Source organism: Pseudoalteromonas sp. c7(2019) (assembly GCF_011378625.1).
Lineage (GTDB): Bacteria > Pseudomonadota > Gammaproteobacteria > Enterobacterales > Alteromonadaceae > Pseudoalteromonas > Pseudoalteromonas arctica.
Genome location: NZ_WTKS01000015.1, coordinates 1 through 57,671, shown reverse-complemented (window position 1 = coordinate 57,671; position 57,671 = coordinate 1). Strand labels below are relative to the sequence as shown.

The 57,671-nt window shown below is 38.9% G+C and carries 51 protein-coding genes and 1 pseudogene (1 of these 52 running past the window's edge); 22 read left to right on the top strand and 30 right to left on the bottom strand.

Annotation, left to right across the window (positions count from 1 at the left end; translation table 11 throughout):
- Positions 1-937: the 3' portion of a hypothetical protein gene (locus GQR38_RS15860; RefSeq protein ID WP_165722600.1), read on the top strand. Its footprint begins 89 nt before the window's first position; only the last 937 of its 1,026 coding nucleotides appear in the window; its start codon lies beyond the left edge, outside the window; its stop codon occupies positions 935-937.
- On the top strand, positions 934-2,046 hold the full coding sequence (locus GQR38_RS15855; protein WP_165722602.1) for a HupE/UreJ family protein: 1,113 nt from the start codon (positions 934-936) through the stop codon (positions 2,044-2,046). The genes GQR38_RS15860 and GQR38_RS15855 overlap by 4 nt, the downstream gene beginning before the upstream one ends.
- Before the next feature lie 65 nt (positions 2,047-2,111).
- Here the strand turns inward: GQR38_RS15855 and GQR38_RS15850 are convergent, their stop codons facing one another.
- The 7 genes from GQR38_RS15850 to GQR38_RS15820 form a co-directional block, all read right to left on the bottom strand.
- Positions 2,112-2,738 carry a TetR/AcrR family transcriptional regulator gene (locus GQR38_RS15850; protein ID WP_165722604.1) on the bottom strand — a complete coding sequence of 209 codons (627 nt, stop codon included), beginning with the start codon at positions 2,736-2,738 and terminating at the stop codon, positions 2,112-2,114.
- A gap of 96 nt (positions 2,739-2,834) precedes the next feature.
- The gene (locus GQR38_RS15845) at positions 2,835-4,253 is read right to left on the bottom strand and encodes an efflux transporter outer membrane subunit (RefSeq protein ID WP_165722606.1); all 1,419 of its coding nucleotides are present in this window, start codon (positions 4,251-4,253) and stop codon (positions 2,835-2,837) included.
- Positions 4,250-7,384: an efflux RND transporter permease subunit gene (locus GQR38_RS15840; RefSeq protein WP_165722608.1), complete on the bottom strand. Its 3,135-nt coding sequence runs from the start codon at positions 7,382-7,384 to the stop codon at positions 4,250-4,252. Before GQR38_RS15840 ends, GQR38_RS15845 begins: the two co-directional genes overlap by 4 nt.
- 12 nt (positions 7,385-7,396) lie before the next feature.
- Positions 7,397-8,566, bottom strand: a complete 1,170-nt coding sequence (locus GQR38_RS15835) for an efflux RND transporter periplasmic adaptor subunit (protein ID WP_010553970.1) — start codon at positions 8,564-8,566, stop codon at positions 7,397-7,399.
- Positions 8,567-8,855: 289 nt separating this feature from the next.
- Positions 8,856-10,157, bottom strand: coding sequence for a hemolysin family protein (locus GQR38_RS15830; RefSeq protein ID WP_007582388.1), 1,302 nt, complete (start codon positions 10,155-10,157; stop codon positions 8,856-8,858).
- A gap of 147 nt (positions 10,158-10,304) precedes the next feature.
- The gene (locus GQR38_RS15825; RefSeq protein WP_024607790.1) at positions 10,305-10,994 is read right to left on the bottom strand and encodes a transporter substrate-binding domain-containing protein; all 690 of its coding nucleotides are present in this window, start codon (positions 10,992-10,994) and stop codon (positions 10,305-10,307) included.
- Positions 10,995-11,123: 129 nt separating this feature from the next.
- Positions 11,124-12,233, bottom strand: coding sequence for an arginase family protein (locus GQR38_RS15820; protein ID WP_024607791.1), 1,110 nt, complete (start codon positions 12,231-12,233; stop codon positions 11,124-11,126).
- A gap of 453 nt (positions 12,234-12,686) precedes the next feature.
- Here GQR38_RS15820 and udp point away from each other — a divergent pair, with 453 nt between their 5' ends.
- Positions 12,687-13,442: a uridine phosphorylase gene (gene udp / locus GQR38_RS15815; RefSeq protein ID WP_007582384.1), complete on the top strand. Its 756-nt coding sequence runs from the start codon at positions 12,687-12,689 to the stop codon at positions 13,440-13,442.
- A gap of 186 nt (positions 13,443-13,628) precedes the next feature.
- Here the strand turns inward: udp and cdd are convergent, their stop codons facing one another.
- Together cdd and ppc are read right to left on the bottom strand one after the other, a co-directional pair.
- The gene (gene cdd, locus GQR38_RS15810) at positions 13,629-14,555 is read right to left on the bottom strand and encodes a cytidine deaminase (protein ID WP_165722610.1); all 927 of its coding nucleotides are present in this window, start codon (positions 14,553-14,555) and stop codon (positions 13,629-13,631) included.
- Positions 14,556-14,980: 425 nt separating this feature from the next.
- The gene (gene ppc / locus GQR38_RS15805) at positions 14,981-17,626 is read right to left on the bottom strand and encodes a phosphoenolpyruvate carboxylase (RefSeq protein WP_007582382.1); all 2,646 of its coding nucleotides are present in this window, start codon (positions 17,624-17,626) and stop codon (positions 14,981-14,983) included.
- 120 nt (positions 17,627-17,746) lie between these two features.
- On the opposite strand from ppc, the gene GQR38_RS15800 reads away from it, so the two are divergent.
- From GQR38_RS15800 to GQR38_RS15775, 6 genes are all read left to right on the top strand, one after another.
- Positions 17,747-18,145: a DUF393 domain-containing protein gene (locus tag GQR38_RS15800; RefSeq protein ID WP_101217054.1), complete on the top strand. Its 399-nt coding sequence runs from the start codon at positions 17,747-17,749 to the stop codon at positions 18,143-18,145.
- Entirely contained in the window at positions 18,142-18,864 is a 723-nt protein-coding gene (locus GQR38_RS15795; protein WP_165722612.1) for an SDR family NAD(P)-dependent oxidoreductase, read from the top strand. Before GQR38_RS15800 ends, GQR38_RS15795 begins: the two co-directional genes overlap by 4 nt.
- 9 nt (positions 18,865-18,873) lie before the next feature.
- Positions 18,874-19,482, top strand: a complete 609-nt coding sequence (locus GQR38_RS15790) for a flavin reductase (protein WP_121953601.1) — start codon at positions 18,874-18,876, stop codon at positions 19,480-19,482.
- A gap of 101 nt (positions 19,483-19,583) precedes the next feature.
- Entirely contained in the window at positions 19,584-20,804 is a 1,221-nt protein-coding gene (locus GQR38_RS15785; RefSeq protein ID WP_165722614.1) for a Xaa-Pro peptidase family protein, read from the top strand.
- A gap of 123 nt (positions 20,805-20,927) precedes the next feature.
- Positions 20,928-21,587 carry a DsbA family oxidoreductase gene (locus tag GQR38_RS15780; protein ID WP_101163586.1) on the top strand — a complete coding sequence of 220 codons (660 nt, stop codon included), beginning with the start codon at positions 20,928-20,930 and terminating at the stop codon, positions 21,585-21,587.
- 167 nt (positions 21,588-21,754) lie between these two features.
- Positions 21,755-22,102 carry an energy transducer TonB gene (locus tag GQR38_RS15775; protein WP_165722616.1) on the top strand — a complete coding sequence of 116 codons (348 nt, stop codon included), beginning with the start codon at positions 21,755-21,757 and terminating at the stop codon, positions 22,100-22,102.
- A 73-nt stretch (positions 22,103-22,175) separates the two neighbouring features.
- On the opposite strand, the gene GQR38_RS15770 is transcribed toward GQR38_RS15775, so the two are convergent.
- The 7 genes from GQR38_RS15770 to GQR38_RS15740 form a co-directional block, all read right to left on the bottom strand.
- Positions 22,176-22,454 (bottom strand): peptidylprolyl isomerase, encoded by a 279-nt coding sequence (locus tag GQR38_RS15770; protein WP_008171402.1) that lies wholly within the window; start codon positions 22,452-22,454, stop codon positions 22,176-22,178.
- Between the two features lie 120 nt (positions 22,455-22,574).
- Positions 22,575-22,997, bottom strand: a complete 423-nt coding sequence (locus GQR38_RS15765; protein ID WP_165722618.1) for a hypothetical protein — start codon at positions 22,995-22,997, stop codon at positions 22,575-22,577.
- Between the two features lie 918 nt (positions 22,998-23,915).
- Entirely contained in the window at positions 23,916-24,341 is a 426-nt protein-coding gene (locus tag GQR38_RS15760) for a DCC1-like thiol-disulfide oxidoreductase family protein (RefSeq protein ID WP_165722619.1), read from the bottom strand.
- 27 nt (positions 24,342-24,368) lie between these two features.
- A complete protein-coding gene (locus GQR38_RS15755; RefSeq protein ID WP_165722621.1) occupies positions 24,369-24,896 on the bottom strand; it encodes a response regulator in 528 nt (175 codons plus the stop codon).
- Positions 24,893-26,134 (bottom strand): ATP-binding protein, encoded by a 1,242-nt coding sequence (locus GQR38_RS15750; RefSeq protein WP_206006263.1) that lies wholly within the window; start codon positions 26,132-26,134, stop codon positions 24,893-24,895. Before GQR38_RS15750 ends, GQR38_RS15755 begins: the two co-directional genes overlap by 4 nt.
- A 61-nt stretch (positions 26,135-26,195) precedes the next feature.
- On the bottom strand, positions 26,196-26,600 hold the full coding sequence (locus GQR38_RS15745) for a DUF4440 domain-containing protein (RefSeq protein ID WP_024593117.1): 405 nt from the start codon (positions 26,598-26,600) through the stop codon (positions 26,196-26,198).
- 8 nt (positions 26,601-26,608) lie between these two features.
- Positions 26,609-27,916: an amidohydrolase family protein gene (locus GQR38_RS15740; RefSeq protein ID WP_165722625.1), complete on the bottom strand. Its 1,308-nt coding sequence runs from the start codon at positions 27,914-27,916 to the stop codon at positions 26,609-26,611.
- A gap of 153 nt (positions 27,917-28,069) precedes the next feature.
- On the opposite strand from GQR38_RS15740, the gene GQR38_RS15735 reads away from it, so the two are divergent.
- Positions 28,070-29,149 (top strand): ketoacyl-ACP synthase III, encoded by a 1,080-nt coding sequence (locus GQR38_RS15735; RefSeq protein ID WP_165722626.1) that lies wholly within the window; start codon positions 28,070-28,072, stop codon positions 29,147-29,149.
- A 70-nt stretch (positions 29,150-29,219) separates the two neighbouring features.
- The gene (locus GQR38_RS15730) at positions 29,220-29,606 is read left to right on the top strand and encodes a VOC family protein (RefSeq protein ID WP_165722628.1); all 387 of its coding nucleotides are present in this window, start codon (positions 29,220-29,222) and stop codon (positions 29,604-29,606) included.
- Positions 29,607-29,644: 38 nt separating this feature from the next.
- Here GQR38_RS15730 and GQR38_RS15725 read toward each other — a convergent pair whose 3' ends face one another.
- Both GQR38_RS15725 and GQR38_RS15720 read right to left on the bottom strand, forming a co-directional pair.
- On the bottom strand, positions 29,645-31,009 hold the full coding sequence (locus GQR38_RS15725; RefSeq protein WP_024605692.1) for a leucyl aminopeptidase family protein: 1,365 nt from the start codon (positions 31,007-31,009) through the stop codon (positions 29,645-29,647).
- 87 nt (positions 31,010-31,096) lie between these two features.
- The gene (locus GQR38_RS15720) at positions 31,097-31,519 is read right to left on the bottom strand and encodes a hypothetical protein (RefSeq protein ID WP_007582356.1); all 423 of its coding nucleotides are present in this window, start codon (positions 31,517-31,519) and stop codon (positions 31,097-31,099) included.
- A gap of 112 nt (positions 31,520-31,631) precedes the next feature.
- On the opposite strand from GQR38_RS15720, the gene GQR38_RS15715 reads away from it, so the two are divergent.
- From GQR38_RS15715 to GQR38_RS15705, 3 genes are all read left to right on the top strand, one after another.
- Positions 31,632-31,802 carry an oxidoreductase-like domain-containing protein gene (locus GQR38_RS15715; protein WP_165722630.1) on the top strand — a complete coding sequence of 57 codons (171 nt, stop codon included), beginning with the start codon at positions 31,632-31,634 and terminating at the stop codon, positions 31,800-31,802.
- A gap of 309 nt (positions 31,803-32,111) precedes the next feature.
- Positions 32,112-34,694, top strand: a complete 2,583-nt coding sequence (locus tag GQR38_RS15710; RefSeq protein ID WP_165722631.1) for a TonB-dependent receptor — start codon at positions 32,112-32,114, stop codon at positions 34,692-34,694.
- A gap of 250 nt (positions 34,695-34,944) precedes the next feature.
- On the top strand, positions 34,945-36,378 hold the full coding sequence (locus GQR38_RS15705) for a sulfotransferase (RefSeq protein ID WP_165722633.1): 1,434 nt from the start codon (positions 34,945-34,947) through the stop codon (positions 36,376-36,378).
- A 165-nt stretch (positions 36,379-36,543) separates the two neighbouring features.
- Here the strand turns inward: GQR38_RS15705 and GQR38_RS15700 are convergent, their stop codons facing one another.
- The gene (locus GQR38_RS15700; protein WP_101216122.1) at positions 36,544-37,446 is read right to left on the bottom strand and encodes an alpha/beta fold hydrolase; all 903 of its coding nucleotides are present in this window, start codon (positions 37,444-37,446) and stop codon (positions 36,544-36,546) included.
- A gap of 128 nt (positions 37,447-37,574) precedes the next feature.
- On the opposite strand from GQR38_RS15700, the gene rlmF reads away from it, so the two are divergent.
- Together rlmF and ltaE are read left to right on the top strand one after the other, a co-directional pair.
- Positions 37,575-38,507 (top strand): 23S rRNA (adenine(1618)-N(6))-methyltransferase RlmF, encoded by a 933-nt coding sequence (gene rlmF, locus GQR38_RS15695; RefSeq protein WP_165722635.1) that lies wholly within the window; start codon positions 37,575-37,577, stop codon positions 38,505-38,507.
- 40 nt (positions 38,508-38,547) lie between these two features.
- Positions 38,548-39,552 carry a low-specificity L-threonine aldolase gene (gene ltaE / locus GQR38_RS15690; protein WP_165722637.1) on the top strand — a complete coding sequence of 335 codons (1,005 nt, stop codon included), beginning with the start codon at positions 38,548-38,550 and terminating at the stop codon, positions 39,550-39,552.
- On the opposite strand, the gene GQR38_RS15685 is transcribed toward ltaE, so the two are convergent.
- The 8 genes from GQR38_RS15685 to GQR38_RS15650 form a co-directional block, all read right to left on the bottom strand.
- The gene (locus GQR38_RS15685; protein ID WP_010553997.1) at positions 39,526-40,119 is read right to left on the bottom strand and encodes a thymidine kinase; all 594 of its coding nucleotides are present in this window, start codon (positions 40,117-40,119) and stop codon (positions 39,526-39,528) included. The two genes, ltaE and GQR38_RS15685, sit on opposite strands and share 27 nt — an antisense overlap.
- Before the next feature lie 296 nt (positions 40,120-40,415).
- Positions 40,416-41,258: an amino acid ABC transporter substrate-binding protein gene (locus GQR38_RS15680; RefSeq protein ID WP_165722639.1), complete on the bottom strand. Its 843-nt coding sequence runs from the start codon at positions 41,256-41,258 to the stop codon at positions 40,416-40,418.
- 75 nt (positions 41,259-41,333) lie between these two features.
- A complete protein-coding gene (locus GQR38_RS15675; RefSeq protein WP_165722641.1) occupies positions 41,334-41,804 on the bottom strand; it encodes a methylated-DNA--[protein]-cysteine S-methyltransferase in 471 nt (156 codons plus the stop codon).
- A complete protein-coding gene (locus GQR38_RS15670) occupies positions 41,804-43,156 on the bottom strand; it encodes an AlkA N-terminal domain-containing protein (protein WP_165722643.1) in 1,353 nt (450 codons plus the stop codon). The genes GQR38_RS15675 and GQR38_RS15670 overlap by 1 nt, the downstream gene beginning before the upstream one ends.
- Before the next feature lie 75 nt (positions 43,157-43,231).
- Positions 43,232-43,843 (bottom strand): superoxide dismutase, encoded by a 612-nt coding sequence (locus tag GQR38_RS15665; RefSeq protein ID WP_165722645.1) that lies wholly within the window; start codon positions 43,841-43,843, stop codon positions 43,232-43,234.
- Between the two features lie 16 nt (positions 43,844-43,859).
- Positions 43,860-44,366: a hypothetical protein gene (locus tag GQR38_RS15660; protein WP_007582333.1), complete on the bottom strand. Its 507-nt coding sequence runs from the start codon at positions 44,364-44,366 to the stop codon at positions 43,860-43,862.
- Between the two features lie 79 nt (positions 44,367-44,445).
- Positions 44,446-44,928, bottom strand: a complete 483-nt coding sequence (locus GQR38_RS15655) for a GNAT family N-acetyltransferase (RefSeq protein WP_024608844.1) — start codon at positions 44,926-44,928, stop codon at positions 44,446-44,448.
- 12 nt (positions 44,929-44,940) lie between these two features.
- Positions 44,941-49,704 (bottom strand): PAS domain-containing protein, encoded by a 4,764-nt coding sequence (locus GQR38_RS15650; RefSeq protein ID WP_165722647.1) that lies wholly within the window; start codon positions 49,702-49,704, stop codon positions 44,941-44,943.
- Between the two features lie 257 nt (positions 49,705-49,961).
- On the opposite strand from GQR38_RS15650, the gene GQR38_RS15645 reads away from it, so the two are divergent.
- From GQR38_RS15645 to bfr (GQR38_RS15625), 5 genes are all read left to right on the top strand, one after another.
- On the top strand, positions 49,962-50,828 hold the full coding sequence (locus tag GQR38_RS15645; RefSeq protein WP_165722649.1) for a cation diffusion facilitator family transporter: 867 nt from the start codon (positions 49,962-49,964) through the stop codon (positions 50,826-50,828).
- Between the two features lie 114 nt (positions 50,829-50,942).
- Positions 50,943-52,013 (top strand): PepSY-associated TM helix domain-containing protein, encoded by a 1,071-nt coding sequence (locus GQR38_RS15640; RefSeq protein WP_165722651.1) that lies wholly within the window; start codon positions 50,943-50,945, stop codon positions 52,011-52,013.
- A gap of 72 nt (positions 52,014-52,085) precedes the next feature.
- A complete protein-coding gene (locus GQR38_RS15635; RefSeq protein WP_165722653.1) occupies positions 52,086-54,221 on the top strand; it encodes a TonB-dependent receptor in 2,136 nt (711 codons plus the stop codon).
- Positions 54,222-54,752: 531 nt separating this feature from the next.
- A complete protein-coding gene (gene bfr / locus GQR38_RS15630) occupies positions 54,753-55,223 on the top strand; it encodes a bacterioferritin (protein WP_002958985.1) in 471 nt (156 codons plus the stop codon).
- A 12-nt stretch (positions 55,224-55,235) separates the two neighbouring features.
- Positions 55,236-55,700: a bacterioferritin gene (bfr, locus tag GQR38_RS15625; RefSeq protein ID WP_024593101.1), complete on the top strand. Its 465-nt coding sequence runs from the start codon at positions 55,236-55,238 to the stop codon at positions 55,698-55,700.
- 65 nt (positions 55,701-55,765) lie between these two features.
- Here the strand turns inward: bfr (GQR38_RS15625) and GQR38_RS15620 are convergent, their stop codons facing one another.
- The 3 genes from GQR38_RS15620 to GQR38_RS20565 form a co-directional block, all read right to left on the bottom strand.
- Positions 55,766-55,960 carry a (2Fe-2S)-binding protein gene (locus tag GQR38_RS15620; protein WP_002960627.1) on the bottom strand — a complete coding sequence of 65 codons (195 nt, stop codon included), beginning with the start codon at positions 55,958-55,960 and terminating at the stop codon, positions 55,766-55,768.
- A 423-nt stretch (positions 55,961-56,383) separates the two neighbouring features.
- Positions 56,384-56,857: a DUF2846 domain-containing protein gene (locus GQR38_RS15615; protein ID WP_101216113.1), complete on the bottom strand. Its 474-nt coding sequence runs from the start codon at positions 56,855-56,857 to the stop codon at positions 56,384-56,386.
- A gap of 227 nt (positions 56,858-57,084) precedes the next feature.
- Positions 57,085-57,186, bottom strand: coding sequence for a transposase (locus tag GQR38_RS20565; RefSeq protein ID WP_231609197.1), 102 nt, complete (start codon positions 57,184-57,186; stop codon positions 57,085-57,087).
- A gap of 292 nt (positions 57,187-57,478) precedes the next feature.
- Here GQR38_RS20565 and GQR38_RS20395 point away from each other — a divergent pair.
- Positions 57,479-57,671, top strand: a pseudogene (locus GQR38_RS20395) (IS110 family transposase); the annotation flags it as partial.

The following is a 57,671-nucleotide window of genomic DNA, read 5'->3' as shown; positions in this document are numbered from 1 at the left end:
TGATGCAGTTATTGCTAAAAGTAATTCAACGCTTAGTGCTTCCCTCTCTGTTGACGAAATAAATACATTAGTCACTAACAGCCAATATGCCGGCCAAACAGAGCGCTTACAGGGGCTACTTAAAACCCGTTTAGCCCAGCTATATAAACACACACCCTCATCTCAAATTGGTTACTTATATGCTCGCGTTTTACAAAAAGAGCACCTTTTTGACGAAGCTATTGATATTGCTAACAACGTTTTGATTAAAGAGCCACAGCATAGTAATAGCCATTTATTGCTAGCCAATATATTTATGACTCAAGGTAAGTTCGCACAAGCAAAAAAACACTGCGTAGCCTTAATTGGGCAAGTAAGCACTATTACTGCTAGCACCTGTGTACTCGATGTACAAAGCCAACATGAAAGCGTTTTAGACAACTACCAAGCATTAGTAAAAATTATAAATAATAATCAAACTAGCCTAGCTACAAACCATGTTTTAAGTGAAATGAGCTACCGTTTAAATAACTACAAACAAGCATTGTTTCACTTACAAAGTGTAGATTTAGTTCAAGCCCCTGTGAGCCTTATTGTTTTATGGGCCGATATTCAAATTGCTCTAAATCAACCACAACAAGTATTAAATACATTAAGCGTACTGCTTCCTGATAAAAGTAATTTAGAGGATGCTATTTTGCTAAGACTTTCAATCGCAGAAAAAAAACTAAATAAACGCGATAAAAAATGGCAAAATACAATGACGCAAAGAGTTACACTACGAGAGCTTCGCAAAGATTCTTTTCATGCAAGTGACTTAGCTAAATATTACCTTGATGTACAACCAAATCGCGAAAAAGCACTTTACTGGGCTCATATTAATTGGCAACAGGCTAAAATGAGCACCGATGAGCAATTACTTACTCAAGCAAAAGCGATGCAACGAGACACACTATGAAAACGCCTTATCTATTTATACTCACTTTAATGCTGTGCATTTTTTCAACTTACAGCTTTGCCCATCAACTAAGTACAAGTTATATAACCTTAAATAGCGAGAACAATAACGACACCAACAAAAACCAATACACGGGTACCTGGCAAATTAATATAGCCGACTTAGAGCACGCAGTGCCTCTGGATTTAGATAAAAACGGGCAAATTTCGTGGGCAGAAATAAAAGCAAAACGCAGCTCAATTAATAACTTCATTGAAGAAAATTTAAATATCACGCAAAACGCGCAATCATGCCCTTTAAAAAGTGAAGGAATCTATCAGCTAGATAACCATTTTAACCAGCCTTATTTGGTTATTCCGCTGCTGGTTAGCTGTGATGACAATGAAGCAATCTCCCTTTCCTATTCCGCTTTTTTTAAAACCGATGCCAATCATAAATCCATCGTAAATATAAACGGTGTATCTCGTGTATTTAATATCAACGAGGCACAACAAACGTTCAGCTTTGAGCAAACAAGTTATTTAAGTACGTTTAATCAATACGTGTATCAAGGTGTTTTACATATTTGGATTGGTATTGATCATATTTTATTTTTAATCGCCCTGTTACTTACCTGTGTTTTAAAGCGCAGCGATAAAGCATGGCAAGGTATTAGCTCTAAAAAACAAATTATTAAACACACAGCATGGATAGTAACCGCGTTTACACTTGCGCACTCTATTACGCTTACCGCAACAGCTATGAGCTTAGTCTCACCAAATAGCCGCTGGGTAGAGCTTGGAATTGCTATATCTGTTTTATTTGCAGCATTAAATAATGTGTGGCCGTTGGTACTTCGTTTAGGTTGGCTTACTTTTGCTTTTGGTTTACTGCATGGGATGGGATTTGCGAGCGTACTTGGCGAGCTTGGCTTGTCGAGCGACTATCAGCTGCTTAGCATTTTAGCGTTTAATTTAGGCGTCGAAATCGGTCAACTTAGTATCTTACTAGTAGCCTTACCAATACTCATTTATGTACGACACTACACTTGGTATAAAAAGTGGTTAATGCCAATGGGCTCCGTTGCTATCGCAATTGTTGCACTTCAGTGGTCAATCGAGCGCTTTTAAATAGACTAAAATAAAAAAGCTAGCCAAATATTGGCTAGCTTACTTTTAGTTATTTATTTTGAGCGTTACTGCGCTTTATCAAATGGCATCAGTAATGTTTTCATCGCAGGGCGAAGCGCTATTAACACTGTTTCTTCGGTTAACTCTGGGTAGAGTAACTTTCTGAGTAATAACCCCGCCATCATCGAAAAAATAACGTTAATTCGGCTTTCAAGTTCAAGCTCATCAATGTCTTTGAGCGCACTTCGCTCGCTTGTTAAAAGCTGTCTCATGCGCCCTCTTGCTTGAATATCGGTTTCACGCAAGAGAGTTGCTACTTTAACATTTCGACCTGCTTCTGCCATCATGTCTAAATCAATAACACACGAGCCTGTATCCATATGCCTTTGCACACCAATATTTAATCCATCTAAAAGAGCCGCTAAAACATCACCAGGATGATCTTCAAACTTTTGAAAGATGGAGAACATTTCTTCCATGTCTTTTTCAATAATGCTTTCTATAATGGCTTCTTTACTTTCAAAGTAATTATAAATATGGCCTGCACTCATCCCTGCCGTTTTAGATATTTCAGCCATACCTGCACCGTGATAACCTTTTCGGCGAAAACACTCTGCAGCAGCTGTTAATATTTGCTCACGCCTAGCAAGTGCTATTGCGGGATCTGTTTGCCTTTTTGCTTTAGGCTTCATGTTCAACTCCACTACCAAGTCATAAACCCAGTAAAGCAAGAGCTATAAATAGTCTCGCCATGTAAATATGTAATGCGGCTTTAAAAGCCGCAAATATTATTTCTCTACCTGAGCTGTTTCACTGGTTACGTTCCATCCGCCACCAAGCGCTTTGTACAAGTTAATTTGGCTTGCAAGATACGCTTGCTGACCCGAAATTAACTGTTGTTGTGCGCCGTACCATGTACGCTGAGCATCAAGTACTTGCAAGTAGCTATCTGCGCCTTTTTCGTAACGCATTTTTGATAAATCAAACGTGATTTGTCGGCTACTTATAAGCATATCAAGTGCACTTAATTGCTCTTGGTAACCTTCTCTATCAGCAAGTGCATCGGCAACTTCGCGAAACGCATTTTGAATTTTTTGCTGGTACGTAGCCACTGCAATTGCTTGATCGGCTTTTGCTACATCAAGATTTGCTTGGTTACGTCCCATATTAAAAATAGGTAAGCTAATTGACGGCACAAAACTCCATGTACCCGAGCCTGAATCAAACAAGCCACTTAAATCACTTGAAGCAGACCCGGCATTGGCTGTTAAGCTAATACTTGGATAAAACGCCGCACGTGCAATACCAATATTGGCATTTGCAGCAAGCATTAAGTGCTCAGCGGCTTTAATATCAGGGCGCTGCGATAACAGGTCAGACGGTAAACCAACCGGCACTTCTGGCATACTGATCAAGTTAGTCAGGTCTTTATTAGGCAGCAAATCAGCTGAAACAGATTTACCCACTAATAAATCTAGGGCACTTTTATCACGTTTTAACAAACGCTTGTACGTAGCTATGTCTACTTTTGCCGTAGCAACTGTACTTCTAAGCTGCTCAAGGGTAATTGAAGAAGTTGCACCTAAATCAAAACTTTTTTGCGTAAGCGATAATGACTCTTGCTGAGAGGTGAGCGTTTCTTTTGCAAGCTCTAGCAGTTGTAAGTCCGTCGCGTAACTAAGCCACGCATTTGCCAACTCTGAAATTAAAGACACCTGCGTACTGTATTGGCTAAGCTCTGTAGAGTATAAATTTTGGAGTGCTTGCGCTGATTGGTTGCGTACTTTGCCCCAAATATCTAACTCATAAGATGTAATACCCACTGTTGCACTGTATTGCGAGCTAATAGCTGCATCGCCAGTACCGGATAAATCAGCCGGTAAACGCTGGCGCGTACCAGAAGCATTTAAATCAAGTGACGGGTACAAAGCAGAGTCTTCGATTTGATACAAACCACGCACACGCTGCACGTTAAGCACAGCAATTTGCATGTCTTTATTATGCTCAAGGCTTTGCGTAATTAAGGTTTGTAGTTTTTCATCATTAAAAAACTGCTGCCAATTTAATTGCTGTGCAGCGCTTTGCTCAGTACCTGATGCATAAGCATCAGATACTGGTAGAGCAAGGTCTTTTTGCTCTGGCGCTAATTGACAACCACTTAGCACCAATAGAGCAATTGCACTTAGGCTGAATGTTTTAATGCTCATTCTGCCCTCTCCTTTGTTGTCTCGTTAGTTTTTCCAGGAAATACACGGCGAACTAACACAAAGAACAACGGTACAAATACAACAACTAATATTGATGATGCGAGTGTGCCGCCAATAATCGAAATACCTAACGCATTTTGTGCGCCCGAGCCCGCACTTGAGGCTATTGCAAGTGGTAAAACACCACAAATAAAGGCCATCGAAGTCATGAGTATTGGACGTAATCGTAAGCGTACAGCTGCAATAGCTGCATCTACTAATCCCAACCCTTCATCCATTTTATGAATCGCAAACTCTACAATCAGTATCGCATTTTTAGATGCCAAACCAATGGTGGTCAACAAGCCTACCTGCAAGTAAATATCGTTTGATAAGCCACCGCCTAGCGCTGCCATAATCGCACCAAAGATACCCAGAGGCACAATCATCATTACCGCAAACGGTACCGACCAACTTTCATAAAGCGCGGCTAAACATAAAAATACAAACAACAGCGATAAGCCATATAGTAAAGGTGCTTGACCGCTACTTGAGCGCTCTTGGAATGAAATACCGGTCCACTCAGACGAAATACCATTAGGTAATTGTTTAACTAAACGCTCCATTTCATCCATTGCTTGGCCTGTACTGTAACCCGGCGCTGCACTACCTTGAATTTCCATTGCTGAAAAACCATTGTAACGCTCTAAACGTGGCGAACCATACGTCCAGTAGGCACTAGCAAACGCTGAAAACGGCACCATATCGCCATTGTCATTGCGCACATACCACTTATTTAGATCCTCAGGCACCATGCGCGATTGTGCATCACCTTGCATATACACTTTTTTAACTCGACCACGGTCAATAAAGTCATTCACATAACTACTACCCCATGCTGTCGAAAGTGTACTGTTAATATCGTTTTGCGACACACCAAGCGCTTCGGCTTTTGCCAAATCTGTATCAAGTTGTAGTTCTGGCATATCTTCTTGTCCATTTGGACGTACGCCCGCTAAAATTGGACTTTGGCTTGCTAAACCTAATAACTGATTTCGTGCCGCCAAAAGTGCGTCATGGCCAAGGCCTACACGGTCTTGTAAGAAAATATTGAAGCCATTAGCAGTACCCAGTTCAACAATTGCAGGTGGCGGGAATGCAAACACAAACGCTTCTTTTATCGTTGAAAAGTAGTCCATCGCTTTACCTGCAACACCTTGAACAGATAACTCGTCACGCTGACGCTCATCCCAATGTTTAAGGTTAACAAAGGCAATTGCTGAGTTTTGGCCAGAGCCTGCAAAACTAAAACCAGTAACGGTAAAAATACCATTCACAGCTTCAGATTGATCGTTTAAAAAGTGATTTTCTACCTTTTTAACAACCTCAAGCGTTTGTTGTGTTGTAGAGCCTGCTGGCAGTGAAACTTGGTTAAACAAAATACCTTGGTCTTCGTCAGGTAAAAATGCCGTTGGCAAGCTTGAGAATACATAAACCATACCGCCCACAATCACGCCATAAATAAGTAAGTAGCGTTTAGAGTGCGTAAGCATACGGCCTACAAAGCTTTGTGCACCTGAATTTGTTTTATCAAAACCACGGTTAAAGCCTGTAAAAAATCGGCCAAATAACGTCTCATTGTTATGTACATGGCTTGGTTTTAAAAGCGTTGCACACAATGCAGGCGTTAAAATAAGAGCAACTAAAACAGATAACCCCATCGCCGATACCAGTGTTATAGAAAACTGACGATAAATAATACCGGTAGAGCCACTAAAGAATGCCATTGGGATAAATACCGCAGAAAGCACCATGGCAATACCTACCAGCGCGCCTTTAATTTCATCCATAGATTTACGCGTAGCTTCAAGTGCCGAGAGTTTTTCCTCGGTCATTAAGCGCTCAACGTTTTCTACCACAACGATTGCGTCATCTACCAATAAGCCTATGGCAAGTACCATCGCAAACATCGTTAGCGTATTTATTGAATAACCAAAGGTGTACAAAATACCAAACGTACCTAGTAAAACCACTGGCACTGCTATTGTTGGTATAAGTGTTGCCCTAAAGTTTTGTAGGAACAAATACATAACTACAAAAACAAGTACAACAGCTTCAATTAAGGTGTGAATAACTTTTTCGATAGATAACGATACAAACGGCGTTGTGTCGTAAGGTATAACAGCATCTAACCCTTCAGGGAAAAACGGTTTTAGCTCTTCAATTGCTTTTTTAACTCCAGCGGCAGTATCAAGTGCGTTAGCACCACTGGCTAATTTAATACCTAACCCTGATGCAGGTTGCCCATCGTAACGAGCAACAACGCGGTAGCTTTCACCGCCAAGCTCTACTCTAGCAACGTCCTCTAGACGTACAAAAGAGCCATCTGGATTAGTTTTAACCAATATTTGTTCAAATTGCTCTGGCGTTTGTAATCGACTTTGCGCTGTTACTGTTGCATTAAGTTGCTGACCATCAACGGCAGGCATACCGCCAAGTTGACCGGCAGATACTTGTGCATTTTGCGCACTAATTGATGCACTAATATCAGCAGGTGTCAGCTTATAATTTTGTAACTTTGAAGGGTCTAACCAAATACGCATCGCGTACTGAGAACCAAACAGCTGCACTTCACCTACGCCTTCAACACGCGAGACAATATCTTGCACGTTTGATGAAACATAATCGCCAATATCAATATTGGTCATGCTGCCATCTTTAGACACAAAAGCATAAACCATTAAAAAGTTACGCGCTGACTTTGCAACTACAACACCTTGCCTTTGTACGGCTTCTGGTAATAGTGGAGTCGCTGTCGCTAGCTTATTTTGCACTTGGACTTGTGCAATATCAGGGTCTGTTTCAGCGCTAAACGAAAGTGTAAGCGTAGCAGAACCACTCGACTCAGACGTAGATGACATATAAAGCAGGCCATCAAGTCCTTTCATTTTTTGCTCAATAACTTGCGTTACCGTATCTTCAAGTGTACGTGCAGATGCACCAGGGTACGTTGCAGTAATACTCACTGCAGGTGGTGCAATTGAAGGATACTGCGAAATAGGTAAACTCCTAATCGCCAAAATACCTGCAAGCATCACTACAATAGCGAGTACCCAAGCAAATATCGGTCTATCGATAAAAAATCGTGACATTAAAACTCTCCGTTATTGCGCTTGATCGGCTTTAGTAGACGATTGAATTTCAGATGGATTCACTGGTGCACCAGGGCGGATTTTTTGTAAACCTTCAACTATTAATTTATCGCCATCCATTAAGCCATCAGTAACAAGCCAATCAGAACCAATCGTTCTATCTACTTTTAATACGCGGCTTTCTACTGTGTTATCTTTGCTGACAACCATTGCTGTTGGTTCGCCTTTTGAATTACGGCTAACACCACGTTGCGGAGCTAAAATAGCACCCGCCTTAACACCTTCCACAATAGAAGCTCGGGCATACATGCCTGGCAGTAATAATTTTTCTGGGTTTGAAAATTTAGCACGTAGTATTACTGAGCCAGTACTTGGATCAACTGTCACTTCAGAAAACTGCAATGTGCCTTTATGAGGATAAACAGAGCCATCTTCCATAATAAGTTCAACGTCAGTTTGGCTAGTCGAATCAACACTTAGAGCACCTGATGATATTGCTTTTTTAAGTTTGGTAAGCTCATTACTTGATTGTGTTAAATCGATATAAATTGGATCTAACTGAGTCACTGTAGCAAGTGCAGTACTTTGGTTAGCACTAACTAGTGCACCTACAGTTACGCTTGATTTACTAATTTGACCACTAATTGGTGACGACACATGGCTGTAATCAAGGTTAATTTGCGCCGATTTTAACTGCGCTTTAGCCGTTAATAATTCTGCTTTTGCTTGTTTGTATGCGGCATCTGCTTCATCAAAGTCTTGCTGACTTACCGCTTTTATTTTTAAAAGCTCGCTAAAACGAGATGCTTTAGCTTTACTACTTGAAATACTCGCCTGAGCACGTGCAACACTTGCTTCACTTGCTGCTAAGTCTGCTTCAAATGTCGCAGGGTCTATTTGATACAGAGCCTGGCCTTGTTTAACCTCTTTACCTTCAACAAATAAACGAGATTGCACAATACCACTTACTTGTGGGCGAATTTCAGCAATTTGAAATGCACTGATACGACCAGGAAGTTCTTTTTTGAGAGTAAGCGCTTGGCTTTTTAATGTAAGTACACCCACTGGTACAGCTTTAGGAGCTGAAGCTTGTGACTGCTCAGCAGCCTGATCGCAACCAGTTAAAGCAACAGAACCGACGAGGGCTGACAATACAAATAAAGCGATGCGGGAACGCTGCATGTTAAATACCTTTTAGTTTAGAGTGAACGATCATTCTAAATTAAAACGCGCTGATAATGAATCTTAATTAGAAGAAATTTACACAAACTTACACTCCTCAGTACAATATACGTCTTAGGTTGCATTTAATGTTAATTAGATGAAAATAGAATCAAGACTGTATGAAAATAAAACAACTTAACATATTGAAATAATATCTCATTTTAGAAACGAAGTTTTTAACAGACACAAAAAAGCCAAGCAAATACAGCTTGGCTAATTATATAGAAACTAAAGCGCACACCTTATTTTAAAGGATATTAGCACTCTGCGGGTTAATAACCCTTGAAACTAACAACTGCTCTACCCTAATTCCTTCTACATCAACAACTTCAAACTTAAAGCCTGAAAAAGTTAAATGCTCCGCGCGTTTAGGTATTCGCTTCATATTGTAAATTAAAAAACCAGCGACCGTTTCATAGTGCATCTGATCAGGAAATTCTTCTATATCAAGTACTTTTGCTAAATCGGTAATTGGGGTTAAGCCATCTACAAGCCATGAGTTTTTATCGCGTTCTATGATTAATTCGTCGCCTTGATGAGTGATTAAATCACCCATAAACCCTTTCATTAAATCTTTTACCGTTACAATACCCACCGAAAGTGCATATTCGTTTACGACAACAGCAAATGGTTTTGCTGCACTTTTAAACGCATTTAAAGCTTCTGATAAGCTTAATGTTTCAGGTAAGTAAAAAACATCTTTATCAATGAGATCATCGTTTATATTGGCAGCTTCGCCCTTTAGTACTTGTCGTAAAATATCTTTAGATTCAACAGAGCCATGCAACTTATCTAAATTTCCTGACACCACTAAAAAGTGGTTATGAGGATGGTCAATAATTTTAGTCGCAATATCATGGCTAGATTCGTTTAAATCAAAATATACAATTTGGTCGCGTGGCGTCATTACGCTTGATAAAAATCGCGCTTCTAAGTCAAACACATTCCCGATGAGTTCATATTCTTGCTTTTGCAAACTACCGTATGCAGCACCTGCTTCCATCATGGCAACAATGTCCTCTGTTGTCACATTGTCTTCTCGCTCAGCGGGCACTTTAAATAAGCGCAACACAAAGTTAGTGACACCATTAAAAAACATCACCAGCGGGGTTAATGCAAAGGTAACCCAGCGCATTATTGTAACCACTCTAACAGCGACCGCTTCTGGCATGATCATCGCTAAACGCTTTGGCATTAAATCGGCAAACAATATAAACAAGGATGTAATAGTAAAAAACGAGAATAAAAAGCTAATTTTTTCTAAATGCGCACCTTGATAAAACAATACCAACACACTTTCAACATAAGGCGATAAGGCCTGCTCGCCCACAATACCACCCAATATCGCTATCGCGTTGAGTGCTATTTGGATCATGGCAAAAAAAGCCCCTGGATTTTCTTGTAGCTTTAGTACCGCTGCTGCCTTTATATTCCCTTCATCTGCCATTACTCGCAGTTTTATTTTACGCGACGCTGCAATTGCTATTTCTGACATAGCAAACAACGCACTGATCAAGATCAATAAGCTAATCCCGATTAAATCACCCATTTAACGCTCCAAAAAGTTAGTGCTTTTTTAAACAAAAAGCAGCTGGATTATAATCGGTTTTTTAAACGCAGCAATTTATATTTACGAAATATATTTAAGCTATTAATTTTCAATTGGTTGAGAGGTAAAAAAGCAAATTTAAAGTGCTTAAATTTTATTAAAGGCGACTTTTAATTGAGAAACTAAAGCCGGATCCATATTTATATTACAGGCAAAAAATAACGGAGACTGAGTTGTATTTAAATTAAGTAATGGTTCGAGTAACTCAAGCTTAGGCTCTGTTTTAACTCGGTAGTTAAATTGCTTTTTGTTGAGGATAACAAAATCAAGTATATGGTGACGAGTGCTTATGAGTTTATCTATTTTATCTAGGCTATCGATGAGTAATAAATGCTTGTTCTCACTAAAGCCCCTCTCAAGCAAATAGTGATGACTAAAGTTATCACGCAGTACTGCTATTTTATATTTTTTAGCATCATTGAGAGTATTTAACTTTATACCTCTGGACTTTAGACCATAAATGGCAGAATCAAAGCTTTCCAGTTCACCTACCCAGTTAAACTTACTTTCTCTATTAGGTAATCGAACAATTGAAAATATACAGGTATTTTTATCGCGTAGCGCTGCATTGTAGGATATGGCCCAACTATGCGCCAACATAGTGTAGTTTATACCAGTACCTTCTAGCGCTTTATGAACTTTCTCGACAGAGCGGCCAACGAGTTTATTATCTTCATTGAGATACTGAAAGTCCGGAAATACTTCCGTTACTATTGTTATTTCAGTTGCATCAACTTTAATACAGCTAATGAACAATAAAAAGATCAATAATTTCATTCAGCGAGGCCTCAACTAACTCATTATATGTATTTAATAAATATAGCTGAGGCTTTATGAACTGCTAGTTTTTAGTCATGTAATGCACACTTATACGCTGATAGTGCTAGTATTTATAGCTCCTACAGCTTACTTGTTCATCGCACTAATTAAAAAGGCTGAAATTTTAGCGCCTTCTCTAAGTGTCGTTTCAGAGCTTGATTGACCCACTAAAGAGCTGTCGGTAAATGGCGCTATTTCCATCATATCAGCACCAGTAATCGGGAACTCATCCGCAATGGCTGATAAAATATCAAGTGCATGCTGTGGTGTTAAACCATTATGTTCTGGCGTACCTGTGGCAGATGCAAACTCTGCATCAAGCGCATCAATATCAAAGCTTACGTATACTTCATCAACGTTATCGGCTTTTAACTGTGCAATAGCGTCGGCAGCAACTGCTGCTGCGCCGCGCTCAATGATTTCATGTGCCCAGTGCTGTTTAATACCAAAAGTATTTTCCCAATGCGCTTTAGGCTTGCCACTTGAGCGTATACCAAACTGTATTAAATGATGCGGCGCAGGTAAAAACTCTAATATATGTGTACACCACGAGCCAAAACATAAATCTATGCCTAAGCGCTCAACGAGTAAATCTGTATGCGCGTCAAAGTGAATAATAGCGGTGCGCCTACCTTGCTCACGCTTTGCTTTTAAGTACGCTTTGGTAAGTGGGTAACTTATTGAGTGATCGCCACCAATACCAAATATACCTTTATCTTTAAATGTTGCGTAAAAACTGTCGCATACATCCTCAGTGATTGATAATGGGCTTACGTAATAGTCGTTATCTTCATTACCGTATAGGGCTTTTTGGCAATTAGAAATGGTTGCATCATTTAGGTATTTATCATGAAGTAAATGTGGGATTACACGTACATCGCCTAAATCAAACGAATGACACTGCGGTTGCTGATCAATTAAAGCTGAGCGCACAAACAGTGGCCCCCAGTTTGCACCGCGTAAAATACCACCGCCACAGTCTGAGCTAATACCTAACATAACGGCTTTATGTGGAGAATTTGGTAATTCATTTAAAGACTCGCGCCACAAATTATCAACGTTTTCAGTTTGTCCATAAAGTTTATTACGCAGTGCGGCTTTGCGCTCCTTTGCAGTATTTACTGTGTATACGCCATCACCCGGTGCGCACAAACAGTGCTCAACTTTGTTTTTAAATGCTTCAAATTGTGTGCTCATAATAAACTCCTTCGATTTTTATTCTGTACGTAGCTAATTACTTTTGATTAGTTATGCAAAATCACCAAAAGTGCCTAAACTTCAAATAAATTCCACTTTGCTAAATAACTCTGTGCCTAATATAAATAAACACGTTAGCTTTTACGTGCTTAAAAAAATTTAAGCCATTGAATTAATTTAATATTAATGAATATTTACCATAAACTATTTAATTGTAGTTACGCGCTTGGTTGATACTTATTATGTCTGCTTGAACATGTCAACAGCACAACAAGGCTACTTGTATAAGCACTTGATTGAATATTCATAGTTGATGAATAAATCAAATTAGTTCTTAAAATTATTAAGACTTAATTGGAGGAGTTAATATAAAACGGACAATCGTCCTGTACTTGATAAACGTTTCTAGCAATGATGCTAGATTGACACAATTTATTATAAAAAGGCTTAGCTATGGAAAAGGTATTTCACTTAGGACTATGTATTGACGATCTTAAAGGTGCAAAACTTGCGATTGTACCGGGCGATCCAGATCGTGCTGCACGCATTTCACAATTCCTAGACAACCCAACCTGCCTTGCTCAAACTCGTGAGTTTCATGTTTACTTAGGTCAACTAAACGGCCATTCGGTGGTTGTTTGTTCTACGGGTATTGGTGGTCCATCTACGTCGATTGCAGTAGAAGAATTAGCACAACTTGGCGTGCGTAAATTTTTACGTATTGGTACAACAGGTGCGATTCAGCCACATATCAACGAAGGCGAAATTTTAATTAGCCAAGCGTCTGTACGTTTAGACGGTGCAAGCCAGCATTTTGCTCCTCTTAGCTACCCTGCTGTGTCTGACTTTTATGCAACACAAGCTATGGTACAAGCATGTAAAAACTTAAATATCGATTTTCATATTGGTATTACTGCATCAAGCGATACATTTTATCCAGGACAAGAGCGTTACGATACGCATTCTGGTTACGTTCCTAAATCACTACAAGGTAGCTGCGAAGAGTGGCAAAAACTGGGCGTGATGAACTACGAAATGGAATCAGCAACATTATTTACTATGTGTGCAGCCCTTGGTTTACAAGCAGCATGTGTAGCAGGCGTACTTGTTAATCGTACTCGCCAAGAAATACCAAATGTTGACCATGGTGAAATTGAGCGTAAATCTGTAGCGGTAGTATTAGAAGCGGCAAAAGTATTACTTGATTAATATAAGTTCTATTAATTAATGGGCTATTATAACGATAAGAAAATGGCTCAGTAACAAGGCAAAAATTATGAAGTATAGTTGTCTTATATGAATAATTTTTAACGCAGTTAGTGAGTTATTTAATTCGATAGAATGGCACATTTTAATAAAGCACAGCTCTGCCTGTGCTTTATTGTTTTTGAAAGGTTATTTTAGCTGTGCACTAATTACTTCTATTGCCGGCAGGTTGTTAAAACTTGCAAGTACAGCACGTGCTACACCCGCTTGGTTTTCATGGCCTGCGGTTTCTAAAAGTGTAATTGATTTTACCGTACTTTCGTTAAAGCTAAGCCCTGCGATAAATAATTGACTAAGTGCACTTTGTAGTGGCGACAAGCTTGGGCTGTACGCTGCGTTTTCTGCGTAACTTCCGTAAAAATCACCATTTTTAAATGTACTAATTTTTACTGCACTAAAGTTTTTACTATAGGGTACGTATGCGTTTAATGCTGTACTTGCTAGTTTTTCATCTAGTTGATCATTTGCAAATACTTGCTGGTGAGGCTCTGGATTAAACAAGCTAAACGCGTTACCTAAATCAGTCGGCCCAAACGAGTGCGGCAGTAATTCTGCCAATTTAAAGTGTTGCTCTGGCAATAAAATATCAAACTCTTTCGCATCAGCGAGTTCGTTCATGAACTGACGACAATACCCACACGGTGCATCGCTAATCGCTATTTTAACTATTTTTTTAGCGCCGTTTAACCATGCGTTATTTATAGCCGATTGCTCTGCATGAACCACTAAACTCAATGCTTGATGATCAAACTCTACATTTGCACCAAAGTAAAAGTTTACCTCATCGTTTTCATCAAGTGCTTTAACAATTGCGCCTACATGAAAATCTGATATCGGCGCTACAGCATACTCAGAAGCCAAAGGTACTAAACCTTGTAATAATGCATCATCAGACACATTAAGTTGTGCGCATAACTGTTTAATATTATTAGAATTTAATATGCCACGTTGTGATTTTAATTGACTACGTAAGGACGCTGTTTGCGCTACGTTTAATGTGATGTGAGAATTTGTAAGTGCTGTATCTTGCTGTACAGTAAAAGTTGCTGAAGCCATAACATTTTTTAATTATTCAATGGCTAAGTAGTTTAAAAGGTTAAGCCGCTAATTGCTAGGGCCTGTTGACCTTTCAGGATTAAAATTTGTTCTAACTAGGGACGATTTAATCGTGGCGCGAGGTTTGTAACCTAGTGGGCTAAGTAAAAACCGAGCAACAAAGAGTTAATCGTCCCTAGGACGAACCTTTGGGCAGCGCGTGTTTGGTATTTATGCTGCGTTATCGCCTATTTATGGGGAATAACCACACTACATAGGCTCTGCCTTGCCTAAATACCAAATACACTGCTGCAAATTTAACCTCGAAAGATAAACAGGCCCTAGGTTATTAAACGCAAAAAAAGGGAGCACATCGCGTGCTCCCTTTAATTTTAACTGATATACCCAACAAAATAATTAATTGGTATACCTAACAAAATAATATGTTAGCCGGTATTACGCATACCTGCTGCAATACCTGTCATCGTGATCATTAATGCATTATCAATGTCACCTTCGTTGCGTTTTTCCTCTGAGCGAGCACGGCGTAAAAGCTCAACCTGTAGTAAGTTAAGTGGATCGGTGTACGGGTTACGTAAACTAATCGACTCCTTAATCCAAGGTTGTTCGGCTAGTAGGCTTTTTTGCGGGCTAAGTGATTGCACCAAGCTAATGGCTTCTTGAAGCTCTTTACGAAGTGTTACACCCAGTGGTTTATACATATCTTCCACCAGCGCATTATCATAATGCTCACTCAACCAACAATCGGCTTTACTAAATACCATTTCTAGCATTTCTAGGCGCGATCTAAAGAACGGCCACTGTAAGCTCATTTCGTTTAGGGTTTCTGCGCCGTACTTATTAAGCGCAGCTTTTAAACCTGTTAACGCACCTAGCCATGCAGGAAGCATCAAACGGTTTTGGCTCCACGCAAAAATCCATGGAATAGCACGCAGGCTTTCAACGCCACCATTAGGATTACGTTTTGCAGGACGCGAGCCAAGCGGTAACTTAGACAGTTCAAGCTCAGGTGTTGCCATTCTAAAGTAAGGTACAAAGTTTTCATCATGACGAACTACATTACGGTAGTGCTCACACGACTCCTCACTTATTAGCTTCATTACTTCGCGCCACTGCGGTTTTGGCTCTGGTGGCGGTAATAAGTTACTTTGCAGAACTGCGCCTGCGTAAATATTTAAGCTTTGCAGTGCTACATCGGGTAAACCAAATTTAAAGCGAATCATCTCGCCTTGCTCGGTTACACGCAAGCCACCTTTTAATGAGCCAGGCGGTTGTGAATGCAGCGCTTGTGCAGCGGGTGCACCACCACGTCCTACTGTACCACCACGTCCGTGGAATAAAACAAGCTCAATACCACGTGCATCAGCAAGCTGTACTAGCTTATCCATTGCTTCGTACTGCGCCCAACCTGCTGCCATCATGCCGGCATCTTTAGCTGAATCAGAGTAACCAATCATTACGTTTTGGGTGTTTTTAATGTGCCCGCGATACCAAACATTATCAAGCAATGTGGTAATTACATCACTGCCTGCGTTTAAATCGTCGAGTGTTTCAAACAACGGTGCTACTGGTAAATCAAAGCTACAGCCGCTTTCTTTTAGCAACAGTTGTACTGCTAAAATGTCTGACGCTGTTCGTGCCATCGAAATAATATACAAACCAAATGTTGCTTCGTCTTGCTTGGCAATTACATCAAAGGTATCAAGTACTTCTTGTACATCAGGGCTTGGTTGCCAATGTTTTGGAATAAGCGGTCTGCGCGAGTTAAGCTCTGCAAGTAAAAATGCTTGTTTGTCTTGCTCTTGCCATTGGTTGTAGTCGCCTAAACCTAAATAACGAGTCAGTTCTGAAAACACATCGCCGTGGCGAGACGAATCTTGGCGCACATCAAGTTTAGCTAAACGCAAACCAAAGCTATTTATACGGTGCAGTAAATCAAGTAATAAACCATCCGCAACTACTTTCATATTACACTTTAATAACGAGCGATAGCACACTTCAACTGGGTGCTTAAGCTGATTAATATTAGTAATTAAATCTTGTGAATCGCTGCGCTTATTTTTAATTTTAGCACCTAAGTGCGCCACTGTTTCTGCAACCTGATTTTTAAGCTTTTTGATTACCGCTCTATATGGTTCAAACTCTTGCCCTGCAAGCTCAACAAGCTCATCACTGGCATCTGACATAGAGAGTTCAGCGCACAACGTTTTTAAATCTTGAATGTATAAGTTAAGTGCCATCCAACGACCATGATCAAGCACTTCTTTTGTTACCTGCGATGTTACAAATGGATTACCATCACGGTCTCCACCCATCCACGATGTAAACTCAATTGGGCTGTAATCTATTGGTAACTCTAAGCTCAACTGGTCTTTAACATTGGCTGAAAATTCACGTAAAAAGCGCGGAACCGCATGCCACAGGCTATTTTCTATTACTGCATAGCCCCATTTGGCTTCATCAACTGGCGTTGGGCGAGAGCGACGAATATCGTCGGTATGCCAAGCTTGGCTAATCAGCTGTTCAATACGATTTAAAATATTGTCCCGCTCTTGCACTAAGTTATCTTTTCGCTCTAATGACGCTAAGCAATCACTTAGTTCAACGTGTTTATTAATAATAGTACGGCGCGTAACCTCGGTTGGGTGAGCGGTCAATACTAAGTTTATGTGGAGTTTTGAGAGTGTTTCGGCCAAATGATTACTGTCTAACTGGCCTTGTTCTGCTTTTGTAGCTAACGTTTTTAATGTTTGAGTGAGAGGGTTTTGTTGACCAAGGCCAACGTCATTAAAACGCGAAACGGTATGAAATTGCTCTGCTACATTAGCAAGGTTTAAAAAATGATTAAATGAACGGGCAACCGGTAAAAGCTCTTCATCACTAAGCGCATGTAAAACATCTATTAGCGCTTGTCTGTCGTCTTCGTTACCACTGCGAGATGATTTTGATAAAGCACGAATTTCTTCCACTTTATCTAAAATCGCTTGACCTTGGGCATCTTTGATTGTTTGTCCTAGTAGTTGCCCTAGTAAATTTACATTACCTCGCAAGGCGGCGTATTGTTCACTCATTTATCAGTCTCCATTTTTTCGTAGGACACTATTAATATCATCATGAAGAGATATTTAATAGATCCATTTGCAATGTCTTGTCGTAAAAAAGTATATATAAAATAATCACAAAGCATTCACATGATCATTTTTTACGATGGTAACTGCCCTCTTTGTAGCACCGAAATGCAGCAACTAAAACACGCTGATAACAAAAACTTAATTACGCTTGAAGATCTTAACGCGAGCGACTTCAGCGAGCGCTACCCGTATATTGATAAAGACAAAGCAATGAACTACCTTCAAGCTCAAAAGCAATCAGGTGAAATGATTTATGGGCTTGATGTAACTTACGAAGCATGGAAAATAGTGGGTAAACACAGCTGGTTGAAAATTTTTCGCTTGCCAATAATTCGCTTTTTCGCTGACTGCGGATACCTATTATTTGCTAAGTATCGGCACCTCATCAGTCGCTTTTTAATGCCAAATACTCAGTGCAGTAACGGCCAATGTGGACTAAAAGCAAAAGGTGATAAATGAAAACTATTGTTTTATTCGGCGCAAGCAGTGCCATAGCAAATGCATATATAGAACATTTACAAATAAACACGCCTACTCATCAGATCGTTTGTATTAGTTCAAAAAGTATTGAGTCTGGCTCAAGTGTTGTCCACCTGCATACTGACTACACAAAACAAAGTTTAGCGCGCGTTACTAATTACCTAAAAGAGCAAAATGCCGATATACAACAAGTTATTATATTCAATGGTACACTGCACAACGAAACCCATATGCCTGAAAAAAAGATGGAGGATTTAGACGCTGAGTATTTTAGCCAACTTCTAAATTCAAACACCCTAACTCCCCTACTTTGCTTGCAGAGTATTTTGCCTCTGTTAACCCACAAAACGCAGTGTACTATTACAGCACTCAGTGCGCGCGTAGGCAGCATAAACGACAATAAATTAGGTGGTTGGTATACTTACCGCGCATCTAAGGCTGCTCTTAACATGCTATTTAAAACCGCAGCGATTGAGCTTTCACGCCGAGCTAAAAATACCAAACTCATTCTGTTTCACCCTGGCACTACCGATACAGCACTTTCAAAGCCCTTTCAAAAGAATGTACCTGAAGGCAAATTATTTACCCCTGAATTTGTAGCCAAGCAACTATTTGAATTAACAAACAATAACCCTGATTTAAAACTAAACGGTGAGCCTGCTTATTTAGACTGGCAAGGCTCAACCATACCGTGGTAAGGACTTTTAATGCATTTTACTAAAGCGCAAATAGACGCACTTGAAAAACATACCCGTACACATTTAATTAATTCTCTTTCGGGTTTTAAAAGCGCTAATTTAATTGGCACGCAAGACTTACTCGGCAATACCAACTTGTCGATTGTAAGCTCGGTTATTCACCTTGGGGCTAACCCACCTTTAGTCGCCATGATTATGCGCCCTCACAGTGTGCCGCGTCATACGTTTGAAAATATTTTACAAACGGGAACTTACACCATTAATCAAGTGAATAAGTCGATTTATAAACAAGCTCATCAAACTTCAGCCCGTTACGATAAAGACGAGTCTGAGTTTGATGCTACAGGCTTAACACCTGAATACTTAAACGACTTTGCAGCCCCTTTTGTAAAAGAAAGCCGCTTAAAGTACTCGGTTAAATTTGTAGAAAATCAACATTTAGCCATCAATGGGACTGAGCTCGTTATTGGCGAAATTATGGATGTTTTTGTTGATAAAGCCGCGCTGCAAAGCGATGGTTTCCTAGATTTACAAGCAATAGAAACAGTCGCAGTAACCGGGCTTGATAGCTACCACACAAGCAATAAACTCACGCGTTTACCTTACGCTAAAAAATAATATGACTATTTAAGAGGCTATAAACTATTAGCCTCTTATCGCATAACATTGAATTTTACCTTGATATTAATCACACTAGCTAAAAATCCAAGGAGAAAAACATGACCACTACGGGCATAGGTACACAATCAAGCGAGCAAGCGTTGGCAAGCCTAAGTAATATGACGCAAACGCTAACCCCTATTGCAGCTGACGAACATTTAGAGCGCATAGCCAAAGCGCAAGCTTATATGCTTGCAAACAACATAGATGCAATTTATTTAAACGCTGGCACCAACCTAACCTACTTTACAGGTATGAAATGGTACGCGAGCGAGCGCATGGTTGGCGCAATATTACCGGCCCTTGGTGAAGTACAATACATTGCGCCTTATTTCGAAATTGGTTCACTAAACGGGTTTAAAGTAATAGAGGGACCTATTCATGGGTGGCAAGAGCACGAAAATCCTTATGCACTTTTTGTCGAAGTACTAAAAAAACTAAACATTAATGAAAACGCAACCATTGGCATTGATGAAAGCGCACAATTTTTTATATTCGACGGCATTAATAAAGCGCAAACGGGTTTAACACTCATAAACGCACAACCTGTAACGGCGCATTGCCGTATGCATAAATCAATTCACGAGCTTAGCTTAATGCAGCGCGCGATGGATATGACCTTAGCCGTACATCAAGCCACAGCAAGCATGCTTTATGAGGGAGTAACCACCACCGAAGTAGAAGCCTTTATTAAGCAAGCACATCAAAAAGTAGGCGCGCCAGGTAACTATTTTTGTATTGTTTTATTTGGTGTTGCAACGTCTTTTCCGCACGGTGTTAAAGACGCCCAAGTACTTAAAAAAGGCGATATGGTATTAATTGATACCGGCTGTAAAGTACACGATTACCTATCAGATATAACCCGTACCTATGTATTTGGCGAACCTACAATGCGCCAACGGATGTTTTGGGATCATGAAAAAGCAGCGCAAATGGCCGCGTTTAATGCCGCTAAAATCGGTGCTACCTGCGAAGACGTAGACGCGGGCGCACGTACTTATTTAGCGGCGCAAGGGCTAGGTCCGCAGTACCAAACACCGGGTTGCCCGCATCGAACGGGTCACGGCATTGGGCTAGACATTCACGAATGGCCATACTTAGTTGGCGGTGATAAAACCCCACTTGACCCTGGCATGTGCTTTAGTAACGAGCCAATGTTAGTTATACCGGATGAATTTGGCGTACGTTTAGAAGATCATTTTTACATGACCGACAACGGCCCTCATTGGTTTACACAACCAAGTTATAGCATTGACGACCCATTTGGGCTTAACGCCTAAAGATTAGTACCTTCTAAAAGAGCAGCTGTATAGCTGCTCTTTTTAGTTTGGTATTGATAAAGCTAAATTAATCCCAATATCCTTTTTTATACTTAGTTATAAGCAATCCTCAAAAGGATAAATATGAAAAACTTTAAAATTGATATCGTTTCAGACGTAATGTGCCCTTGGTGTGTAGTGGGTTATAAAAACCTAGAAACTGCACTAGAGCAACTTAAAGACGAAATGAGCGCAGATATTACGTGGCATCCTTTTGAACTAAATCCAGATATGCCAATTGAAGGTCAAGACTTAAACGAACATTTAATGCAAAAGTACAACCTAAGTGAAGAGCAAGGCGACGAAAATCGTAAAAACATGTTCGAAGCCGGTCAACGTGCTGGATTCACCTTTAATTTTGATGGCAAACGCATCATGATCAACAGCTTTGACTTGCATCGTTTATTAATGTGGGCACGTGAAGAAGGTAAGCAAACAGAGTTAAAACTCGCCTTTTTCGAAGCGCACTTCACAGATTTAAAATACTTAAATCAAGAAGAAGCATTGCTCGACGTAGTTGAAAAAGTGGGTCTTGATAAAGAAACTGCGCGCGGTATTCTACATTCAGACAAATACGTACAAGACGTACGCCAAGAGCAAGACAACTTTAAACAGATGGGTATTACTTCAGTACCTACGTTTATCATAAACGATAAATATGCACTTACTGGCGGACAACCAAGCGACTCATTCATTCAAGCACTAAAACAAATTAGTGAAGAAGAAGCCAAGGAAGACGCTTAATATACAAATAAAGTTTAAAATTAAGAAAGGCTGCACATTGCAGCCTTTCTCGTATATTCATCAGTTCAAAAACAATACAAATTTATTATTCACCTTAAATCTCTTTTGGTGTCATTATAGAAACTACATCTAACTAATCGATAACAATACCTATAAAGGGATTTATAATGAAATATATAATTACAACATTAACTTCACTGTTTCTTTTAACCGCATGTTCGACAACACCTCTACCTGATAGCCCTAACTCTACGCTAATAATGCCCAGCCCTCCAGAGTATCCAATTAAAAGTGTCCGTGAAAAAATTGAAGGTAGTGTGACAATGTCTTTTGATGTAAATGCATCTGGTAAGCCAGTTAATATTAAAGTGATTAAAGCTGAGCCTGTGAAAATTTTTGATAAAGCAGCGATTCGCTCTCTTTCTAAATGGCGTTACGCACCTAAAGTAGTTAATGGTATTGCGGTAGTTGATGAGAATTTAGAAATGACTATAGATTTTAATTTAGCAAAATAATAACTAACTAAAACAGGCTGCACATTGCAGCCTTTTTCTATATAGCGAAGGCTACTTCTTACTAAAAAGTAAACTAAGTACGATAAAGCACTTTAATAACATGCCAGCCGAATTTTGTTTTAACTAGGTGGGGTTCTAAAATTGCACCTTTAAATGCAATTTTGTCAAACTGTGGGACCATTTGCCCGCGTCCAAATTCACCTAAATCCCCGCCTTTTTTACCCGATGGGCATGATGAATACTTTTTAGCTAAGGTTTGAAACTTTGCACCTTTACCCAATTGCTTAATAATATCTTCTGCAATTTCTTTGTGCTTAACCAAAATGTGAAGTGCATGTGCTGTGTTTGCCATGAAAAAAGCCTTTTATACCGTTAGCTAAAATTAAACGCGGCGATTTTAGCACAGCCACCTAAACCTAGCATCTACTTATAGCTAACCAATCTAATAATTGGCAACACTTAATAGTACACTTTAATTCACGAAACCTGATATTTGATCTAAGCAGCTATATTCAGGGTCTGAGAATGGGCTTAACCTAGTTACTTTCCTTATTCGTGGTGCTTTACTTTTTTCATGGCTGGAAATAACGCCCTCCACTAAAAGCATTCTATCGCTACAACGCTTAACAAACCCCTCCGTTACATCACCGTAAAATGGGAATACTAAGTATTGCTTTGACATATTCTCTAAAGCTGCATGATCTTCATAAAAAACAAGGTGTCCATAATATCCAACTAAGCACACTTTAGTTCCAATCAGCTCACTTTGATTCTTAAACAGTTGACCCCATGATACTTTTTTACATTCAATATTTTCCTGTAAAGGAAATGCTTTTACAGAAAAAACAGCTACTATTAAAAATAACAATTTAGACATAGATATAAATTTTTTCATATTTTCCTCCTATGTTTACAATAAGAAAAAATTATACATTTGGCTTCTATTAATTTTCGGGGAGGATAGCCCTATAACGCATCCGTACACTCTAACCTGAGAGGCCTAGCCATTTTATAACCTATCAATTTGTATAAATTAATACCTCAAGATTAGCAGTAATCAACCAAAGGCAAGAAGAAAAAACCTAACCCAATTAGTTTTCTGCCTCTGCTATGAGCCTTTCTAAAATCAGTTTTTAAATAACCTTCTTAAATTCACGGCTGAATAAACTACCATTGCTATAAGCGCAAACAACAAAAGATAAATACCGTAGTCCACACCGACTATTAGGTAGGCTTTACTAGGCTCCTTAAGGTTATAATAAACATTAACTTTATCGCTCATTTCATATTTCTTAAGTTAGAAATCTCGATCCGTTCTATCAAGCATAGAGTTAAAGTTAGATACTCGGTTTCCAAAAAATAGCTTTTTCTCAACTGAATACGAGTATTCGACCTCTATAATATAGCGCTCCTGGTTATGTTGTATACGCAATGCATTACTAAAAATAACAGTACCCTCGACCACAGGCCAACTTTTCGTAGCCAGGCCTTCTGAAACAATTGCTACTAAATAAGTACTCCAAGCGAATTAAGCTAAAAACATTACGACAAAAAAACTTTGCTTTTTTTAAACATATTAGCACCTAATTCCAGAAGGAGGGCTTCATAATACAGTGTAGCTATTTCAATCTTCTTTATAGCTGAATTTAATCCATTAGTTATACCATCGGTGGTGTCAGGTATTGAAAAAACCCTAACAGCTGACCGATGCATAAGCAGCTTATATTGCATCATTGCGGTTATTCCACTGCTTAAAGTATTTGTCTAATGGAGCACTATGATTCAAAACATTAGTAAATTTCTTTACCTGCATTCAGGTTAAATAATGTTTGGCATCCTCTGGGTTGGGTATTCTGCAGTACTGATATTTTCCAAATAAGGTATAGCGGTTTAAAGCAATCCTATCGTATAACCAATTATTAAACCTATTTGGCAAAATACTAAATACAGTTGCTAGTTTGTATGGGTAACCTAGCTGCTTAACAACGTTAAAAAAAGCATGGCTTTGCGTATACGCTTTACCATTTTCTAGGTAAACCATTGAGGCATATTCAATTGTTGAAAAACCAAAGTGTGTTAACAGCAATTTCCCTTTTGGAGATTGCACGCTGCATAATTTAAAAATAGTATTTTTATCGTGAGCAATAATAAAATTACACCACGCGCTGCACAGCTTACATTGCGCATCAAATAATATAATTTTTTGATTTTGCATTAGTGTAGCTGCATCATCGCTCATAATACCTTCCTTAAATTAAGTACTAAACTACAGCTGCACCGGCTTTTTTTGTAATTTACGCTGTAACGTGCGCCTATGCATATTAAGTTGCCTTGCGGTAACCGACACATTGCCATTATTACTGTGTAATACTTGTTGAATATGCTCCCACTCTAAACGCTCTGGCGACATAACCGCATCACCAATAACATTCGATGTCGATGCCACAGGCTCGGTGTTAAGCGCTTTTAATAAAGTTGCCATATCAACCGGCTTAGTAAGGTAATCGTTTGCGCCTAAACGCATTGCCTCTACTGCGGTTGCTATACTTGCAAACCCAGTTAGTAAAACAATATGAGTTTGGGGGAGTAAACTACGCAGCGGCTTTATGAGTGCAAGTCCGTTGTCGTCACCTAGTTTCATGTCTAATAAAATAAAGTCGGGCAATAGTTTACGCGCGGTAAGTAACGCATCACTTTGGTTATGCGCCACCTCGCAGATAAAGCCTTGTTTAGTTAAGCGCCTTGCCAGTGTGCTGGCTAAATTTATGTCGTCTTCAATTATAAGTAACTTCATAAGGCGTTATTCTCAGTGTTTACAATAGCGAGTTTAACTTTGGCAACAGCGCCGCCATCTGCATGGTTAAACAAGGTAAGTGAGCCATTCAAACGCTCAAAAGTAACATTTGATAAAAGCACAGCAAGCCCCATTCCTTGATCGCTTGGCATAAGTTGCCCGCCCAGCTCTGCTAATTGCGATGATGAAAAGCCAGGGCCAAAATCACGAATTAACAAGTAAACGCATTCACTATGTAAGTTATCTTGCTGCCAACTCAGCTCTAATTGAGTTTGGCCTTGTTTTTGATTAGCGAGCGCGGCGTTCTGCAATAAATTTAAAATAGCAGGCAATAACATGGCATCACTTATCAATGTTGCTGCAATAGGTGGCGTAATCCATTTAATTTGCTGATCAGGGTATTGCAGTAGAAGTGTGTCTGTAATTTGTGTCTGCAGTTGCTTTACGCTGGTATGCTCTTGCGAATTTTTGAGGCGTAGCTGCTCTGAGAGTTTTCTAAAGTCGTTAAGTTGCGTACTACACTGAGTAAGCGGCGCTTGCATGTGCTTAACAATGGGGTTGTTTGGTTGGTCTTCTAATAACTCTTCAAACAATAGCTGTAAATTTGCAATTGGGGTCGCTAGTTGATGGGTTATTTGTGCAGCGGCCCCATCAAGGGTAACAAGCTGTTCATTACGTAATTGTTTTTCACGCACGTTTGCAATAATTTGCTCTCGCTCTTTAAGTGCCCTGCTCATTGCGCCAATCACTAATGCGATTACGCTAGCACTTAAAACAAAATTAACCCACATGCCAATAAAGTGACCACTCATATTCATTTGATGCATGCTGTGATCGGGCATCTTTATCAGTAAAAAACTGTATGCGGCAATGGCTAATACCGCAATATAAGCTAATCCTTTTTCTCGCAACGTAACAGCAGCGATCATTATCGGGAGCAATAACAGTGATACAAATGCATTGGTTGCACCACCGCTTAGAGAGAGCAAAACCGTTAAAAATAATACATCAGCAGTTAGCTGCATCAACATACCCAAAGGTTTAGCACGGCTTACATTTCGATAAGCAAATAGGCTAATAAGCTGAAACACAGCCTCAACGGCAATAACAATAAGTAAAGGCAGTAATGCAATTTGATGTTCTAATAAAAAATAAACGCTAAGCACCGCAATTAATTGCACCGCAATTGCGCCGCTTCGCAGCATTAATAATCGACTAATGGTGGGGTCGGTACGCATTAACAAGAGGTAATTGCCCAATCAAATGTTTAATAAGGTTATTTTAACGGTTATATGATTTTTAATCATCATCCATCGAAATTGAAAACGGTGCACAAGGCGTTCCTTGATGAAACACCATTTTCCATTGTTCGTTAGTTTGACGCCAAAGCGACATACGCAATGAATAATTAAATTCACTGCGAGCAGAGCGCCTATAAGCAGCTTGATAACTAAGTTGCACTACATCATCGCTTAGCATTCGCCCTTTAAAATGCTGATTATAAAACTGTGGCACAACCTCGGTAGGTAAGCGGGTAAGTACTTGGTATTTATTAAATGTAGTGCCATTGGCAGCAATTTCGATAAATTCATCATCGAGTAAAGCATCTAATGCCCGCTCAGATTGGCGAACTTCTGGGTCTAGTAACTGGCGCTCAGCGTCAATCAAATGATTAAACAACGACACTTTTATTTTGCTGCTCATAACCTTCCCTATTGTTTATAAACTTGCCCGGCTTTCATAACAAATTGCACGTTTTTAAGTACGTCGATATTTTTAAGCGGTGAGCCATTCACACTGATAATATCTGCTTGCTTACCAACACTCAAGTCGCCAATGAGTGCGCTTTGCCCCAGTAGTTTAGCTGCATGTATGGTTGCTGACTTAATAGCTTGGGCTTCGCTCATACCATTGTTTACCATTAAACTAAATTCGTTAGCATTAAGCCCATGACGCGACACACCTGAGTCTGTTCCAAAGGCTATATTAACCTTGTTTTTCAGTGCAAGTTTAAACGAAGCCTGCATTTTTGGAGTCACTTCACGCACTTTGTCGGCTATTGCCGGTGGCATATTTGGATTTGTAAGCACCTCTTCGCTTACCGTTGCACCCGCTAAAAGCGTCGGTACTAAATAAGCTCCCGTTTTTTTAAATAACTTTATTGCCTCTTTATCTAAATAAGAGCCATGCTCAATAGAATCTACACCGGCTTTTAAGGCCGCTTTTATACCTTGTGTACCGTGCGCATGCGCTGTAACTTTACGCCCTAAGTGGTGAGCAGTATCAACAATTGCAATCAGCTCTGCATCTGTAAGTTGTTGGTTAACCCCTGCGGCGGTATTACTCAATACTCCACCTGTGGCAGTAATTTTAATTACATCAGCGCCACTTTTTATTACCTCGCGTACCGCACGGCTACAATCATCCGCGCCATTACAAATACCAATCCCACCTGTAACCGCATCTGTAATATCTTTTCGATAACCGTGCATATCTGCGTGTCCACCGGTAGGCGATATTGTATTACCCGCTGCAAAAATACGAGGGCCGTTAATATCATTTCTCTCGATAGCGCGTTTTAGCGGAAATATAACTTTATGATCGCTACCTAAATCTCGCACTGATGTAAAACCCGCATCGAGCGTACGTTGCAAATATTTAATTGAGCGCAAAGCATAGTCGGCATCATATTCTGTTGCCCAGCGGTGAGGGTTTGCTTTAGCATCTCGCTCAAACGTAACGTGAACATGCATATCAATAAGACCAGGCATTACAAATTGATTTTTAAGATTGATAATATCGGCATCAGATAGGTTAAGTTCTGCTTTTGTGAGGTAGCCGTCTTTAATGGCTGTTATTGTATTATCTGTTATGACTAACGTTTGCTCTGTTTTTACTTTTTGATCCTCGGATGCAAGTAAGCTGCCCGCATAAATAATTTTATGCTGTTGAGCAAAAGCCCCATTTGCAATTAATGCCAGCGCTATTGAAGTGAATGTTGTTATTAGTATTGTTTTCATACTTGCTCCTTTTTTATACTAGCATTACCTTAAATAACCCGTAATTGCGAATATTTACGATACAAAGCATGCTATAAACTAGTCTTGAAAGCCGTTTTTTGGTATAACTCACCCATTAGAAATACATGTCAGACCACCTTAAGAGAACATACTATGCCTTACGCACATATCACTGGTTGGGGTAAATGCATTCCACCAGCAAGCATTAGCAACGATGAAATTAGTGAAATAGTTGATACCACCGACGAGTGGATAACCACGCGTACAGGCATTAAATCTCGCCGAGTGAGCCATGTAAGTACCGCCGAGCTGGCAACCGTTGCTGCTAAGCATGCTATTGCGTGCGCGGGCGTTGATCCTAAAGATATTGATTTAGTGATATTAGCCACTTGTACACCTTCTACTGTTGTGGCAAATACCGCCTCACAAGTGCAAAAAAATATTGGTGCAACTGGCGCTGCCGCAATGGATACAAACGCGGCATGTTCGGGCTTTTTATATGCATTGCAAGCTGCTACAGCACAAATTCAAGCGGGTATGATCAAAAAAGCAGTGGTCATTGCCGCTGAGCGTATGACCTGGTACGTAAACTGGGCACGCCGTGACAGCGCTGTATTATTTGGTGATGGTGCAGGTGCAGTCGTACTTGAAGCGGCAGAAACACCAGCGGGTCTACTTGGTACTAAAACCGGTTGTGACAGTGAAGACCGCGATATTTTACACATCACTAACTTTGGTAGTGATTTAAATAAATATGAGCCAATTGGTCCATCTGATTTATTATTTGAAGGTCGTGAAATTTTCAAACGTGCTGTTAAAGGCATGAGCGAAGCGTGCGACGATGTACTTAAACAAGCCGATTTGAGCCTTGATGACATTAATGTACTCGTTCCACACCAAGCTAACTTACGTATTATTCAGGCTATTCAGCATCGTTTAAAAGTACCTGACGAAAAAGTAATGGTTAACATTGGTGAGTATGGTAATACCTCTGCTGCTACGATTGCTATTGCGTTATGTGAAGCCGTTGAGCAAGGGTTAATTAAACCGCATTCAAACATTATGTCTGCTGCATTTGGTGCAGGCCTTACCTGGGCTGCAAGTTACATAAAATGGGGCGAACGCGTAACGCCTATTAGTGTAAGCGATGCCGCTTTACCGCCATGTGATAAAACCGGTTTAGAACTTGTAGCACCGGCCGTTAAAGCATGTAAAGAAGCGCAGCCAAGCTAACACAACATGTAGTAAGCAACATATAAAACGCACTTCATTAAGTGCGTTTTTGCTTTTTAAGGAATTAAATTTGAAACTTTTAGGTATTCATCACGCTGCCATTATTTGCAGTGACTATGCACGTTCTAAACACTTTTATAGCAACGTACTTAAACTTGAAATTATTAACGAGCACTTTAGAGCAGAGCGTAACTCTTATAAATTAGATTTAGCCATGCCCGATGGTAGTCAAATAGAGTTATTTTCGTTTGATGGAGCGCCCGCAAGACCAAGCTATCCCGAAGCACACGGCTTAAGACATTTAGCTTTTAAGGTAGCGGATGTACAGATTGCAAAAACGTATTTAGAGTCGTGCGATGTAAACGTTGAGGATATTAGAGTGGATGAAATAACCGGCAAAAAATTTACCTTTTTTGCCGATCCAGATAACTTGCCACTTGAGCTTTATGAGGTTTAAAACTCATAAGCTCAAGTTCTTACTATTGAATCAAAAACTTATTTATTAAAACGATTTTGTAAGTAGTTAAATACAGCACGAATACCTAATGCTTCACCACCCGTTGGACGACCTGGTAATGCACGTAAGTTCCACGCCATTACATCAAAATGTACCCACGGTGTTGTTGGTTCAACAAATTCTTTTAAGTAAAGCGCTGCAGTAATAGCACCACCAAACGGTGTACTTGCGCAATTTGCCATATCGGCTACATCACTTTTTAGTAAGTTTTTATATTGCTCAAACAGCGGAAGTTGCCAAACAGGGTCATGTACACTTAAACCGGCGTCAATAATACCGTTTGCTACATCGCGCTCTGTTGAGAAAAAGCCCGGAAGCTCAGTACCCAATGCAACACGACATGCACCCGTGAGGGTAGCAAAATCAATAATTAGCTCAGGATTATCGTTTTGTGCTTCGCTTAATGCATCACACAATACTAAGCGCCCTTCTGCGTCTGTATTATCAATTTCGACCATAATGCCTTTGCGTGTTTTAACAACATCGCCAGGGCGAAATGCATTGCGCGATACTGCATTTTCAACAGCAGGTACAAGCACTCGTAATCTAATTGGTAAGTTAGCTGCCATAATAAGCTGTGCTAGTGCAATTACGTGCGCCGCGCCGCCCATGTCTTTTTTCATGTTACGCATGCCAGAGCTTGGCTTTAAATCAAGTCCACCTGAGTCAAAACATACGCCCTTACCTACTAGTGTAATTAATGGAGCATCTGTTGCGCCCCATTTTAAATCAAGTAAACGCGGTTTATTTTCGCTTGCACGACCCACCATGTGAATAGTCGGGTAGTTTTGCTCTAGTAACTCATCGCCAATCCACTGTGAAAATTCGCCATTGTAAGTTGCAGCTAAATCTTCCATTACTTGCGATAAATGTTGCGGCATCATATCTACCGCTGGCGTATTAACTAAATCACGTGCAAGTGTAATAGCATCAGCTTGTTGGCTAATACGCTCAAACAACGCTTTATCGCTAATGGCTAATTGCGCTTTTGCTGTTGGTTTTTCTTTATATTCACTAAATTCGTAACCACCAAGCACAAACCCTAAAGCAACTTGCTCTACAAAAGCGCTCTCGCCTTGAATTTGATAAGTACCAGTAGGAAGTGTATTTGCTAAATTACCCGCAGCCCAAAAATCATCGCTACTTTGCATTAAACAAAATACCTGACTTAACTCGCCCGTTTTAGCATCAGGGATTAAAGCAACACCTTGCTTTTCGAAACCTGTATTAGTTAACCAATTTTGTATAAATGCAGGCTGCTGTGCTTGCCAGTCAGATAATTCGTTTTTAAGAATAAAAGATAAAGGAATACCAGAAGATGTATGACGTAGTAATGCACTCATTAAAAAGCTCATATAATATAAAAATGGTACTTAAGAGCATATCAATAAGCGCACCTAAAAGGTATCGCTAATTTGAAGGGATTTTAGCTACTTTTTTAAGCTATTTTTGGATTCTTGCTTTTGATTTTCTTGATCTATTTTAGCATCAAGTTCTTTAATCGATTTGTTCATATTAAACGAACTTGGCAGTACATCAACTCCCACTAAACTCCCTAATTTAACAACTAAAGGAATTGTAAGCGGGGCAAAAGGTAATACTGCAAACACACCGAGCCCTAATCCTTTTAAAATATCAACAAACTGTTCATTAGCGCGTTTTAACTCCTCTTTACTTGTTTGACCTTGAGTGTAGCGCCTATAAATAGAGAGCATTTCTTTGGTTTCTTGTTTTTCTTGCGCAAGTGCAATTTTAAGCGCCACCATAGCACGGCGAAAACGCAGCTGTTGGCGTTTCTTACTAATTTTAACTACCCGCCAAGGTGCACGGTGAATAACTTTATATAATCGCATAACTTTTATTTTCACACAGCAGCACGGGTTCACAAAGAATAATTTACTTACAACATCCTTTAACTTATCCTTTGCACCAAATTAGTATTAAATACATACAACAACACTGAATATGACAAACCAACTACCGCAAAAACCTGAAAAACCAAAATCTGATGAATGTTGTGGTGGTGGCAGTTGCTGCCCCTGCGTGTGGGATGAATATAAAGAAAAATTAGCAACTTGGCGATGCGCACAAAACGTTGAAAACCCCACCAAAAAGAAACAAATAAATAACATTTAAATACTGATAACGCATTAATTTTCCTCTCAACAACCCTATTTGCACTTATTTAGTTCATTTTAGCTTTACTTTGCACCATTGTTGCATTTTTTCTTAAATTGAATCTTTTTGTTATCAGATGGTTAATTAGTAATTGCCCTTCCAGTTTTTTACCTATAGTCTGTAAATAGGACTTCACAAAAAGTAAGCTTAATTGATTAGGCTTTTGAGCTAAACCCTCAAACTTATGTGAAACAAAAAATTAAGTAAAAAATAAATGATGTGAAATTAGCATCAAAATAAGAATTATTCTAACTGGGGAAAATTAGAATGAAATTAAAAAATAATGCGCTAAACCAAGCAATCAAATTTGCTTTAGCTACAACCACTGCAGGGTTGTTTTTTTCGGGTTCTGCTATTGCAGCAGACGAGCAACAGCAAACTAAAGTAAATAAAAACGTAGAGAAAATTGCCGTAGTAGGTACGCGCTCAGCTCCACGTTCAATCGGTGACTCACCGGTCCCAATCGATATTATTGGTGGCGAAGAATTAGAAAGATCAGGCAATACCGACATGCTTGAGCTTTTAAAAGGTGCAGTGCCATCTTTTAACGTACATCAAAATCCTATTAGCGATGCGGCCTCTCTTGTTCGTCCAGCTAACTTACGTGGTTTACCATCAGACAGCACATTGGTTCTTTTAAACGGCAAACGTCGTCATCGTGCTTCTGTAATTGCATTTTTAGGCGGTGGTATTAACGATGGCGCGCAAGGCGCAGATATTTCAGTTATTCCAAGCATTGCTATTAAACAAGTAGAAGTACTTCGTGATGGCGCGGCTGCACAGTATGGTTCTGACGCAATCGCCGGTGTAATGAACTTCCAACTAAAAGACGCTTCTGAAGGTGGTAAATTAGAAATCCGCCATGGTCAATTTTATGAAGGTGACGGCGATACAACACAAGTGTCGGGTAACGTGGGTTTACCGTTTACCGACAATGGCTTTGCTAATTTAAGCTTTCAATATAAAACAGCTGATGCAACAAGCCGCTCAGTTCAACGTGCCGATGCCGCAGCACTTTCAGCTGCCGGTGTTCCTGATGTATCTTCTCTTGCACAAGTATGGGGAGCACCAGAAGTAAATGACGATATTACAATTTTTGGTAACGTGGGTTTAGAGCTAACAAACGATTCTGAATTTTACATGTTTGGTAATTACTCTGAACGTGATGTACGCGGCGGCTTTTATTACCGTAACCCGCAAACACGTTCTGGCGTTTACTCAAATGATGGTGGCGAAACACTGCTTGTTGCAGATTTAACACCTGATATGAGCGCTAACTGTCCTACTATTGCAATAACAGATGGCAACGTACTAGATGATCCAGCTTACATAAATGGTGTAGCGAACAACCCAGATTGTTTTGCATTTAACGAGTCGCTTCCAGGTGGTTTTACACCTAACTTTGGCGGCAACATTACTGATACTTCTTTAACTATCGGTACTAAAGGGCGATTCACTGGTGGTTTCTTAAAAGATACTTACTATGACTTAAGCGGTACTGTGGGTTTAAATGAATCACGTTACTTTATTTACGATACGGTTAATGCCTCTTTAGGTGCAGATACACCACGTGATTTCAGCCCAGGTAAATATGAGCAACTAGAGAAAAACTTTAACTTTGATTTATCAAAGGGTGTCGACTTTGGTTTAGCTTATGATGTAAACATTGCCGGTGGTTTTGAATGGCATGAAGAAACATTCACTATCATTTCTGGTGATGAAGAATCTTACACAGCAGGCCCTTTAACAGCACAAGGTTTTGGTATTGGCTCTAACGGCTTCCCTGGCTTTAAACCATCACAAGCAGGTGAGTTTTCTCGTCGTAACTATGCAGCATATGTTGATGTTGAAGCACCATTTACTGAAGATTTCTTAATGGGCGTAGCACTTCGATTTGAAGACTACGACAGCTTTGGTACTACAACTAACTACAAAGTAATGGCTCAATACCATTTAACCGAAGATTTAAACATTCGTGGTTCTGTAAGTAGCGGTTTCCGTGCTCCTACAGTTGGTCAAGCTAACGTAAGTAACGTACAAACAAGCTTAGACAGCGGCGTATTACAAGACTCAGCGCTTCTTCCACCAACAAACCCAATTGCAGTGCAATTAGGTGGTACAGAGCTTGAGCCGGAAGAATCGCAAAGTTATACGCTTGGTGCTGTATACACAATCGGCGAGTTATTTTTAACGCTTGATTACTACAACATCCAAGTAGATGACCGTATTAGCCAATCAGATAAAATCAACTTAAGCCAAGCAGATAAAGATACACTTGCAGCGGCTGGAGTTCCTAATGTACAAGGTCTTGCTCAAGTAAGCTTTTTTACAAATGACTTTGATACAACAACACAAGGTATCGATTTAGTTGCAAACTATACAGCTGAACTAATGGGCGGAAGCTCTACATTTAGCCTTGCTTATAACTGGAATGATACTGAAGTAACTCAATTTAGTGAGATTACAGGTGCGTTTAAAGTTAAACGCTTAGAAGAAGATTTACCTAACCATCGTGCAACGTTCACATTGTCTCAACAATGGGAATCAGTTTCTGCATTTGCTCGTGCAAACTACTACGGCGAATACCAAGGTGTTCACGTTGATTATGATGCAACAGCTAAAACAGCAGATGCTGCAGTCACTATTGATGCTGAAGTAACTTACTTCTTAAATGAATCAGTTAGCTTCTCTGTAGGCGCTCAAAACTTATTCGACCAAGATGCTGAAAAACTTGATTTTGCAGATGCAACGGGTATCCCTAATAACAACTGGGGTGGTCAGTTCTACGAAACATCTCCGTTTGGTATTAACGGTGGCTTTTACTACGCTAAAGCAACATATACTTTTTAAACTATTTTCATGAAGAACCAAAGGCGAAATGTTAAAGACATTTCGCCTTTTTAATTTTATAGTTAATAAAAATAATAATGAACAATACCAATTGCATTGAATAAGTGTTCTATTATAGCGCTCAGAAAATAGCGTAATAACAAGGCGAAAACTATGATATATAGTTGCTCTATATGAATAATTTTTAACGCAGTGAGTACGCTATTTAATGCGATAGAATGATTATTTTTTTAATAAAATTGGTATAACTATGCTACTTAATAAAGCCAACCAACTACTGCAACAAAATAAACTCAAAGAAGCTGAGTTTCATTTTAAAACGCTATTAAATAGTAATCCCGAAAATGGTGAAGCTTTATTTGGCTTAGGCAGAATTGCCCTACGACTAGAGCGTTATGACGCTGCCGTATACTTACTCCAAAAAGCGTGTGAGCGCATGCCTCATATGCTTGAACCATTACATGCCCTTGCTGATGCATTTAACGGTGTTAATTCGCCAAACGATGCGTTAACGGTGCTCGAATACGCAAAAAAATTAGCAAGTCATAACCCAGAGCCTCATTATTACTTAGCGCAGCACTATTTAACACATGGCGAGTTAGATAAAGCTCATACAACCTTTGCTCATGCACTCAGTATTGGGGTATACCCTGTAACAGCTTATATTTTATTTGAACTTGTGCAGTTAGGCCGCTTTGATAAAGAGCATAATTATGTAAGTAATTTGCACCACTTACTAACTCAAACGAGCAATTTACGTTTAAAAATGGTGTGTTACTACGCATTAGCAAACAGTTACGATGCACTTGAAGATACCGAGCAAGCATTTAATTATTTTATATTGGCGAATAAATTACAAAGAAAATTAAGTGAATTTAACACTAAAGATTTAATCCCTTTTTACGATGAAATAATAAAATACAACACCGAGGAATTTATTGCCTCTGCCGATAAAAAATTTACAGGTAATATTACGCCTGTCTTTATTATTGGTATGCCTCGTAGTGGCTCTACCCTCCTGGAGCAAATATTGGCAAGCCATAGTCAGTTTTCGAGCCTAGGAGAAAGTACGAGTATTAGTAATAACGCGGTTGCTTTTATCGAACAAAAAACGGGAGTTGCTTACCCGCAATGCTTAGCGCATTTAACGCCTGACTTAATCAAAAAAGCCCGCGAGCTGTATATCACAACATTAAAAACAGCATCGCCCATCAGACCTTTTATAATAAATAAACTGCCGAGTAATTATCAGTCGCTCGGACTAATATATATCCTATTTCCAAATGCCAAATTTATAAATTTAAGTCGTAATTTTAATGCTACTGCGTTTTCTATTTTCACTAATTACTTTGCCGAGAACGAGCCTTATTTTTGCTCACTACCTGAGTTTAAGCTTTACCATAGTGTGTATGAAAAACTGATGAGCCATTGGCACTCCTTTAAAGGTATGCCAATTTATGATGTCAGTTACGAAGATTTAGTGAGTAACCCAAAAGAGCAGCTAACGCAGTTACTTGGTTTTTTAAACTGTCATTTTGAAGAGCGTTGCTTAGCGTTTTATAAACAAAAAACACCGGTAACCACGTTGAGTAAACATGCTATTCGCCAACCTATTAATAACGCCGCAATCGCTAAGTGGGAGCGTTACAAAACACCTCTTTTAAAGTTACTTGATGAGAATTAATTAGGGCCTGTTTATCTTTCGAGGTTAAATTTGCAGTAGGCTGTTTGGTTTTTAGACAAGGCAGAGCCTATGAAGTGTGGTCATTCCCCATAAATAGGCGATAACGCAGCATAAAGACCAAACATGCGCTGCCTTTTGGGTTCAACCCTGAAAGGTCAACAGGTCCTACAGACGTGCTTTAAACCAATTAAGTAAATCTTTAAATTGATCATCACGCGCACTTGGGTTGGTAAGCATATTAATATGATCGTAATCAAAATTATGCCCGTGTTTACGACCGTAAATTCGCATTTGTTGAATGCCAGGCCCTGATTCGTCCATAAACTTTTGAATATCGATTGGTTGCGCTAATGCTTTATCTTTTACCGCAGCAATATGAAGCGTTGGCGGTAAATGCAGGTTGTTTAGAGCTTTTGCATAATCAAAATTATCATCAGAATCTATCCATGGCTTCTTTTTAGCCCATTGCATACTTTGATAATGCGACTTTTGAGTTTCGTTATCGCTTCCCCACTTATAACCTTTAGCATTTAAATAGCCGTGTTTTTTAGCAAGTAAAGGTGCCATAAAATACCAAATTAAATTGGCTTGTAATAATTTTTGAGGATGGTTATTAAATAAAGAACGCTTAGAGCCAAAATACACACACGCTTTTACATCATTAATATATTCTGGAAAACGTGCAAACGCGCTGTTCATCAATACCCCGCCCCAAGAGTGAGCGACCCAGTAGTCAGGCTTCTTGCCTTCAATCAACTCTATTTGCTTAATAAAGGCAGGGATGTCTTCTAGGATAGACTCAGTTTGTCCATATTCTGACTCGCTCGAAATAATTGGTTTACTATCACCTCGGCCACGTAAATCAGCCACATAGCATCGGTACCCATGCTCAGCCAAAAAAGGGGCAAGCCCTTTATTAGAATGGGTGTAAAAAATTTTACCGTTTTCTACAGCTCCATGCATAAAAAATACGACAGGCCCTTGCTGATTATCATCGCTGATTCGACGTAAATGAAGTGTTTGGTGAGCGTCTAAATTGATAATTATTGATTGCTGAGAAATCGCCACAGTTATTCCTTTTTATTATTTTCAACTCATCCTACCAGCAATATTAAATATACCAAAGGAAATGTCTGCACTTTACTCATCAGCATTTGTTACAATCACCACATCATATCTGTTGTTAAAATGAAGCCATGAAAGAAAATAAAGCACGTTCAAAATTACACCCTCGTAACCTACATAAAAATGGGTACGACTTCGATTTATTAACAACAGAGCACCCTGCTCTACTGCCTTTTGTTATAACCACACCTGCAGGTACTAAAAGTATTGATTTTAGTGATAACAAAGCCGTTAAAACACTCAATCAAGCCCTTTTGAAAGCACATTATAATATTGATTTTTGGGATATTCCCGAGCACAACTTATGTCCACCTATACCTGGGCGTGTTGACTACATTCATTACTTAGCCGACTTATTAAGTGATGATAACCAACAACAAATACCTTTAGGTAAGCAAATTAAAGTGCTTGATATTGGCACTGGCGCTAACTTAGTTTATCCGCTTACTGGTACAAGTGAATATAAGTGGCATTTTACAGGGACTGATATTGATGCAGCTTCGGTAAAAATAGCAAAGCAAATTGCTCAGTTTAATGGTTTAAAAATAACCCTAAAACAACAAAAAAACGCATCACATATTTTTAAAGGCGTTGTAAATCAAAAAGATTTATACCACTTAACGCTCTGCAACCCTCCGTTTCATGCAAGCGAAGAAGAGGCAAGTAAAGGCAGTGAACGTAAGTGGAAAAACCTAGGAAAAACACCCAGTAGCACACTTAACTTTGGTGGCCATAATAATGAATTATGGTGTGAAGGCGGTGAAGTACAGTTTATCTCTAACATGATTAAAGAAAGCGAAGACTTTGCAGAGCAAGTACTGTGGTTTACGTCGTTAGTCTCTAAAAAAGATAATATTGCAGCCCTTGAAGAAGTATTAAAAGCTCACCCAATAGCACAGTATAAAATAGTTGATATGGCACAAGGTCAAAAAATTAGCCGCTTTATTGCATGGAGCTACTTTGATAAAGAAACCCGTGAACAAATATGTAGCGAGCTGGCTTAGTACCAATTTTATTAAAAACAATAAAAAGGATAAGGCAATCATGATAGATTTTCGCTCTGATACAGTTACAAAACCAACAAAAGAAATGCGCGATATTATGCACAACGCACCGGTTGGTGACGATGTATATGGCGATGATGAAAGCGTTAACCAGCTAGAAGCTTATGCGTGTGAGCGTTTTAATTTTGAAGCCGCACTTTATTGTAGCTCAGGTACACAAGCCAACTTACTTGCAATAATGGCGCATTGTGAGCGAGGTGACGAATACATTTGTGGCCAAAATGCTCACAATTATAAGTTTGAAGGTGGCGGCGCAGCTGTTTTAGGGTCTGTGCAACCACAGCCTATTGAAAATGAAGCCGATGGTAGCATCCCCTTCAGTAAAATAGCTGCAGCAATAAAACCAGACGATTGCCATTTTGCAAACACGCGATTACTTAGCTTAGAAAATACCATAGGCGGAAAAGTGCTCCCGCTTGAGTACTTAGCCCAAGCTCGTGACTTTGTTAATACGCATAATTTAGCGCTGCACTTAGACGGCGCACGTGCTTTTAATGCCGCTGTTGAGCTAAATGTTGATATCACTGAAATCACAAAGCACTTTGACTCAATTTCTATTTGTTTATCTAAAGGTTTGGGGGCGCCCGTAGGCTCTTTATTATTAGGCTCACCAGCACTTATTAATAAAGCAAGACGATGGAGAAAAGTACTTGGTGGCGGTATGCGCCAAGCCGGAATGCTTGCAGCTGCCGGGCAGTTTGCACTTGAGCACAATGTAGAGCGCTTAAAAGACGATCATACAAATGCACGTTATTTGGCTCAACAATTAAGTGAAATCAGTGGCTTTACTGTAGATATGAGTAACACCACTAATATGGTTTACGCAACATACACTAGCAGTATAAACATTGAAGAGATTGCTGAGGCACTTAAACAACAAGGTATACTATTTAGCCCAAGCAAGCAGCTTAGGCTAGTAACGCATTTAGATATTACGCGCGAAGATATTGATACATTTTTAAATGCTTTGTCGGCCCATATTTAACGCGGCTTTATAATGTTTGCGGCATACCGAAACGTATCGGTCATTGCCGCCAATTTCTACTTGGTTACCATCGGCTATTGCTTCACCATTTTCATCGGTACGCAGTACATGGTTTGCTTTACGTCCACAGTGGCATACAGTTTTAAGCTCAACTAACTTATCAGCCCACGCAAGCAAATATTGCGACCCTATAAATAGCTCGCCTCTAAAGTCGTTACGCAAGCCATAACACAATACCGGTATACCTAATTCATCAACCACATCGGTTAATTGCATTACTTGTTCTTTTGATAAAAATTGGCACTCGTCAACTAACACACAATGGCGTTTTTTTTCATTATTGAGTGATTGAATAAGATCAAAAACATCTTTGCTAGCATCAAATACATGCGCATCTGCTTGCAAGCCAATACGAGACGATACTTTACCCACGCCTTGTCTATCATCAATGGCAGCAGTAAGGATCACAGGTTCCATGCCACGTTCTTTATAATTAAATGCAGATTGTAATAACGTGGTTGATTTACCTGCATTCATTGCAGAGTAGTAAAAGTATAATTGAGCCATTGTGGTGCCATTTTATAAAAAGTGCGCTTATGCTACCTTAATATTAAATTAATACCAATTTACAAACGCGAATTTAACGAGGTTATTAGGGCCTGTTGACCTTTCAGGATTAAAATTTGTTCAACCTAGGGGCTATTTAATCGCGGCGTGAGGTTTGTAACCTAGCGGGCTAAGTAAAAACCGAACAACAAAGAGTAAATTGCCCCTAGGCAGAACCCTTCGGGCAGCGCATGTTTGGCATTTATGCTGCGTTATCGCCTATTTATGGGGAATAACCACACTATATAGACTCTGCCTTACCTAAATACCAAACAGTCTGCTGCAAATTCAACCTCGAAAGATAAACAGGCCCTAAGTGTTTGTAAATATTTAATATAGATAGGTGCACTTTCAAACTTTGATAACCAATGCCATATTTCCCAACTTAGAGTGTTATTTTCTTCGTAGAATTTTTTTGAAAAAACAAGGTAACCATGGCTGGTTTCGTAAGGGGGATAAATAGGTTTAACATTATTACCCTCATACGGATAACTCGACACTTTTAAGCCATCAACTTGGCATAGATCAACGCTCGCCTGCACCACGCCCTTATCTAGCAACTCAAAAGCTTTGCTTTTAGAAAACGTATTATGAATAAAAAATGGTTCTTCTTTCAACGCGCTATTTAGTCCATAGCCATTAGGAATAGCTATCGTAAATGCTTTATTTTGAAATACTTCGCGAGTCTCCCATTCTTTATGAAATTTATATCGCCCTATAAGGCAGCTACTAAATTCACTTACTGCATAGTCATCTTGTAACTTACCTTGCTGATCAACAGGGTAAACAGCAACGTTTTCTCGTCCTTTGCGGTAACTGGCAATAACAGCATTAACTCGATTAAATTCTAAATCGCTTAAGCATCTACGCCATGGTTTTCTAACAAACTTAATCTCAACACCATCAATCGCTTTATCTAATAAACTTAAAACCTCAACTGAGGCATCAGGTTGATCAATAGGTATAGCCTTATCAACACCTAAAAATAGTGGTGCTGCGTTTTTATCTTCATAACAAAAAAGTAATTCTTTGGCCGTAACGCCATCGCAAAAAACAATACACTTCAAAACAAAAATATAAAGTAACGTTCTAATTTTCATAGTGATTTTTATTTATAAACTAAATCTACAGTGTAGTATGTAGAACTAAACATACAAAATATTCGTTAAATTAATTTACATTAATCCTTCGTGTTTCAGCAACCAAAGTTTCCTATCAAGCCCACCAGCATAGCCCGTTAACTTTGCATTTGCGCCAATAATTCGGTGGCAAGGCACTATAATACTAATCGGATTTTTACCATTCGCAGCACCTACTGCCCTCACTGCTTTTGGATTATTGAGTTGGTTTGCAATATAGCCGTATGTTTGCGACTTTCCAAAAGGTACCGTTAATAGTGCTTGCCATACGCTTTGTTGAAATGCTGTACCGTTTGTATCAAGTGGTACATCAAAAGTAGTGCGTTTTTTTGCAAAGTACTCATTTAACTGCGCAGCGCAAATAAGCACCGCCTTGTTAGTAACTTGCTCAAATGGCGTATGAGGGTGTTCAACTGGTGGATAAAACCCAACATAACTCACACCTTTATCGGTTGCTTGAATAATTATGTCGTCTATAGGGCTCGAAATTGATGTTTGAATGATCATTATAATTGCTGCCAAAGTTGAAAAGTTAAGTAAGAGCGAAAAGGAGCGCTGTTAGCAGGTACGAAAGGGTTTGCCGCCGCTTGAGCTTTTTTAACACCTAAGTCGCCATCAAGTAATATATCGGGCTGGCTTTGCCCTCGCAACTTTGCATAATTTACCGTCCAAGGACCAATTCCCTTTAAATTAAGCCATTCGTCTAAATCGTCATTTTCAGGATTTAGTGCACAAAACTGGGCTAAGTTGTGTAGCGCATTTTTGCGTGCTTGTGGCATTTTAAAAAATGCAAAATCACTATTAGCAACAATTTTAGCTGTAGGAAAATAAACGGCATCGCCCTCTTTTTCGCCTAATTCGTCAACTAACTTTGTTACTAAATTATGCGCCGCAGTAACACTCACTTGTTGTCCGAGTACCGCCCTTATACCGGCTTCAAAACTTGACCAAATCCCTGGAAGTCTGAGCCCTTCACACACTGTAAACGCATTGTTTATATTGGCGCTTAAATGCGTTTGAATTAAATTAATATCGGCGTCTAAATCAAGCACACGGCGTATATTATTTATAACAGGTTGTAAGTACACCGTATTGTCTATATTGATAGATACACTAAAGTGGTTTTTACTCGCTATAAATTCAGCGGTAAAGCTTCCTTTATATTCCTCACTTGCAAAAGTACGTCCGTAGCTCGTTTGTGTTATCCACTCCATTGGTTTTATCAAGCGCCTTTGTAAAAAACCCTGCAAAGCAGGCCAATTATAAGGCGGCCTAAATGGCAGGGTTAAAGTGAGTGTTGACGTTGGTTTTTTATCGCCACTGCGCAGCTTCGAGGGAGCTATATTTAACTGCTGTAAAAATGCATCATTAAAGCGCCTAATGCTTTTAAAGCCTGCGGAAAACGCTATTTCAGTAAGGGGTAAATGTGTTTCTTGAATCAGCTTTTTAGCAAAGTGACATTGGTTAAATAATCGATATTGCGTAATCGACACGCCAAAATACTGCTTAAACAACTGTCTTAAATAACGACTACTTACACCTAAACGAGCTGCTAATTTTTCGCAGTCGTGCTCGTCATTTTGATCTATTAACTGTTTTGCTCTAAGTGCAGTCGTTTTTGTACCCTGCCATGCTGCGCTGCCAGGGGCACTATCGGGCCTGCAACGAATGCAGGGTCTAAAACCATCTTGCGCCGCGTTATGGGCAAACTGATAATAAGCAACGTTTTTTTCGTGAGCCGTTCGTGCAGGGCAAATAGGTCTGCAATAAATACCGGTACTTTTTACCGCTACGTAAAAAAGCCCGTCAAAACGAGGATCGCGACTCTGACGTGCTTTTTGCCAATGTGAAGTGTCCATAAACGGCTCTATAAATTAAACCTTATAGAGCCTAGCTTATACAAAAAAACTCACATTACTAGCCATATTCGGCACTCAACCAATAGCCAATAAATAACGCCTTTGTACTTCTTGCCAATTAATTACATTATAAAATGCAGCAATATAGTCAGGGCGTTTGTTTTGATACTTCAAGTAATAAGCATGTTCCCATACATCGAGCCCCAAAATAGGTGTATTTCCCTGCATTAATGGGCAATCTTGATTAGCACTATTTTCTACAATCAACTTTTCATCTGGCGTTACAGATAACCACGCCCAACCACTACCAAATTGGCTAATTGCCGCGGCTGTAAATTGGTCTTTAAATTTATCAAAACTGCCTAGTTGCTCATTTATAACCTGAGCCACAATACCTTCAGGTTGACCTCCTCCTTGTGGGCTCATTATTTGCCAAAATAAGCTGTGATTAAAATGCCCTCCTACATGCTCTTGTACTGCTTTTTGCAAATTACTAGGCAGGCTGTTTATTCCCTTAAGTAATTTTTCAGCATTTGCGGTTGCATATACAGTATTTGCTAAAGCAGCATTGGCTTTATTGATATACGTTTGATGATGCAATGTGTGGTGAATATGCATCGTTTTACTGTCTAAATGAGGCTCAAGCGCATCATATTCATAATCAAGTGCTGGCAATGTAAACGCCATAAATTACTCCTTTATTTTAATGTAGCAGGCTGTTTGTTGAGTCTTTAGAGCATAAGCAAAAATTCACTTGCTCTATTAGCTCAGGTAAAAAATGATAACGTCTTGCAAATGATACAAGTTCAGAGGAAGTTTTAATGTAATGATGCTTACTCACTTTTTGTATATCGTAATGAGTATGCTTAATTAATGAAGAGAGTGTTAAGTGTACTTCGCATAGCCATTTGCATGCATTTTCAGGCTGTTGCATAGCTATATAGGTATCAGCTAAATTATGTGACGCAACAACAAGTGCGGGTATACAGTGCTCAATAGCATGAATGACAGTGTTATTAATCTGAGCATATAAAAATTGCTGAAGAAGATGATCTGCAAGTGTTTTAGCTAATAAGTATTTATCGCGGGCTTCGAGAAGTGCACCTTGTTCAAATGCATAATTACCTTGCATTATATTCGACTGCCAAGGGCTTAATGCTTGATCAAGATAAAGTAAATCTGAGTGGGGTTGTTTTTGACTTGAGATCATATAATCATCTGCACGTTTATTTATGAGTGTGTATTTAACTTACACACCCACAAAACTAAATGCAAATGATTTTCATTAACTATTTAGCGAAGTCTAATAATTCCTGCCCTGTTAAGCGATATATAATCCATTCGTTTTGAGGCTTTGCACCAATGCTATTGTAAAAATCGATAGCGGGTTTATTCCAATCAAGCACTACCCATTCAAAACGACCACAGTCATTACTAATGGCCTTATTAGCTAAGTGTTTCATAATGGCTTTACCTGCACCATTGCCACGGCTATCTGGGCTTACGTATAAATCTTCAAGGTATAGGCCATTTTTACCTAACCAGGTAGAGTAATTATAAAAATATACCGCAAAACCAATTGGCTCATCACCTTCTAAACAAATTATGCTGTGCGCAGTTGCACCTTCACTAAACAGAGTATCTAAAATTGCCTGCTCGTCTGTTTTTACTGCATCAGGTTCTTTTTCATATATGGCAAGTTCGGTAATAAAGTGCAAAATTGTTTTTGCGTCACTTGGTTTTGCATCACGTATTATAACGGGTTGGCTCATTGTATTTTTACCTTAAATATACTGCTCTAATTTATCTTTTAAAATATCTAATTGAATAGGTTTACTCAAGTAGTCATCCATTCCAGCTGTTATACAACGCTCTTTATCTGAGTTCATTGCATTTGCGGTGATAGCGATTATTTTAATGTTTTTATGCTGTATGCCCGCCACGCCTTTACGAATAGCAGCGGTTGCTGCAAAACCATCCATAACAGGCATTTGGCAATCCATAAGTACGAGCTTAAAGTATCCTGAATCATGCGCTTCTAATATATCAATCGCTAATTGGCCATTCCCAGCAATAGTAACGTCACAATTAAGCTTTTTGAGCATTAATTTAGCCACCTGTTGGTTAATTGGATTATCTTCCACCAGTAGTATTTGGGAAGACTCCTGCATTTTTTCTTTTTTAAGTGACGAAATATAGCCTGACGTAACAAGTGGGAGCGCCTCGCCTGCATCATTACTCGTTATAACCGACAGTGCAGAAATTAAATCGGCAGTGGTTACTGGTTTAGGAAAATATGCCTGAAAGCCAGCATCAGAATAACGCTGCGCGCCTTCCATACCTGCAATACTAGTCATCATTACAAGTGGCATTGATTTATAATGTTCATGTGCTTTTAGTGCTTTACACAGCTCTATGCCATCCATTCCTGGCATTTGCATATCAAGCACTGCAATATCATACATGCAATTTTTATCTTTATAGTGCTGCGCGCACATATCAAGTGCTTCATGTGCATCACATGCGAGTGCAACCTTAGCGCCCCAATGTTCAAGCTGTTGTGAAATTACAATTCGATTTGTCTCGTTATCGTCAACAACTAAAACTGTTAGCTCTTCCATATTAATATTAGGAATATAACGCTCTTTTTGATCTCCCGGAGTTAGCATTATAGTGGCGGTAAAGGTACTCCCTTTACCTGCTTCACTTGTAAGAGAAATTGCTCCTCCCATTAACTCACAAAGCTGCTTACAAATAGCCAGCCCTAAGCCACTGCCCCCGTATTCACGCGTTGTTGATGCATCTACCTGAGAAAAAGGGGTAAATAACTGCTGTTGCTTTTCTTCACTTATTCCTATGCCTGAATCTTTTATACTTGCAACAAATTCTAAACCTTGAGCCACTTTATTAATTTTAGCGCTTACCACAACCTCGCCCTTACTCGTAAACTTAACGGCGTTACTCAGCAAATTAGTAAGTACTTGTCGAATCCGCCCAGGATCTCCGCATAACTGCGAAGGCTCTAGCGCTACCAAATCTAAAATTATTTCTATACCTTTTTCTTGAGCAGTCAATGCTTGTGCGGCAGCAACTTCGCCAATTAAATCACGTCCATTAAAGTTAATCTCTTCAAGTTCAATTTTACCCGCTTCGGCTTTAGAGAAATCTAAAATATCGTTAATTACACCCAATAAAGAGTGCGCACTTGTTTTGGCTATACCTACTTTTGTTTCTATTGGTTTAGGGAGTGACTCTAATTGAACAAGTTCTAGCATACCGAGTACACCATTCATTGGCGTTCTTATTTCATGGCTCATGGTTGCTAAAAATTGGCTCTTCGCAATGGCTGCATCTTCTGCTTTTACAAGGGCTACTTTTAACTCCTCACTGATTACTTTTCGTTGCTGAGAAATTAAAGTACTTCCCACTAAAGTAGCCAATGATCGAAGATACGTTTCTTCACTTTGCGTCCAATTGTGATGTTCGCCTACCGTTTCAGCGCACAAAATACCTAAATTACCATCACCAGTTGCTATTACTGCATCAAGCATCGATTTAATATTTAATGGCTTTGTATACGCTTCTATAAAATCAACAGTTGCTGGGTGCGTATAAACATCATCAATGGCTACTAAGTTTTGCTTATAAATGGCGCTATAATATGCAGGGTAGTCTTTAGCAGTTAAAACAGCATCTGTATCTACAAACCCTTGTCCATCTATGTATAAACTATGACATGTCATTACATCTCGTTGATCGTTAAAAATCCATACCGACGCACGTGCAACATTTAGCACTTCGCACATAGATTTAACGGCTAGCTTTTTAACTTGCTCTACATCACTATTTTGCACTTCAGGTGCGACTGTAAGCGCGGCTAAATTTTTGTTATAGCGGTTTGCTTTTTCGCTTTCGAGTTCAAGGCGCTTATGTGCATCAATACTTTGAAATGAGCCAAAAACACGTACGCATTTACCATCTTTAAGCTCTGCTTGGCCCATCGATTTAACCCAACGCTCTTGCCCCGAATAGGTCAAAATAATAAGCTCTACACTCCAGCTTTCACCTAAAGTCACAGCGCATTCAAATAAGGTACTTATAGTGTCTCGGTGTATTCCTGGTTTATAAAAATCAATAGCAGTATCTATCCTCGGCTCAAATCCCTCTGGTACTTCGTGGATAACTTTAACTTCATCAGACCAATAAAGAGTATGCGCATCTAGGTCCATCTCCCATGCACCAATCTGTCCTTGCTTACTCATTGATTCAAGCAGGCTTTGCTGACGGCTTATTTTTAATTGTGTATTGTAACGTTCTGTAATATCTAAAATAAATCCATCTAAATACAATATATTGCCATCATCTGCGTAAATCGCTTGGCCTTTTTCGTTTACCCAATGCAAAGAGCCATCGCGGGCTTTAATTCTATACTCAACAGACCATGACTGCTTAGCGCTAACACAACGGATAATTTCATCTTTTATTTTTTGAGAATCGTCTTCACATATTAAATCAAAGAAGCAAAGGTCTTCATTGTGTATCAACTCATCGGGTGAATAACCGGTAATTTCACTCGCTTGCTCGCTCATGTAAAGCATGCTTAATTTGTCATCAAACTTACATCTATAAATAATGCCAGGGATATTTGATACCAAAGATGCAAATCTGTCTCGGCTTCCTTGTAGCTCAAGCTCTGTAGATTTTCGATCTGATATATCTAAATGCGTACCGATCATGCGTTTTGGAGAGCCATTGGTATTCCACTCAACTATTTTTGCAGTATCGAGAACCCAAATCCAATGCCCATTTTTATGCTTCATGCGGGCTTCACTAACATAATAGTCAGTCTCGCCGGAAAAATACGCTTGAAGTTTTTTCTCCGACATAGCTAAATCATCAGGGTGAGCATAGGTATACCAAGTATCTATAGTACAAGGTTCAATATCACTGAGCTTGTAACCTATAATCTCGGCCCAGCGGTTATTAAATGTCACCTTTTTAGTATCAATGTACCAATCCCAAATACCCACTGCTGTTGAGTCAATCACTAGTTGTAGCTGTGTTTTGTGCTGTTCAAGCTCTAGCTCTTGTAACTTAAGCGCTGTAATGTCGGTACGAATAGCAATATAGTTTTGTGGTATACCGTTTTCATCTAGAAATGGTGCAATGGTGGTATCTACCCAATAAAAACCACCATTTTTAGCTTTATTACAGATTTGCCCGTTCCATACATCACCGCGTTTAAGCGTTTTGTACATATTTTTAAAGAATTCTTTTTCGTGTTTCCCTGAATTTAATAAGCGATGGTTTTCGCCTATTAATTCATGTTCGTCGAAGCCACTGATCTCACAAAACTTCTTATTTACAAAAGTAATAGTGCCATGTAAGTCAGTTACCGCAACAATGGCATGTTCATCTAATGCACTTTTTTGTTCTGCTAATTGTTTTAATGCAATTTGAAGTGCCGAACGTTGTTTTTGTAATATACTTTGTTGCTCTTCTTTTACAGCTACTAACTTACGTAAGCCCAATGAAAGCTGATTAAATTCAATGCTATCGTTTATTATTGGAACTTTAACTAAATCGCCTTTTGTAATATTTTCGACAATTTTAGCTAAGTTAATTAAAGGCTGAGACAGCCGGCGACCAAACCACCACGACAACGTTAATATCAGCAGTAAGGCACCTGAATTAGTTAATACAGCAAGCTGCTTATAATAATTAGCACCTTGTAGTGCAACTTCTTTTGGTTTTGATACAAGTAGCTGCCAGCCAGACTCATTTAAAAACTCTAATGAATTAATATACCCATATAAAGTGACTTCATTTTTATCAATATAAGAAAAAACACGTTGTATTGGTGATCCGTTTTGAGAGAAAAATAGTGGTTGGGTATCGTCTGAATTATTACTTTTTTGAATTTTATTTTTGTACATAACATAAAATGTTATGTCTTTATTAGCAGCGTGTATTTTACTTAAATTATTTAATAAGCCATTTAAATTTATATCTGCAAGCAATATTGCTTGTAGCTTATTTTCATCATTTAATACCGGCAAGCCAATAATATGATAGTCGCGCCCTGAGGCAGTCATTGACTGAAATTGGATTTTACCTGTATTTATAATCCCAGAACGTATGTTATTAAAGCGCGGCTCTTTAATAACATTTAAAAAAGGTGATGAAGGTAGTGAATTAACGAGGTTTACATCAATAAGCTCTACATGATTAACAAAATCATACTGCTCAATAAATTGATTAATTAATTTTTGCTTTTTATTGGGGCTGATATCAAATTGTGATCTAAGCAAATATAAATCTTTAACATGGTCTGTAAACCAAATATCAGCAAATTGCTTGCCTATATTATTAAGCTCGTTAAGTTCAGTGTCTGCATTTTGTTTAAGCGTGCTATTTACATGTTCAAGACTAAACCACGTAAGTATACAAAGTGGCCCTAAGGCTATAATTATAAAGGTTATAATTAACTTACTTCGAACAGATTGTCCTTTACCTGTTAATTCACCAAAGTTTAAACCTTTGTCCATGCTTAATACCCAGCAGCTTTTAATCATTTAATATTACTTACATTAATGCACTAAATATATAAAGACGCAAGTTTTGAGCGGTAAACTCCTTAAAAACTGGGTATTTAGCGTTACAATCTTAAATTCACATTTTTTAAAAAATACGCCTTTATTACTAACTTATAATTACGCTTGCTTACGCGACAACTTCTGTAGCTGTTTTAAACCACCCATGATATAAGCAATATTCAGTCAATGTATTTGAAGGGATTATGGCAATGGCGCACGATCATTCACATAGTCATGTAGACGAAAACCAAAGTAATAAGCAGCTCACCGTTGCAGTTTTTATTAATGTATTACTAACCATAGCCCAAGTTATTGGTGGGTTATTTTCGGGCAGTTTGTCACTTATAGCCGATGCACTTCACAACTTAAGTGATGCCGCCGCTATATTTATAGCCTTGATTGCACGAAAAATCGGTAATAAACCAGCTGATGACACTCATCACTTTGGCTATAAACGCGCTGAAATACTCGCCACTCTTTTTAATAGCAGTACACTAATAATAATTGGTGTATATTTAATTTTTGAAGCCATTTCGAGCTATTTAAACCCTCAACCAATTAATGGCTGGATAGTTGTATGGGTGGCAGCAATAGCGCTGGTCATTGATTTAGCAACAGCGTATTTAACCTACCGAGCTGGAGCAAATCACAGTATAAATATAAAAGCAGCCTTTATTCATAACGTATCAGATGCAATGGCATCTATTGTTGTTATTATTGCAGGCACCTTAATTATTTTATACCAATGGTATATTGTTGATTTAATTGCCACTGTGCTTATTTCTATCTATGTAATTTATCATGGCATTTTACTATTAAAGCAAAGCTGCAAAATTTTAATGCAAGCAGCGCCTAGCAACATTGATACACACGCAATATCACATGCTATTAGCAATGAATTTAATATCGAATCGGTAGTTAGCATTAAGCTTTGGCAACTAGATGATAAAGAAAATTATTGTGAGCTTGTTATTAGCACTCAGCACTTAATTAATTTGCCAACAATAAAAAGCTTTTTACACGACAATTTTAATATCGAAAATTGTACAATAGAAATCCGACCAATCGCAAATTAAAGCCCAATTTAATGTTCTTAATAACAAGCTAAACCAAATACATAACTATTTAATTGAAAACAGCTCGTATTATCATTTACAATATTGCCATTAACTCATAATGAGATACCGTTTTTGAAACTTTGGTTACGTAGAATTCATTTAGGCCTTGCCCTTATTAGCGGACTATTTTTATTAATAGTGAGCTTAACCGGTGCTGTTATGATTTATGCAAAAGACATACAGCACTTAATAGAACCCGCAAAATGGCAAGTAACACCACAAGAAAATTTAATGCCTTACGATGAACTTATACAAAATGTACGAGCTCAAACTAAGCAAAAAATCACTTTTTTTATGCCAGAGCAAGCGCCAAACGCCGCGTGGCAATTTAGGTTAGCCAATAAACATTACGCCAGTGTTAATCCCTACTCTGGGAGTGTACTAAACGTCTATGAATCAACAGATACTATTTATGGGTTTGCGATGGGATTACATCGCTGGCTGTTGTTTGAAAACAGTAAGGGTGAAAAAACCTTTCGAAATTGGATGTCGGTGTGTGCATTACTACTTTTAATAAATGTATTACTGGGCTTTTATTTATGGGTAAAGCCCAAAAACAGAGTTAAACGTTTAGCTATAAAACCAAAAGCCAAATTTAGAGTGCTCATGTATCAATTACATACGGTGCTTGGTGTTTACTTTTTTATACCGCTTATGCTTATTGCCTTTACTGGCATGGCATTTAACTGGAAAGCACAAACTCAATCTGTATTAGAATTTGTGACGTTTAATAAAGTAGAACAAAGACCTGACGCGCCAAAAATAATAGCCCCTTCTCAAGCTGCGTTAAACTACAATCAAGCAATTAAAAATGCAGAGAACGTATTTCCGGATGGCAAAGTATATAGAATTTACTTACCTAAAAAAGATGACGAAGCAATTGCACTGAGAATGCAAAACCCTGGCGAAAGCCACGCTTACAGCTGGGTTTGGATTAACCCATTTACTGGTAAAGTATTAAACTCATTTGACGCCAGTAAAACCAACTTCACAACACAAGCATGGAACTTTAAGTATAAGTTTCACATTGGTGATTTTGCAGGTCCTATTGTGCAGTTTTTATGGTTATTAATAGCCCTTTCACTCGCATTTTTTATTGTAAGCGGTGTATATTTTTGGTTAAAACGCCATAAATGGAAATAAATCTCATTAACACTTGCGTCATTAGTTGATAATAATTACCATTACGCAAATTGTTATCAACTAAGACACCCCATGTTAAAAACTTCGCTTTGCCTTATTGCTATTGCAATAAGTACTAACACGTTAGCAAATGAAAATAATAAAAATGAATACACTTCTGATCAGTTAGAGCATGTGATTGTATCTGGCAGCCGAATATCAGAAAGCATTGACGAAGTACCTGCCTCGATTACCGTTATTAGTCAGCAACAAATACAACAGCATTTAAAAGTAAGCTCAGAACTGGGAAGTTTACTCGCGCAAATGGTTCCTGGCCTTGCCCCAGATACTGGCAGTTCAAGTAATTCAGGACAAACACTGCGTGGTCGCGCGCCATTAATAATGATTGATGGCGTACCGCAATCAACCCCTCTTCGTAATGGTTCATTAGGTGTAAAAACGTTAGACGCAAGCGCAATAGCGCGCATTGAAGTCATAAAAGGAGCAACCTCTATTTATGGTAATGGTGCCTCAGGTGGCATTATTAACTACATAACAAAACAAGCGCGTAGTGATGGTAAACCGGAAGGCGAAATAAGTATTTCAAGTCGCTTTAGCACTGTTAAGTTAGCAGAAAGTGGCGGCGGTAGAATATCAGCAGCAGTAAACGGTAAACTTGATAAATTAAGCTATCTACTAACAGCAAGCTATGAAGAAAACGGCGTACAACGCGATGCACAGGGCGATATTTTAGGCTTGCAATATGGTTTATCTGATTCTGAAACTCAAAACTACTTTACAAAGTTAAGTTACGATTTTGACGACGAAAAACAACTTCAGTTTAGCTACAACTTTTACAGCTCACAACAAAAAACAGACCTAGGCGATGTGACTGGCGATGGCAATATAGGGGAAAAAACATACGCTATACACGTCCCTTTAGAGCTTCAAAAACAAGGTAAACCGCAAGGCCCAGAAGGCAACGAGAATATAACCCTAAAATATGTTGATTACGCGCTGTTTGAAAACACACAAATGACCCTCGATCTATATAAACAAAATATAGAAAACGTGTTCTTTTTCTCAACCGCTTTAGCTAATCTTGATGAAGGTTACAGCGGTGGTCAATCGGTTATTAAATCAGATAAACAAGGTGCACGAGCCACGTTTAATAGCCAGTTTGATTTTGAAAATGTAACAGCCACCCTAATCTACGGCATTGATGCCTTAAACGATAAAACATCGCAACCTTTAGTAGATGGCCGTGTGTGGGTGCCAGAAATGGACATGGAAAGTATTGCCGGCTTTTTACAAACAAAATGGGTAATAAACGATGATATTATTGTAAAAGCAGGCGTAAGAAACGAAAGCATCGATTTGAGCGTAAGTGACTACCAAACACTAAAGCTGTGCAGAACCGAATCACAATGCTCAGTGCCATTGAGTGTGCGTGGCGACAGTATTAATTACGATGCAACAACCTATAACGCTGGTATAAAATACAATTTAACAGAGGCGTTTAGTCCATTTTTTAGTTACTCACAGGGCTCTGACATTTCTGATATTGGTCGCCTACTTCGCTCTGCGACCGTTGAAGATATTGCGCTTATTCAAACCCAAGCTTCAATAATCGATAATTACGAAGTTGGTTTTACCTCACAGTTTGAAAACGTGCGTTTTGAATTTGCACTTTACAGAAGTACCTCAGAACTTGGTACAAGTAGTGAATATAATGAAGTAACGGGTGTTTACGAACCCGTACGTGCACCACAAGAAATATGGGGTTACGAAGGACTAGTTAACTACACTATTACCCAAGACCTTAAATTAAGTGCTACTTACAGCTATGTTGAAGGTAAAAACACCGAAGCTGATGACTATCTAGGCGCAAGCCAAATTAGCCCACCTAAAGCAACAGCTAATGTAACATGGCAAACAAATGACGAACTATCACTTGCAATGAGCTTTTTATACGTAGGCGACAGAAAGCGCTTTGATAAAAACGCACAAGGCCAATACTCCGGCGATCAGGGCCCTGTTAGTAGCTACAACACATTTAACTTAAGTGGCCAATACAATGTTAACGCCAAGTGGAGTGGCTATTTTGGAATAGAAAACCTTTTCAATAGTGATTACTACCCAGCCCGCGCACAAGCTTATACTTACGGTGGGTACAACATTAAAGGATTAGGCACAACTGCAACGTTGGGCGCTACATACCAATTTTAACAAATAAACACACACTATAGGCATGCCCTGCATGCCTATATGCTTAACAAATCCCGCATAAATAAACGTCTCACTTTTTATTTAGGGCGTGTTGATCTTTGTGGATTGAGATTTGTTCAATCTAGGGGCGATTAAATTGCGGCGCGAGGTTTGTAACCTAGTGGGCTAAGTAAAAACCGAGCAACAAAAAGTTAATCGTCCCTAGAAAGAACCCTTTGGGCAGCGCATGTTTGGTCTTTATGCTGCGTTATCGCCTATTTATGGGGAATAACCACACTACATAGGCACTGCCTTGTCTAAAAACCAAACACGCTGCTGCAAATTCAACCACCAAAGTTCAATACGCCCTAGCAATCATGATCTTGTATTAGATGCTAATGCAAATAAAAAACTGTCCATAAACCAAGCAGTAACGCAAACTTAAATAAGAATCAAAACCAATAGTAACGCAATGATTTTTATAGAGAAAACTTGCAATATAGGTTATTTGTACTACACTGCATACAATTGAAATAGTTAAGGCGATTTATCATGAAAGGTAATCAAAAAGTAATCGATGCGTTTAATACATTGTTAGCTAACGAATTAGCAGCAATCGACCAGTATTTTATACACTCGCGCATGTATGACGACTGGGGTTTAAACAAACTATACGAGCGCCTTAACCACGAAATGGAAGAAGAAAAAGATCACGCAGACTGGCTTATTAAGCGCATCTTGTTTTTAGAAGGTGTACCAAATATGACTAAACGCCGTGATTTACTTATCGGTAACGACGTAAAAAGCATGATGCAAAACGATTTAACACTAGAGCTTGAAGTAGTTGCGTGTGTTAAAGACGTTATCGCAATATGTGAAGAACAACAAGATTATCAGTCTCGTAGCATTTTAGAAAAACTGTTATTTGATACCGAAGAAGACCATGTTTACTGGTTAGAGCAACAACTTGGCTTAATTGATAAGATTGGTTCTGAAAATTATCATCAAGCACAAATGGCTTAGTAGGAGCATATTATGAAAGGCGATAAAGACGTTATTGCAGCGCTTAATAAAGTACTCGCTAATGAGCTTGTTGGTATTAACCAATACTTTTTACATGCACGCATGTTTAAAGATTTTGGTTTCACTCAACTAGACAAAGCAGATTACAAAGTATCAATTCAAAAGATGAAAAACGCCGATCGTTTAATCGAACGTATTTTGTTTTTAGAAGGCTTACCAAATCTTCAAGACCTAGGCCGATTACGTATTGGTGAAAACAGCGAAGAAATGATTGCAGCTAACATGAGTTTTGAACTTGATACTATTGGCGAGTTGCAAAGCGCAGTAAAACTGGCTGAAAGCAAAAAAGATTACATTACCCGTGAAGCCCTTGACCACATTTTAAATGAGCAAGAAGAGCAAATTGATTGGTTAGAAACCCAACAATTGCTTATTAAAAATACGGGTATTAAAAACTACTTGCAGTCTCAACTGTAAATAGTAACAAGCATAAAAAAAGCAGCTAAAAAGCTGCTTTTTTTATATCTAAATTTTATATGTAATTAAGCAACTTGATCCGTCACATCCGCAATCTGAATAAGTCTGCGATTAAGGATCTTTTTAGTACAACCACAACACTTACCGCATTGGCTGCCTACTTTAAGCTCTTTAGTTAATTCACGCATGGTCGTTGCACCATCGTCAATTGTTTGCTCAATTTTTTTATCAGTCACACCGTGACAAAGACAAATATACATGAATACAAACCACTCTCAATTTCATTTAGTGCGTACATACTAATCTAAACGAAAATGGTTATCAATTGTTATTTAACTAATATGTATTATTTTAAACTTTTTTTGGCCAGTGCCACTTAAATTGAGAATTCGCGACAGCTTTAAAAAACTAAACTAAATTCAGCTAAAGTATAGTGCATAAATTGAGCATTGTTAATTAGAGCCTACCTTAAATGTAAGTAAAATTAGGTTTAGCTAAATATTTGAATGGTTGAAAATTAATTACATTAAGGCTTAAAAACCTTAATGTATAAATACGGAATTTATGGAGGGGTGATTTCCGGTTTGTGCCATGAGCGGATATTGGTAACGCTTTGAATATGGGGATTTTACAAGCGCTTTGGCCGAAGGCCAGCGAGTAAAATTCCCTCCATAATGTTTTTGTTAGCCTTCATTTTTAGAATTTCTGAGTTCTTTTAATATTGGTAAAGCTGTCTGCTCAGTGTGTTTGATAATGGAGGCTTTTGTCTTCCCACCAGTTACAACTAGAGCGCCAGCAGGAATTACATAAAAATCCTCTAGTTCATGGGTCCATTCATAATAGTAAATTTCACCAGACTTAAAATCTTGCTCAACTGAAGTTTCATTCGCCCAATCTGTTTCAGTTACTTTTGGTAATTTAATAACTCGCTTACCTGGAGGAGTTTCCACTCTCAAAAAGCCCGCATTCTTGATACACCCAATATCAGAATTGTTTACTAATACAGTTCGACATCCAGCAGCACCAAGAAATTTATCCTGCCTCATAAAATATATAGTGGCAGTCTTTTTGTTGATCAGAGTCGGTTCAACAAATTTTACGCCGGTAGCTGAACAGCCACTTATTAAAATAGCTAATATAATTCCATATAGTTTCAAAGTTTTCTCATCCCTATCCTATGAAGGCTAACGAGCCTGTAGATTAACTCGTTTTTAAATTTGTTTTTATTGATAAACAAACCATAGCTGAGTTCCTATTTTGGTTCAATTGATTACTGTATTTTTACGCAGAATATAGAAGTGTTTGATATTGTTTTAATTGGCGTTTTGGAAGGGATTACGGGTGTTTGAGTGGCTTTTATTTAGAGTAAGAGGGCTTACCCTTCTTAATGCATCGTGTTTTGCAGCTTTTCTGTATTATGAACAAGGTAATACATTTGCCATTGCGCATTCACTTTCGTTTGTCCTCGCAAGGTCAGTTTATTCATGCCTTTGTTCACTGTAATGTTCCGCTTTTTTATTTAAAGGACAGCCGGTTCGATACAGCCGAGTCGTTTGCTATATTGTCGTCGACCTATCGGACTGTCTATTTTTACTTTCATCTTATCAACATAGCTCAGTTTTTTGCGTAACTAATTATTTATAAAAATGCACTCTTCATACTGTTTTTGTTGGCTTTTTTCATAATAATTAGGATGGGTGATGAGATGGACGCTCCCCTAAACGGCGTCAATGCGCCAAACTGGTTAACTCACACTCAGTTAAAAGGGAACGTCCGTCATGAAAATTAGCACATTATCAATTGATTTGGCAAAAAATGTATTCCAAGTCGCTGGCTTTAATTCTAACCATAAAAGAGAATGCAATAAACGTTTAAACAGAGCTAAACTCAACGCCTTCTTAGCTAATACCCCTCCGTGCCGCGTGGTGATGGAAGCCTGCTATTCTTCCCACTACTGGGGGAGAGTATTTA

What these genes read in the sequence shown, in the direction of transcription:
- GQR38_RS15855 (WP_165722602.1), top strand. Translation starts at nt 934, where the DNA reads ATGAAAACGCCTTATCTATTTATACTCACTTTAATGCTGTGCATTTTT.
- GQR38_RS15850 (WP_165722604.1), bottom strand. Translation starts at nt 2,738, where the DNA reads ATGAAGCCTAAAGCAAAAAGGCAAACAGATCCCGCAATAGCACTTGCT.
- GQR38_RS15845 (WP_165722606.1), bottom strand. Translation starts at nt 4,253, where the DNA reads ATGAGCATTAAAACATTCAGCCTAAGTGCAATTGCTCTATTGGTGCTA.
- GQR38_RS15840 (WP_165722608.1), bottom strand. Translation starts at nt 7,384, where the DNA reads ATGTCACGATTTTTTATCGATAGACCGATATTTGCTTGGGTACTCGCT.
- GQR38_RS15835 (WP_010553970.1), bottom strand. Translation starts at nt 8,566, where the DNA reads ATGCAGCGTTCCCGCATCGCTTTATTTGTATTGTCAGCCCTCGTCGGT.
- GQR38_RS15830 (WP_007582388.1), bottom strand. Translation starts at nt 10,157, where the DNA reads ATGGGTGATTTAATCGGGATTAGCTTATTGATCTTGATCAGTGCGTTG.
- GQR38_RS15825 (WP_024607790.1), bottom strand. Translation starts at nt 10,994, where the DNA reads ATGAAATTATTGATCTTTTTATTGTTCATTAGCTGTATTAAAGTTGAT.
- GQR38_RS15820 (WP_024607791.1), bottom strand. Translation starts at nt 12,233, where the DNA reads ATGAGCACACAATTTGAAGCATTTAAAAACAAAGTTGAGCACTGTTTG.
- udp (WP_007582384.1), top strand. Translation starts at nt 12,687, where the DNA reads ATGGAAAAGGTATTTCACTTAGGACTATGTATTGACGATCTTAAAGGT.
- cdd (WP_165722610.1), bottom strand. Translation starts at nt 14,555, where the DNA reads ATGGCTTCAGCAACTTTTACTGTACAGCAAGATACAGCACTTACAAAT.
- ppc (WP_007582382.1), bottom strand. Translation starts at nt 17,626, where the DNA reads ATGAGTGAACAATACGCCGCCTTGCGAGGTAATGTAAATTTACTAGGG.
- GQR38_RS15800 (WP_101217054.1), top strand. Translation starts at nt 17,747, where the DNA reads ATGATCATTTTTTACGATGGTAACTGCCCTCTTTGTAGCACCGAAATG.
- GQR38_RS15795 (WP_165722612.1), top strand. Translation starts at nt 18,142, where the DNA reads ATGAAAACTATTGTTTTATTCGGCGCAAGCAGTGCCATAGCAAATGCA.
- GQR38_RS15790 (WP_121953601.1), top strand. Translation starts at nt 18,874, where the DNA reads ATGCATTTTACTAAAGCGCAAATAGACGCACTTGAAAAACATACCCGT.
- GQR38_RS15785 (WP_165722614.1), top strand. Translation starts at nt 19,584, where the DNA reads ATGACCACTACGGGCATAGGTACACAATCAAGCGAGCAAGCGTTGGCA.
- GQR38_RS15780 (WP_101163586.1), top strand. Translation starts at nt 20,928, where the DNA reads ATGAAAAACTTTAAAATTGATATCGTTTCAGACGTAATGTGCCCTTGG.
- GQR38_RS15775 (WP_165722616.1), top strand. Translation starts at nt 21,755, where the DNA reads ATGAAATATATAATTACAACATTAACTTCACTGTTTCTTTTAACCGCA.
- GQR38_RS15770 (WP_008171402.1), bottom strand. Translation starts at nt 22,454, where the DNA reads ATGGCAAACACAGCACATGCACTTCACATTTTGGTTAAGCACAAAGAA.
- GQR38_RS15765 (WP_165722618.1), bottom strand. Translation starts at nt 22,997, where the DNA reads ATGAAAAAATTTATATCTATGTCTAAATTGTTATTTTTAATAGTAGCT.
- GQR38_RS15760 (WP_165722619.1), bottom strand. Translation starts at nt 24,341, where the DNA reads ATGAGCGATGATGCAGCTACACTAATGCAAAATCAAAAAATTATATTA.
- GQR38_RS15755 (WP_165722621.1), bottom strand. Translation starts at nt 24,896, where the DNA reads ATGAAGTTACTTATAATTGAAGACGACATAAATTTAGCCAGCACACTG.
- GQR38_RS15750 (WP_206006263.1), bottom strand. Translation starts at nt 26,134, where the DNA reads ATGCGTACCGACCCCACCATTAGTCGATTATTAATGCTGCGAAGCGGC.
- GQR38_RS15745 (WP_024593117.1), bottom strand. Translation starts at nt 26,600, where the DNA reads ATGAGCAGCAAAATAAAAGTGTCGTTGTTTAATCATTTGATTGACGCT.
- GQR38_RS15740 (WP_165722625.1), bottom strand. Translation starts at nt 27,916, where the DNA reads ATGAAAACAATACTAATAACAACATTCACTTCAATAGCGCTGGCATTA.
- GQR38_RS15735 (WP_165722626.1), top strand. Translation starts at nt 28,070, where the DNA reads ATGCCTTACGCACATATCACTGGTTGGGGTAAATGCATTCCACCAGCA.
- GQR38_RS15725 (WP_024605692.1), bottom strand. Translation starts at nt 31,009, where the DNA reads ATGAGTGCATTACTACGTCATACATCTTCTGGTATTCCTTTATCTTTT.
- GQR38_RS15720 (WP_007582356.1), bottom strand. Translation starts at nt 31,519, where the DNA reads ATGCGATTATATAAAGTTATTCACCGTGCACCTTGGCGGGTAGTTAAA.
- GQR38_RS15715 (WP_165722630.1), top strand. Translation starts at nt 31,632, where the DNA reads ATGACAAACCAACTACCGCAAAAACCTGAAAAACCAAAATCTGATGAA.
- GQR38_RS15710 (WP_165722631.1), top strand. Translation starts at nt 32,112, where the DNA reads ATGAAATTAAAAAATAATGCGCTAAACCAAGCAATCAAATTTGCTTTA.
- GQR38_RS15705 (WP_165722633.1), top strand. Translation starts at nt 34,945, where the DNA reads ATGCTACTTAATAAAGCCAACCAACTACTGCAACAAAATAAACTCAAA.
- rlmF (WP_165722635.1), top strand. Translation starts at nt 37,575, where the DNA reads ATGAAAGAAAATAAAGCACGTTCAAAATTACACCCTCGTAACCTACAT.
- ltaE (WP_165722637.1), top strand. Translation starts at nt 38,548, where the DNA reads ATGATAGATTTTCGCTCTGATACAGTTACAAAACCAACAAAAGAAATG.
- GQR38_RS15685 (WP_010553997.1), bottom strand. Translation starts at nt 40,119, where the DNA reads ATGGCTCAATTATACTTTTACTACTCTGCAATGAATGCAGGTAAATCA.
- GQR38_RS15680 (WP_165722639.1), bottom strand. Translation starts at nt 41,258, where the DNA reads ATGAAAATTAGAACGTTACTTTATATTTTTGTTTTGAAGTGTATTGTT.
- GQR38_RS15675 (WP_165722641.1), bottom strand. Translation starts at nt 41,804, where the DNA reads ATGATCATTCAAACATCAATTTCGAGCCCTATAGACGACATAATTATT.
- GQR38_RS15670 (WP_165722643.1), bottom strand. Translation starts at nt 43,156, where the DNA reads ATGGACACTTCACATTGGCAAAAAGCACGTCAGAGTCGCGATCCTCGT.
- GQR38_RS15665 (WP_165722645.1), bottom strand. Translation starts at nt 43,843, where the DNA reads ATGGCGTTTACATTGCCAGCACTTGATTATGAATATGATGCGCTTGAG.
- GQR38_RS15660 (WP_007582333.1), bottom strand. Translation starts at nt 44,366, where the DNA reads ATGATCTCAAGTCAAAAACAACCCCACTCAGATTTACTTTATCTTGAT.
- GQR38_RS15655 (WP_024608844.1), bottom strand. Translation starts at nt 44,928, where the DNA reads ATGAGCCAACCCGTTATAATACGTGATGCAAAACCAAGTGACGCAAAA.
- GQR38_RS15650 (WP_165722647.1), bottom strand. Translation starts at nt 49,704, where the DNA reads ATGGACAAAGGTTTAAACTTTGGTGAATTAACAGGTAAAGGACAATCT.
- GQR38_RS15645 (WP_165722649.1), top strand. Translation starts at nt 49,962, where the DNA reads ATGGCGCACGATCATTCACATAGTCATGTAGACGAAAACCAAAGTAAT.
- GQR38_RS15635 (WP_165722653.1), top strand. Translation starts at nt 52,086, where the DNA reads ATGTTAAAAACTTCGCTTTGCCTTATTGCTATTGCAATAAGTACTAAC.
- bfr (WP_002958985.1), top strand. Translation starts at nt 54,753, where the DNA reads ATGAAAGGTAATCAAAAAGTAATCGATGCGTTTAATACATTGTTAGCT.
- bfr (WP_024593101.1), top strand. Translation starts at nt 55,236, where the DNA reads ATGAAAGGCGATAAAGACGTTATTGCAGCGCTTAATAAAGTACTCGCT.
- GQR38_RS15620 (WP_002960627.1), bottom strand. Translation starts at nt 55,960, where the DNA reads ATGTATATTTGTCTTTGTCACGGTGTGACTGATAAAAAAATTGAGCAA.
- GQR38_RS20565 (WP_231609197.1), bottom strand. Translation starts at nt 57,186, where the DNA reads ATGAATAAACTGACCTTGCGAGGACAAACGAAAGTGAATGCGCAATGG.